General features: G+C 72.8%; 49 protein-coding genes (2 of these 49 only partly in view). 29 read left to right on the top strand and 20 right to left on the bottom strand.

The features are described 5' to 3' along the window. Window positions 1-4354, bottom strand: the 5' portion of a protein-coding gene (locus tag SMD11_RS08970) for an ATP-dependent helicase (protein WP_087925949.1). Its footprint begins 413 nt before the window's first position; only the first 4354 of its 4767 coding nucleotides appear in the window; the start codon lies at window positions 4352-4354; its stop codon lies beyond the left edge, outside the window. Window positions 4355-4451: 97 nt separating this feature from the next. Further along, on the bottom strand, window positions 4452-5372 hold the full coding sequence (locus tag SMD11_RS08965; RefSeq protein ID WP_087925948.1) for a hypothetical protein: 921 nt from the start codon (window positions 5370-5372) through the stop codon (window positions 4452-4454). A 79-nt stretch (window positions 5373-5451) separates the two neighbouring features. Here SMD11_RS08965 and SMD11_RS08960 point away from each other — a divergent pair, with 79 nt between their 5' ends. From SMD11_RS08960 to recX, 4 genes are all read left to right on the top strand, one after another. Beyond that, window positions 5452-5646: a DUF3046 domain-containing protein gene (locus SMD11_RS08960; protein ID WP_087925947.1), complete on the top strand. Its 195-nt coding sequence runs from the start codon at window positions 5452-5454 to the stop codon at window positions 5644-5646. Between the two features lie 210 nt (window positions 5647-5856). After that, a complete protein-coding gene (locus SMD11_RS08955; RefSeq protein ID WP_234366376.1) occupies window positions 5857-6915 on the top strand; it encodes an AI-2E family transporter in 1059 nt (352 codons plus the stop codon). A gap of 153 nt (window positions 6916-7068) precedes the next feature. Continuing rightward, the gene (recA, locus tag SMD11_RS08950) at window positions 7069-8193 is read left to right on the top strand and encodes a recombinase RecA (RefSeq protein WP_087925945.1); all 1125 of its coding nucleotides are present in this window, start codon (window positions 7069-7071) and stop codon (window positions 8191-8193) included. Between the two features lie 3 nt (window positions 8194-8196). Then, window positions 8197-8823, top strand: a complete 627-nt coding sequence (gene recX / locus SMD11_RS08945) for a recombination regulator RecX (protein WP_087925944.1) — start codon at window positions 8197-8199, stop codon at window positions 8821-8823. Between the two features lie 153 nt (window positions 8824-8976). Here recX and SMD11_RS08940 read toward each other — a convergent pair whose 3' ends face one another. From SMD11_RS08940 to SMD11_RS08910, 8 genes are all read right to left on the bottom strand, one after another. Next, window positions 8977-9369: a rhodanese-like domain-containing protein gene (locus SMD11_RS08940; protein ID WP_087925943.1), complete on the bottom strand. Its 393-nt coding sequence runs from the start codon at window positions 9367-9369 to the stop codon at window positions 8977-8979. Further along, entirely contained in the window at window positions 9366-9917 is a 552-nt protein-coding gene (locus SMD11_RS08935) for a cysteine dioxygenase (protein WP_199843830.1), read from the bottom strand. Before SMD11_RS08935 ends, SMD11_RS08940 begins: the two co-directional genes overlap by 4 nt. 70 nt (window positions 9918-9987) lie before the next feature. Next, window positions 9988-10059, bottom strand: a complete 72-nt coding sequence (locus tag SMD11_RS37030) for a putative leader peptide (protein WP_311775615.1) — start codon at window positions 10057-10059, stop codon at window positions 9988-9990. 48 nt (window positions 10060-10107) lie between these two features. Continuing rightward, window positions 10108-11862: an FAD-dependent monooxygenase gene (locus SMD11_RS08930; protein WP_087925941.1), complete on the bottom strand. Its 1755-nt coding sequence runs from the start codon at window positions 11860-11862 to the stop codon at window positions 10108-10110. Between the two features lie 295 nt (window positions 11863-12157). Further along, window positions 12158-13030 carry an amino acid ABC transporter permease gene (locus SMD11_RS08925; RefSeq protein WP_087925940.1) on the bottom strand — a complete coding sequence of 291 codons (873 nt, stop codon included), beginning with the start codon at window positions 13028-13030 and terminating at the stop codon, window positions 12158-12160. After that, a complete protein-coding gene (locus tag SMD11_RS08920) occupies window positions 13027-13677 on the bottom strand; it encodes an amino acid ABC transporter permease (RefSeq protein ID WP_087925939.1) in 651 nt (216 codons plus the stop codon). The genes SMD11_RS08925 and SMD11_RS08920 overlap by 4 nt, the downstream gene beginning before the upstream one ends. 115 nt (window positions 13678-13792) lie before the next feature. Continuing rightward, window positions 13793-14713 carry a glutamate ABC transporter substrate-binding protein gene (locus SMD11_RS08915; protein ID WP_087925938.1) on the bottom strand — a complete coding sequence of 307 codons (921 nt, stop codon included), beginning with the start codon at window positions 14711-14713 and terminating at the stop codon, window positions 13793-13795. Window positions 14714-14844: 131 nt separating this feature from the next. Continuing rightward, window positions 14845-15624, bottom strand: a complete 780-nt coding sequence (locus tag SMD11_RS08910) for an amino acid ABC transporter ATP-binding protein (protein ID WP_087925937.1) — start codon at window positions 15622-15624, stop codon at window positions 14845-14847. Between the two features lie 286 nt (window positions 15625-15910). Between SMD11_RS08910 and SMD11_RS08905 the strand changes: the two genes are divergently transcribed. Continuing rightward, window positions 15911-16621 (top strand): response regulator transcription factor, encoded by a 711-nt coding sequence (locus SMD11_RS08905; RefSeq protein ID WP_087925936.1) that lies wholly within the window; start codon window positions 15911-15913, stop codon window positions 16619-16621. 15 nt (window positions 16622-16636) lie between these two features. Further along, the gene (locus tag SMD11_RS08900; protein WP_087925935.1) at window positions 16637-18076 is read left to right on the top strand and encodes a sensor histidine kinase; all 1440 of its coding nucleotides are present in this window, start codon (window positions 16637-16639) and stop codon (window positions 18074-18076) included. Window positions 18077-18123: 47 nt separating this feature from the next. Here SMD11_RS08900 and SMD11_RS08895 read toward each other — a convergent pair whose 3' ends face one another. Then, the gene (locus SMD11_RS08895) at window positions 18124-19122 is read right to left on the bottom strand and encodes a TAXI family TRAP transporter solute-binding subunit (RefSeq protein ID WP_087925934.1); all 999 of its coding nucleotides are present in this window, start codon (window positions 19120-19122) and stop codon (window positions 18124-18126) included. A gap of 176 nt (window positions 19123-19298) precedes the next feature. Here SMD11_RS08895 and miaB point away from each other — a divergent pair, with 176 nt between their 5' ends. Together miaB and SMD11_RS08885 are read left to right on the top strand one after the other, a co-directional pair. Next, on the top strand, window positions 19299-20792 hold the full coding sequence (gene miaB / locus SMD11_RS08890; RefSeq protein WP_087925933.1) for a tRNA (N6-isopentenyl adenosine(37)-C2)-methylthiotransferase MiaB: 1494 nt from the start codon (window positions 19299-19301) through the stop codon (window positions 20790-20792). Window positions 20793-20924: 132 nt separating this feature from the next. Continuing rightward, a complete protein-coding gene (locus tag SMD11_RS08885; RefSeq protein ID WP_087925932.1) occupies window positions 20925-21635 on the top strand; it encodes a class III extradiol dioxygenase subunit B-like domain-containing protein in 711 nt (236 codons plus the stop codon). 169 nt (window positions 21636-21804) lie between these two features. On the opposite strand, the gene SMD11_RS08880 is transcribed toward SMD11_RS08885, so the two are convergent. Together SMD11_RS08880 and SMD11_RS08875 are read right to left on the bottom strand one after the other, a co-directional pair. After that, complete coding sequence (locus SMD11_RS08880; RefSeq protein WP_087925931.1) at window positions 21805-22050, bottom strand: antitoxin; 246 nt, start codon at window positions 22048-22050, stop codon at window positions 21805-21807. Window positions 22051-22080: 30 nt separating this feature from the next. Next, entirely contained in the window at window positions 22081-22323 is a 243-nt protein-coding gene (locus SMD11_RS08875) for a hypothetical protein (RefSeq protein ID WP_087925930.1), read from the bottom strand. 195 nt (window positions 22324-22518) lie between these two features. Here SMD11_RS08875 and miaA point away from each other — a divergent pair, with 195 nt between their 5' ends. From miaA to hflX, 6 genes are all read left to right on the top strand, one after another. Then, window positions 22519-23457, top strand: coding sequence for a tRNA (adenosine(37)-N6)-dimethylallyltransferase MiaA (gene miaA, locus SMD11_RS08870; RefSeq protein WP_087925929.1), 939 nt, complete (start codon window positions 22519-22521; stop codon window positions 23455-23457). Window positions 23458-23564: 107 nt separating this feature from the next. Further along, window positions 23565-24050 (top strand): hypothetical protein, encoded by a 486-nt coding sequence (locus tag SMD11_RS08865; protein WP_087925928.1) that lies wholly within the window; start codon window positions 23565-23567, stop codon window positions 24048-24050. 59 nt (window positions 24051-24109) lie between these two features. Further along, the gene (gene dapF / locus SMD11_RS08860; RefSeq protein ID WP_087925927.1) at window positions 24110-24988 is read left to right on the top strand and encodes a diaminopimelate epimerase; all 879 of its coding nucleotides are present in this window, start codon (window positions 24110-24112) and stop codon (window positions 24986-24988) included. Between the two features lie 193 nt (window positions 24989-25181). After that, complete coding sequence (locus SMD11_RS08855; protein WP_087925926.1) at window positions 25182-27311, top strand: RelA/SpoT family protein; 2130 nt, start codon at window positions 25182-25184, stop codon at window positions 27309-27311. Window positions 27312-27428: 117 nt separating this feature from the next. Then, complete coding sequence (locus SMD11_RS08850) at window positions 27429-28901, top strand: M1 family metallopeptidase (RefSeq protein ID WP_087925925.1); 1473 nt, start codon at window positions 27429-27431, stop codon at window positions 28899-28901. 134 nt (window positions 28902-29035) lie between these two features. Further along, a complete protein-coding gene (gene hflX / locus SMD11_RS08845; RefSeq protein WP_087925924.1) occupies window positions 29036-30514 on the top strand; it encodes a GTPase HflX in 1479 nt (492 codons plus the stop codon). 132 nt (window positions 30515-30646) lie between these two features. Here hflX and SMD11_RS08840 read toward each other — a convergent pair whose 3' ends face one another. After that, window positions 30647-31834: a trypsin-like serine peptidase gene (locus SMD11_RS08840; RefSeq protein ID WP_087925923.1), complete on the bottom strand. Its 1188-nt coding sequence runs from the start codon at window positions 31832-31834 to the stop codon at window positions 30647-30649. Window positions 31835-32090: 256 nt separating this feature from the next. Here SMD11_RS08840 and SMD11_RS08835 point away from each other — a divergent pair, with 256 nt between their 5' ends. The 4 genes from SMD11_RS08835 to SMD11_RS08820 all read left to right on the top strand — a co-directional run bounded on the left by SMD11_RS08835 (window position 32091) and on the right by SMD11_RS08820 (window position 38785). Further along, entirely contained in the window at window positions 32091-33707 is a 1617-nt protein-coding gene (locus tag SMD11_RS08835; RefSeq protein WP_087925922.1) for a diaminobutyrate--2-oxoglutarate transaminase family protein, read from the top strand. Window positions 33708-33734: 27 nt separating this feature from the next. Further along, complete coding sequence (locus SMD11_RS08830) at window positions 33735-35678, top strand: IucA/IucC family protein (RefSeq protein ID WP_087930372.1); 1944 nt, start codon at window positions 33735-33737, stop codon at window positions 35676-35678. Between the two features lie 130 nt (window positions 35679-35808). Next, on the top strand, window positions 35809-36552 hold the full coding sequence (locus tag SMD11_RS08825; protein WP_234365972.1) for a GNAT family N-acetyltransferase: 744 nt from the start codon (window positions 35809-35811) through the stop codon (window positions 36550-36552). 253 nt (window positions 36553-36805) lie between these two features. Then, complete coding sequence (locus SMD11_RS08820) at window positions 36806-38785, top strand: ATP-dependent DNA helicase (protein WP_087925920.1); 1980 nt, start codon at window positions 36806-36808, stop codon at window positions 38783-38785. 125 nt (window positions 38786-38910) lie between these two features. Here the strand turns inward: SMD11_RS08820 and lexA are convergent, their stop codons facing one another. After that, window positions 38911-39696 (bottom strand): transcriptional repressor LexA, encoded by a 786-nt coding sequence (gene lexA, locus SMD11_RS08815; protein ID WP_087925919.1) that lies wholly within the window; start codon window positions 39694-39696, stop codon window positions 38911-38913. 570 nt (window positions 39697-40266) lie between these two features. On the opposite strand from lexA, the gene nrdR reads away from it, so the two are divergent. Next, complete coding sequence (nrdR, locus tag SMD11_RS08810; protein ID WP_087925918.1) at window positions 40267-40779, top strand: transcriptional regulator NrdR; 513 nt, start codon at window positions 40267-40269, stop codon at window positions 40777-40779. Between the two features lie 117 nt (window positions 40780-40896). Beyond that, a complete protein-coding gene (locus tag SMD11_RS08805; protein WP_087925917.1) occupies window positions 40897-43767 on the top strand; it encodes a vitamin B12-dependent ribonucleotide reductase in 2871 nt (956 codons plus the stop codon). 145 nt (window positions 43768-43912) lie between these two features. On the opposite strand, the gene SMD11_RS08800 is transcribed toward SMD11_RS08805, so the two are convergent. Both SMD11_RS08800 and SMD11_RS08795 read right to left on the bottom strand, forming a co-directional pair. Continuing rightward, entirely contained in the window at window positions 43913-44446 is a 534-nt protein-coding gene (locus SMD11_RS08800; protein ID WP_087925916.1) for a TerD family protein, read from the bottom strand. A gap of 77 nt (window positions 44447-44523) precedes the next feature. Continuing rightward, entirely contained in the window at window positions 44524-44985 is a 462-nt protein-coding gene (locus SMD11_RS08795; RefSeq protein ID WP_087925915.1) for a nuclear transport factor 2 family protein, read from the bottom strand. A gap of 107 nt (window positions 44986-45092) precedes the next feature. On the opposite strand from SMD11_RS08795, the gene SMD11_RS08790 reads away from it, so the two are divergent. The 3 genes from SMD11_RS08790 to SMD11_RS08780 are packed head-to-tail and all read left to right on the top strand — an operon-like array spanning window position 45093 to window position 47182. Further along, window positions 45093-45716 carry a TetR/AcrR family transcriptional regulator gene (locus SMD11_RS08790; RefSeq protein ID WP_087925914.1) on the top strand — a complete coding sequence of 208 codons (624 nt, stop codon included), beginning with the start codon at window positions 45093-45095 and terminating at the stop codon, window positions 45714-45716. Further along, entirely contained in the window at window positions 45713-46543 is an 831-nt protein-coding gene (locus SMD11_RS08785; RefSeq protein WP_087925913.1) for an arylamine N-acetyltransferase family protein, read from the top strand. The genes SMD11_RS08790 and SMD11_RS08785 overlap by 4 nt, the downstream gene beginning before the upstream one ends. Before the next feature lie 33 nt (window positions 46544-46576). Beyond that, on the top strand, window positions 46577-47182 hold the full coding sequence (locus SMD11_RS08780) for a YdbC family protein (protein WP_087925912.1): 606 nt from the start codon (window positions 46577-46579) through the stop codon (window positions 47180-47182). Between the two features lie 30 nt (window positions 47183-47212). On the opposite strand, the gene SMD11_RS08775 is transcribed toward SMD11_RS08780, so the two are convergent. Further along, on the bottom strand, window positions 47213-47869 hold the full coding sequence (locus SMD11_RS08775; RefSeq protein WP_087925911.1) for a TetR/AcrR family transcriptional regulator: 657 nt from the start codon (window positions 47867-47869) through the stop codon (window positions 47213-47215). Between the two features lie 84 nt (window positions 47870-47953). On the opposite strand from SMD11_RS08775, the gene abc-f reads away from it, so the two are divergent. The 5 genes from abc-f to SMD11_RS08750 all read left to right on the top strand — a co-directional run bounded on the left by abc-f (window position 47954) and on the right by SMD11_RS08750 (window position 52601). Continuing rightward, on the top strand, window positions 47954-49570 hold the full coding sequence (gene abc-f / locus SMD11_RS08770) for a ribosomal protection-like ABC-F family protein (protein ID WP_087930371.1): 1617 nt from the start codon (window positions 47954-47956) through the stop codon (window positions 49568-49570). Window positions 49571-49609: 39 nt separating this feature from the next. Next, window positions 49610-50269 (top strand): histidine phosphatase family protein, encoded by a 660-nt coding sequence (locus SMD11_RS08765; RefSeq protein ID WP_087925910.1) that lies wholly within the window; start codon window positions 49610-49612, stop codon window positions 50267-50269. An 11-nt stretch (window positions 50270-50280) separates the two neighbouring features. Beyond that, the gene (locus SMD11_RS08760; RefSeq protein WP_087925909.1) at window positions 50281-51174 is read left to right on the top strand and encodes an ADP-ribosylglycohydrolase family protein; all 894 of its coding nucleotides are present in this window, start codon (window positions 50281-50283) and stop codon (window positions 51172-51174) included. A gap of 66 nt (window positions 51175-51240) precedes the next feature. Further along, a complete protein-coding gene (locus SMD11_RS08755) occupies window positions 51241-51942 on the top strand; it encodes a ribonuclease HII (RefSeq protein WP_087925908.1) in 702 nt (233 codons plus the stop codon). A gap of 59 nt (window positions 51943-52001) precedes the next feature. Further along, entirely contained in the window at window positions 52002-52601 is a 600-nt protein-coding gene (locus SMD11_RS08750; RefSeq protein ID WP_087925907.1) for a hypothetical protein, read from the top strand. Between the two features lie 84 nt (window positions 52602-52685). On the opposite strand, the gene SMD11_RS08745 is transcribed toward SMD11_RS08750, so the two are convergent. Both SMD11_RS08745 and SMD11_RS08740 read right to left on the bottom strand, forming a co-directional pair. Then, window positions 52686-53264 (bottom strand): hypothetical protein, encoded by a 579-nt coding sequence (locus SMD11_RS08745; RefSeq protein WP_087925906.1) that lies wholly within the window; start codon window positions 53262-53264, stop codon window positions 52686-52688. 235 nt (window positions 53265-53499) lie between these two features. Continuing rightward, window positions 53500-55665 carry a RecQ family ATP-dependent DNA helicase gene (locus SMD11_RS08740; RefSeq protein WP_087925905.1) on the bottom strand — a complete coding sequence of 722 codons (2166 nt, stop codon included), beginning with the start codon at window positions 55663-55665 and terminating at the stop codon, window positions 53500-53502. A 191-nt stretch (window positions 55666-55856) separates the two neighbouring features. Between SMD11_RS08740 and SMD11_RS08735 the strand changes: the two genes are divergently transcribed. Further along, window positions 55857-57036, top strand: the 5' portion of a protein-coding gene (locus SMD11_RS08735; RefSeq protein ID WP_087925904.1) for a DUF4192 domain-containing protein. 200 nt of this gene lie beyond the right edge of the window; only the first 1180 of its 1380 coding nucleotides appear in the window; it begins with the start codon at window positions 55857-55859; its stop codon lies beyond the right edge, outside the window.

Genomic DNA, 57036 nt, shown 5'->3' with positions numbered 1-57036 from the left:
CGGACCCGGGCCCCTCCCAGGAGGGGCCGGAAGGCTCCTCGGCGAACGCGCCGCCTCCCGCGCGCTCGCGTGCCGAGCCGACGGCCCGCAGCCGGTCGACCGCGCCGTCCATGGCGAACTGCGCGGCGCCCAGGCCCTCGACGACGTACCCCCGGCGGGCCTGCCCGCTCTCCTCGAAGACGGACAGCACCCGGTAGGCCGCGGAGAAACCGCCCTCCACGCCCTCGGCCGCCACCGCGCCCCGGGTCACCACGCCGTGGCGATCGAGGAGCGTACGGGCCAGGGCGTGGGCCCGGTGCGTGGGATCGGGTTCGTGCGCGGGCAGCAGCGACCAGCGGCCCGCGACCGTGGGCGGTCCGCCACGGGACGCGGTGGGGCGCAGCGGCACCCCGCCGCGGGCGCCGAAGGAGCCGTAACGCCCCCGGGGCACCGCCCGCTTGGCGCGGTGCGCCGTGGAGCCCGCCGTCCGGCCCGATCCCAGGTAGGCGCGGAGCGGGGCGAGGGTGTCGTTGGTGAGCCGGCCGGACCAGGCGAGGTCCCAGACGGCGTCGGCGATCTGCGGATCCGTGCTCTCGGGGGACTCCGCGCGCACCCGGTCCGCGATCTGACGGAAGAACAGGCCGTACCCGCCCGAGAGGGCGTCGAGCACGGCGCGGTGGACGGGCGAGAGCTCCAGCGGATGCGGTTCGGGCAGCAGCAGGGGCGCGGCGTCGGCGAGCAGCAGCGACACCCAGCCGTCCTTGCCGGACAGCGCGCCCGCCCCCGCCCAGACGACCTCGCCCGCCGCCGTGAGCTCGTCGAGCATCGCCGGGGAGAAGTCCGCCACCCGCGAGGGCAGCACCAACTTCTCCAGGGCGGAGGCCGGGACCGGCGCGCCCTGCAACTGCTCGACGGCGCGCACCAGGCCGTCGACGCCGCGCAGACTGTGGGTGCCGACGTGCTGCCACTGCGGGAGGAAGGCGGCGAGCGCGGTGGGCGGCACCGGCTCCAGCTCGTGCCGCAGCGCGGCGAGGGAGCGGCGGCGCAGCCTGCGCAGGACGGCGGCGTCGCACCATTCCTGACCGATGCCGGAGGGGTGGAACTCCCCCTGGACGACCCGGCCGTTCGCCGCGAGGCGCTGGAGCGCCCCGTCGGTCACCGCGGGCCCCAGCCCGAAGCGGGCGGCGGCCTGCGCCGAGGTGAAGGGCCCGTGGGTCCGGGCGTAGCGGGCGAGGAGATCGCCGAGCGGGTCCTTGACGGGCTCGGTGAAGGCCTCCGGAACGCCGACGGGCAGGGCCGTGCCCAGGGCGTCGCGGAGCCGTCCGGCGTCCTCGATCGCCGCCCAGTGGTCCCGCCCGGCGACGCGGACGCCCAGCGCGCGGCGCGCGGCCGCCAGCTCCCGCACCCACTCCGGGTCGGCGCCGCGCTCGGCCAGCTCGGCGTCGGTGAGCGGGCCGAGGAGGCGCAGCAGGTCGGCGACGCCCTCGGCGTCCTTGGCCCGCCGGTCGTCGGTCAGCCACTGGAGCTCGCGCTCCAGCTCGGCCAGCACCTCCGGGTCGAGCAGCTCCCGCAGCTCCGCCTGGCCCAGCAGCTCGGCGAGGAGCCGTGAGTCCAGGGAGAGGGCGGCGGCCCGGCGCTCGGCGAGCGGGGAGTCGCCCTCGTAGAGGAACTGGGCCACGTAGCCGAACAGCAGTGAGCGCGCGAACGGCGAGGGCTCCGGCGTGGTCACTTCCACCAGCCGGACGCGGCGGGCCTCGATGTCGCCCATCAGCTCGGTCAGACCAGGGACGTCGAAGACGTCCTGGAGGCACTCGCGGACGGCCTCCAGGACGATCGGGAACGAGCCGAACTCCTCGGCCACCTGCAACAGCTGGGCCGCCCGCTGGCGCTGCTGCCACAGCGGGGTGCGCTTGCCGGGGTTGCGGCGGGGCAGCAGCAGGGCGCGGGCGGCGCACTCCCGGAACCGCGCGGCGAACAGCGCCGAGCCGCCCACCTGGTCCGTGACCAGCTGGGCGACCTCGCCCTGGTCGAAGGCCACATCGGCGGCCCCGACGGGGGACTGCTCCGCGTCGTACTCCGCGCCCTGCCGGGCGGGGTCGGCGTCCAGCAGGTCCAGGCCCATCAGATCGGCGTCGGGCAACCGCAGCACGATGCCGTCGTCGGCGTGCATCACCTGGGCGTCCATGCCGTACCGCTCGGTGAGCCGGGCGCCGAGCGCCAGGGCCCACGGGGCGTGCACCTGCGCGCCGAAGGGGGAGTGGACGACGACCCGCCAGTCGCCCAGCTCGTCACGGAAGCGCTCCACCACGACCGTCCGGTCGTCGGGCACATGGCCGCAGGCCTGGCGCTGCTCGGCGAGATACGCCAGGACGTTGTCCGCCGCCCAGGTGTCGAGACCGGCCGCGGCGAGCCGCTCCCGGGCCGCCTCGGGCGCCAGGCCGCCGACCTCCCGCAGGAAGGCGCCCAGCGCCCGGCCCAGTTCGAGCGGGCGGCCCAGCTGGTCGCCCTTCCAGAACGGCAGCCGGCCGGGAACCCCCGGCGCCGGGGTGACCAGGACCCGGTCGCGGGTGATGTCCTCGATCCGCCATGAGGTGGTGCCCAGGGTGAAGACGTCGCCCACCCGCGACTCGTACACCATCTCCTCGTCCAGCTCGCCGACCCGGCGGCCGCCCTTGGCGCCCTTCCCGGACTCCGCGCCCGCCAGGAACACACCGAAGAGGCCGCGGTCGGGGATGGTGCCGCCGGAGGTGACGGCGAGCCGCTGCGCCCCGGGGCGCCCGCTGAGCGTGCCGGCCACCCGGTCCCAGACCAGGCGCGGCCGCAGCTCCGCGAAGGCGTCGGACGGATAGCGCCCGGCGAGCATGTCGAGCACCGCCGTGAAGGCGGACTCGGGCAGCGCGGCGAAGGGGGCCGCGCGCCGCACCACGGCCAGCAGCTCCGTCACCTCCCAGGTGTCGACCGCCACCATGGCGACGATCTGCTGGGCCAGGACGTCCAGGGGGTTGGCGGGCACCCGCAGCGCCTCGATGGCCCCCGCGCGCATCCGCTCCGTCACGACGGCGGCCTGCACCAGGTCGCCGCGGTACTTGGGGAAGACGACGCCGGTGGAGACCGCGCCGACCTGGTGCCCGGCGCGGCCGACCCGCTGGAGCCCGGAGGCCACCGAGGGCGGCGACTCGACCTGGACGACCAGGTCCACCGCGCCCATGTCGATGCCCAGCTCCAGGCTGGAGGTGGCGACGACGGCCGGCAGCCGGCCGGCCTTCAGGTCCTCCTCGACCAGCGCCCGCTGCTCCTTGGAGACCGAGCCGTGGTGGGCGCGTGCCAGCACCGGGGGAGCCCCCCGCGCCGCGCCGGACTCGGCCATCAGCTCCGCGGGGGAGTGGTGCTCGGGCAGGGGCTCGCCGGTGGCCCGCTCGTAGGCGATCTCGTTGAGCCGGTTGCACAGCCGCTCGGCGAGGCGGCGGGAGTTGGCGAACACGATCGTGGAGCGGTGCGCCTGGACGAGGTCGGCGATCCGCTCCTCCACGTGCGGCCAGATCGACGGCTTCTCCTTGGCGTCGCCCTCCTGCACGGGCGAGGCGCCGAGCTCTCCCAGGTCCTCCACGGGGACGACGACCGAGAGGTCGAACTCCTTGCCGGACGGCGGCTGGACGATCTCGACCTTGCGCTGCGGCGACAGATAGCGGGCCACCTCGTCGACCGGCCGGACGGTCGCGGAGAGGCCGATGCGCCGGGCCGGGCGCGCCAGCAGGGTGTCGAGGCGCTCCAGCGAGAGCGCGAGGTGTGCGCCCCGCTTGGTGCCGGCGACGGCGTGCACCTCGTCCAGGATGACCGTCTCCACCCCCGCGAGCGCGTCGCGCGCGGCGGACGTGAGCATCAGGAACAGGGACTCCGGGGTGGTGATCAGGATGTCCGGAGGGCGGTTGACCAGCGCCCGGCGCTCGGCCGGCGGGGTGTCGCCGGACCGGATCCCCACCCGGACCTCGGGCTCGGGCAGGCCCAGCCGCACGGACTCCTGCCGGATCCCCGTGAGCGGGCTGCGGAGATTCCGCTCGACGTCGACGGCGAGGGCCTTGAGCGGGGAGACATAGAGCACCCGGCAGCGCTTCTTGGGCTCGGCGGGTGGCGGGGTGCTCGCCAGCCGGTCCAGGGAGGCGAGGAAGGCGGCCAGGGTCTTGCCCGAACCCGTAGGGGCCACCACCAGGACGTCGGAGCCCCGGCCGATCGCCCGCCAGGCGCCGCTCTGCGCGGCCGTGGGCGCGGTGAACGCCCCCGTGAACCAGGAGCGCGTCGCGGGGGAGAACCCCGCGAGGCCCTCGGCCGGGTCCCCCGTCGCATCCGCCGCCGTACCGGCCGCCACGTCGTCCGCCATGCACCCCATCGTGCACCGCACCACTGACAACGCCCCGGAACCGCAGGTCGGAGAGGGCGCGGGGCGGGTTCTCCGCCGGGCTCCGCGCCTTCGCGGGTCAGGCGATCCGGCCGTACGCGCGCAGCGTCAGCAGCGCGGTGATCGTCACCATCGGCCGGCCCTCCAGCCTGGTGCCCGGCGCCCACGCGCGCCAGCGGATCGGCCAGCCACCGTCCTCCTCCTGCGAGGCGGTGAGGAAGTCCAGCGACCGCTCCAGCTCCGCGTCGCTGAACCAGGGGCGGGCCAGGGAGCCGGGGCGCCGGGCGAAGTCGTACGGGAAGTGGAGTTCGCCCGGCGCGTAGCCCTCCGCGACGGGATGGCCGGTGATGCAGTCGGGGTCCAGGACCACCAGCCGCTGTTCCCGCACCACCCGGCCCAGCCGCTCCGCGGCCGCCTCCGCGCGGGCCCGGTCCGGGGCGCCGTCGAGGAAGGCGACGGCCGCCTGGACCTCGTACGGGTGAGTCTTCGCGCCGTCGCCCAGGGCGTCGACGGCTTCCCAGCAGAAGTCGGTCGCCCGGAACAGCCACGCGTGCCACACCGCGTTGCGGTGCAGCAGGCCGACGACGGGGCCGGTGGCGAGCAGGTCGCTCGGCGGGTCGTCGACCACGGGGAGCCAGGGGGCCGCCGGGTAGCCGCGCAGCGAAGGGTGCAGCGCGGGCAGGGCGCCGTCCGGGGTGGAGACGGACGTCAGATAACGGCAGACCCGCTCCACCCGGCGGTCGCCGCAGCGGCCGATCTCGTCGAGCACGTGGAGCGCGTGCGCGGTGTGCAGCGGCTGGCTGACCGGGCCGCGCAGATCGGGCTCCAGGGCGTAGCCGTACCCACCGTCGTCGCCCAGATAGGCGTTCAGGGCCGTCTCGACGGCGTCGGGTCCGCCGTCCAGGAAGTGGAAAGCGAATCTCCGCTGTTCGAGGGCGCGGGCGGTCAGCCAGACGAACTGCTCGGCACGGGCTGCGGGGGATGCTCCGGATCGGGCCATGCACCGACCGTAGGACGGAAAGGGCCGCCGGTCAGCGGCTCGTGCGGGGCAGCACTCTCAGGGGCGGGATACTGGTCGCATGCGGTTGACGGTCTTCTGGCAGCGGATGGCGGATTATTTCGGCGCGGCGTACGCCGACTCCTTCGCGCGCGATCATGTGATGTCCGAGCTCGGCGGGAGGACCGTGCACGAGGCGCTGGACGCGGGCTGGAACGCCAAGGACGTCTGGCGCGGTGTGTGCCGGGCGCTGGAGATCCCCGAGGACCGCCGCTGACCCTTTGACGTCCCTGGCCGGCCCCTCGTCCGGAGGGCCGCCCGGACGGAACCGGGGGCCGGTCGGCTGGTCCCTCCGGCGCGTACCCGGCCGGGTACGGGAACGTTCCCGTACCCGCTCCACCCGATGGTCCACACTGAGCCCGTGGCAGCAGACGACACGGCTCCGGACTCCTCCACCCCACCGCCCCCGCCCGACTCCGATGCCCGCATGCCGCGCTGGCTGCCCCGCGCGATGGTCGCGGCGCTCGCTCTCTTCGCCTGCTTCCAGCTGGCGGAGTGGGCCTTCCACCAGCTCATCGGGCTGCTGCTCAACATCCTGATCGCCTTCTTCCTGGCCCTGGCCATCGAGCCGGCCGTGGCGCGGATGGCCGCGCGCGGGATGCGCCGGGGGCTCGCGACGGGCCTGGTCTTCCTCGGCATCACCGTCGTCGCGGCGGGGTTCTTCACCCTCCTCGGCTCGATGCTTGCCGATCAGATCATCACCATGGTGGAGAACTTCCCCTCCTACCTGGACTCGGTGATCAGGTGGATCAACCGGACGTTCCGCACCCACCTCTCCCGGGTCGAGGTCCAGGAGAGCGTGCTGCACTCGGACTGGCTCCAGAAGTACCTGAAGAGCAGCGCCGGCGGGGTGCTGGACGTCTCCGCCACCGTCCTCGGCGGGCTGTTCCAGCTGCTGACGATCGTGCTGTTCTCGTTCTACTTCGCGGCCGACGGGCCCCGGCTGCGGCGCGCCCTGTGCTCCGTGCTGCCGCCCCGCCGGCAGGCGGAGGTGCTGCGGGCCTGGGAGATCGCCGTCGCCAAGACGGGCGGTTACCTCTACTCGCGCGCGCTGATGGCGCTGATCTCCGGCGTCGCGCACTATGTTCTGCTGGAGGTCCTGGGTGTGCCCTACGCCCCGGCGCTGGCGATCTGGGTCGGGCTCGTCTCCCAGTTCATCCCGACCATCGGCACCTACCTCGCGGGCGCCCTGCCCATGCTGCTCGCCTTCACCGTGAACCCCTGGTACGCGGTGTGGGTGCTCGGCTTCGTCGTGGTCTACCAGCAGTTCGAGAACTATGTGCTCCAGCCCCGGATCACCGCCAGGACCGTGGACATCCACCCGGCCGTGGCCTTCGGTTCGGTGGTCGCCGGCACCGCGCTGCTCGGTGCGGTGGGCGCGCTCGTCGCCATTCCGGCGACCGCGACACTCCAGGCGTTCCTGGGGGCGTACGTGAAGCGTTACGACGTCACGGACGACCCGCGTGTCCAGGGGCGGCCTGCTTGACACCGAAATCGAACATCCATTCTCATGGGTGTTACCGGGCCTCCTGAGAGGCGAGTTATCCACAGGCTGGGGCGGTGCCCGGGGCCATTGTCAGTGGCAGGCGTTAGCGTCGTTGACGTGAAGCGATCGACTCAAGCAAACCGGGTGGAACCCATGGCAGGAACCGACCGCGAGAAGGCGCTGGACGCCGCTCTCGCACAGATTGAACGCCAATTCGGCAAGGGCGCGGTGATGCGCCTCGGCGACCGGCCGAACGAGCCCATCGAGGTGATCCCCACCGGGTCGACCGCTCTCGACGTCGCCCTCGGCGTCGGCGGACTGCCCCGCGGCCGCGTCGTGGAGGTGTACGGCCCGGAGTCCTCCGGTAAGACGACCCTGACCCTGCACGCCGTGGCCAACGCCCAGCGGGCGGGCGGCACGGTCGCCTTCGTCGACGCGGAGCACGCGCTCGACCCGGAGTACGCGAAGGCGCTCGGCGTCGACACGGACAACCTGATCCTCTCCCAGCCGGACACCGGCGAGCAGGCGCTGGAGATCGTGGACATGCTGGTCCGCTCCGGTGCCCTCGACCTGATCGTCATCGACTCCGTCGCCGCCCTGGTGCCGCGCGCGGAGATCGAGGGCGAGATGGGCGACTCGCACGTCGGCCTCCAGGCCCGGCTGATGAGCCAGGCGCTCCGTAAGATCACCAGCGCGCTGAACCAGTCCAAGACCACCGCGATCTTCATCAACCAGCTCCGCGAGAAGATCGGCGTCATGTTCGGCTCGCCGGAGACGACGACGGGTGGCCGCGCGCTGAAGTTCTACGCCTCCGTGCGTCTGGACATCCGCCGCATCGAGACCCTCAAGGACGGCACGGAGGCGGTCGGCAACCGCACCCGCGTGAAGGTCGTGAAGAACAAGGTCTCGCCGCCCTTCAAGCAGGCCGAGTTCGACATCCTCTACGGCCAGGGCATCAGCCGCGAGGGCGGCCTGATCGACATGGGCGTCGAGCACGGCTTCGTCCGCAAGGCCGGCGCTTGGTACACCTACGAGGGCGACCAGCTCGGCCAGGGCAAGGAGAACGCCCGCAACTTCCTCAAGGACAACCCCGACCTCGCCAACGAGATCGAGAAGAAGATCAAGGAGAAGCTGGGCGTGGGCGTCCGGCCCGAGACCCCGGCCGCCGAGCCCGGCGCGGACGCGGCCGGTGCCGCTGCCGCCGAGCCGGCCAAGTCGGTGCCCGCTCCGGCGAAGTCCACGGGCAAGGCGACCAAGGCCACGGCCGCCAAGAGCTGATCCGTGACACGGCGATCGGAATACCCCCCGTCCGGTGCCGGGGGAGACCGGCCGGACCCGCTCCCGGCCGACCCGACCCGCGGTGACGCCCCGTCCTCGTCGAGGGCCGGGGGCGGAGCGCCACCGCGACCCGAGGAGCAGGCGCGGGCGATCTGCCTGCGCCTGCTCACCGGATCCCCGCGCACCCGCAAGCAGCTCGCGGACGCGCTGGCCAAGCGGGACATCCCGGCCGAGGTGGCGGAAGAGGTCCTCTCCCGCTTCGAGGACGTGGGCCTCATCGACGACTCGGCGTTCGCCGGCGCGTGGGTCGAGTCCCGGCACCACGGCCGGGGCCTGGCCCGCCGCGCCCTGGCGCGCGAGCTGCGCACCAAGGGCGTGGACGCCGCGGTGATCGACGAAGCGGTCGGCCGGCTCGACTCCGAGCAGGAGGAGCGCACCGCCCGCGAGCTGGTCGACCGCAAGCTGCGGGCGACCCGCGGGCTGGACCGGGAGAAGCGGCTCCGCCGCCTCGCCGGAATGCTGGCCCGCAAGGGATACCCCGAGGGCCTCGCCCTCCGGGTGGTGCGCCGGGCCCTGGAGGAGGAAGGCGAGGAGCCGGAGCTGCTGGAGCACTATCTGCCGGATGCCTAGCCCAACGGCCCAGGGCCCCGGAGGCACTGAGCCGTCTTGCCCTCCGGCGGGCCCGGGAGTCCTGTCTCCCTCTCCTGCCTGGCTCCGTCCCGCGCTCCGGCCGCGAAGTCCGGACGGCCCGGCGCGCGAAGGCCATGGCGGTGGCAGTCGCCCCTACGGCAGAGGGCGGGCAGGGGCCGCCACCGGCAGCCCCGCCGCCCGCCAGGCCTGGAAGCCGCCGACCAGATCCGTCGCACGGCGCAGGCCCAGCGCGCGCAGGGAGACGGCGGCGAGGCTGGAGGCGTAGCCCTCGTTGCAGATCACGACCACGCGCAGGTCGTGCCCCGTGGCCTCCGGCGCGCGGTGCTCGCACACCGGGTCCAGCCGCCACTCCAGCTCGTTGCGCTCGACGATCAGGGCCCCGGGGATGACCCCGTCGCGCTCCCGGAGTGCCGCGTAGCGGATGTCGACGAGCAGCCCGCCCTCGTCCCGCGCGGCGGCGGCCTCCGCCGGACCGAGGCGGTCGAGCCCCTCCCGGGCGGCCGTCAGCAGTTCCTCGACCCTCATGCCCACTCCTCCGGCCACTCGACCTGCTCCAGCCGCAGCACCTGGCCCGAGCGGCTGTACCGCCGCATCATCGGCAGCGGCGGGTAATAGGCGTGCACGGACACGGCGTGCCGGTCCGGCGACGGATTGAGCACCTGGTGCACATGATGCGGGCCGAAGGCCCGGCCACGCCCGTCGGACAGCTGCCGCTCGCGGTCGACGCCGTCGACCAGCTCCAGCGTCCGCCAGCCCTCCGTGGGCAACTGCGCGGCGAGCGACTGCTCGGTCAGCACCCCCGCCGCCGCGGCGAAGGCCCCATGGGAACCGCCGTGGTCGTGCCAGCCGGTGCCGCTGCCCGGCGGCCAGCCGATCAGCCACGCCTCGCTGCCGCCCGGCCCTTCCAGACGGACCCAGGTCCGGCCCTGGGGATCGAGGGGGAGCGCGGCGACGAGCGCGGGATCGCCGGCCGTCCGGCGGGCGAAGTCGAGGAGGTCGGCGGCCGAGGGCGCGCCGGAGAGAGCCGGGGCCACCGCACCGGAAGGCGCGGACGTACGGGCGGGAAGAGACACGGAGGACCGTCCTGAGTGATCGCGAAGGAGCGCGCGGCACTCGACGCGGCCACGCGGCGGGGGGAGCGGATCAGCAGGACGGACGACAGACACAGCCCGCGTAGCGGACGAGGTCGAGATGGACCCTCCGCCAGAAGCGCACGCCGCTGTCAGTCACAGTGAGTAGTCCACCACGACGGTCAGGAGCGGGTCAACGGTTGGCCGTGGCTTCACTGGGGGCCTCGTCGGACGCCGTCGCGCGCTCGGCGCCCACGCCGTCGGCGCGCGCGCCCGGCTCCGCGCCCCGGTCCGCGTCGCCCTCGGCCTCCGGCGCCGACGGCCCGCCCGGGGCCCCGCCGCGCACGGCGTCCGCGCACACGGCCAGCTCCGCCGCCCGCACCCCGGCCAGGGCGGCCACCAGATACCCGTCCGGCCGCACCAGCAGCACGGTATGGGCCGCCGCGCCCGGATACCCCTCGGCGACGAGCAGCTCGGCCGGCATCGGCAGGGCGCCGACCGCCGCCGCCAGCCGGGGCATGAGCCCCGCGCCCAGCCAGTGCCGCCGCTCCCACACGCCCGTACCGGGCGCGACGAGCACCACGAGCAGGGCGCCGCCCAGCCGCTCCCGCAGCAGCGCCGCCGACCCGTCCGGCGCCGTCACCGGGACGTCCTCGACCTGCTCGCCGACCGCTGTGCCCACCGGGACGGAGCCGGTCGGCGGCCCCGCGGGGGCCAGGGGTGTGCGGGCGTGGAACCCGGGCGCGCCCAGGGAACCGCGGCCGAGGTGCCCGTCCGTGAGCAGCTCGTCGTGGCCGCGCACGGCGCCCGGCACCAGGGTGCGCCGCACCGTGCTCCAGCCGCCCTCGCCCCGTACCGCCGGCAGCACCCGGTCGGCGGCCCGCAGCCGGGCCACTATGGCTCCGCGGCGCTCCGTCTCGTAGCTGTCGAGCAGGGTCTCCGAGGCGCCCTGGTGCCAGGCCAGGGTGAGCTTCCAGGAGAGGTTCTCGGCGTCCCGCAGTCCTTCGTCCAGGCCCTGGGTGCCGAGCGCCCCGAGCAGATGGGCCGCGTCCCCGGCGAGGAAGGCCCGGTCCGTCCGCATCCGGCGGGTGAGCCGGTGGTGCACGGCGTGCACGCCGGTGTCCAGCAGTTCGTACGGCGGCGGTTCGCCGCACCAGGAGGTCAGGGAGTCGCGCACCAGCGTCAGGAGGGCGTCGGGGGTGACCAGATCGCCGCCCGGCGGCAGCAGCCAGTCCAGCCGCCACACGCCGTCCGGCAGTGGACGTGCCGTCACCTCCGGGCCGCGCGGCGGCGACCGGTGCAGCACGGCCTCGCCGGGCCAGGGCAGCTCGGCGCGGAGCGCGGCGACCGCGTACCGCTCGACGGCCGTACGCCCCGGGAAGCGCGCCCCCAGCAGCTTGCGGACGGTCGACCGGGCGCCGTCGCAGCCGACGAGATAGCTGCCCCGCCAGTGCGAGCCCTCGTCCCCCCGGGTGTGCACGCTGACCCCCGCCGGGTCCTGCCGCAGGGTGTCCACGCGGGTGCCGGGGACGATCCGCACCTTGTCGTGGAGGGCGAGCCCGGCCCGCAGCTCCCGGACCAGGACGTGCTGCGGCAGGTGCAACGGCGACTCGGCGCCGGCCTGTTCCCCGCCGCCTTCGCCGGGCTCCTCCGAGGCTCCGTCCTCCTCGGCCGGAGCCGGCCGCGCGAAGGGCACCCGCGCGGACTCGGCGCGGCGGCGCAGGGTGCGCCAGCCCGTCCAGCGGGCCCCCTCGGCCGTGGCGCACCCCAGCCGCTCCAGCAAGGCGGCGGTGTCCGGCCGCAGCACGACGGTCCGGGCGAGGCGCTCCTGCGTCCCGCCCTCCCCGGCGGCCTCGTCGAGGACGACCACCGGCACATCGTTCCGGGCGAGGGAGAGCGCGAGCGTGAGGCCGACCGGGCCGGCCCCGACGACGATCACCGGATCCACGACACGGCTCCCTGCGCCGCCCCGGGCCGGCGGACGGCTCCGCCACGGGCGCCGCGTCGCGTACGCGCGGTACGCGACGCGTGGGGCGTACGGTCGCCGGAGGGGGGAACACGGTGCTCGATCACAGAACGTATGCAACCCACTGCGGGTGCCCGCGTCAAGCGATCAGGGGCCTGTCCGAGGTGCGCCGGAGCGGGCGCGCCCCGTCGGCCGCTCCGGCCGACGGGGCGTCAGGCGCGCGGCGCCCGGCCGGTCCGGGCACCGCGCGCGCCGGAGGCGCCGGAGAGAGAACCGGTCATCCGCCCTGTCCCGCGTCCGCGACGAGGGCGGCGCTGTTCTTGGGCATGGCAGGCGGAGCGCCCTTGCGCGAGCGCTTCGTGCGCCGTTCGACCCAGGTGGCGAGCGACGACAGGGCCAGGCACAGCAGGATGTAGATCGAACCGAAGACGATCACCATCGGGATGAAGGCGTAGACGCCGTTCACCGGCTCGGTCTGCTGGGCGAAAGCGCGACCGACGAACAGCAGCTCCTCGTACAGAATGATGAATCCGAGGGAGGTGTCCTTCAGGGTCACCACGAGCTGGCTGATGATCGACGGCAGCATCGAGCGCACGGCCTGCGGGATGAGGACGCTCGTCATCACCTGCGTCTTGCGCAGGCCGAGCGCGTACGCCGCCTCGCTCTGCCCCTTGGGCACGGCGTTGATGCCGGACCGGAAGATCTCCGCCTGCACCGAGCCGTTGTACAGCGTGAGCCCGATGACCAGCGCCCACATCGGCTCGGAGGTGAACACCGCCGCGAACAGCAGGAAGATCATGATGAGCAGCGGCATGGCGCGGAAGAACTCCACGACCGTGGTCGCCAGCCAGCGCACCGGACGGTGGTCGGAGAGCCGGGCCGCGGCCAGCACCGCGCCGAGGGCCACCGAGAGCACGGCGGCGATGGCGAAGGTCTTGAGCGTGGTCAGCAGGCCGTCGAGGATCCGCTCGTGGGTGTTGCTGTATTCGTAGTCGTCCCACAGTTCGGCCTGGAACTGGCCGGTGGCGTCCAGCTTGTAGCCGATGAAGGCCAGCAGGCCGAGGAGGACGACGGTGGACAGGCCGCCGTAGATCCGGTTGCGCACCTTCGCCTTCGGGCCGGGTACGTCGTAGAGGACGCTCGCGCTCATCGGGCCACCGCCAGCCGGTTCTCCAGCAGCCGGAAGAGGCCGCTGATAGCGAAAGTGATGATGATGTAGCAGACCGCGATCCAGGCGAAGATCACGTAGATGTTGTAGCCGGCGTCGGCGTTGAGGGTCTTCTGCACCGATCCGAGCTCCGTCACGTTGAAGCCCGAGGCGATCGCCGTGTTCTTGGCCAGCGCGATCATCAGGCTGCCGATCGGCGGGATCGCCGTCCGGGCCGCCTGGGGCAGGACTATCTGGCCCAGCGTCTGGCTGAAGGTCATCCCGATCGAGCGGGCCGCCTCCGCCTGCCCCACCGGCACCGTGTTGATGCCGGACCGGATGGCCTCGCAGACGAACGCCGAGGTGTAGCAGCCCAGCGCCATCACGGCGAGCCAGAAGGAGTCCCACCCCTTGAGGCCGAGGGCCGGCAGGCCCAGGGTGACGACGAGGAAGAGCAGGACCAGGGGGGTGTTGCGCAGCAACGTCACCCAGGCGGTGCCGAAGACGCGCAGGGCGGGCACCGGAGAGACGCGGAACGCCGCGATCAGGGTGCCCAGCACGAGGGCGAGCAGAGCGCTGAGCGCCGTCAGCTCGACGGTGCCGAGAAAGCCTTCGCGGAACATCGCAAAGTTGTCCGACAAAACGTTCAAGTCAAGTCTCCGGAAATCGCGTGGCGGGTATCAGCGGCCCCGGCGGCCGGAGCCCCGTGGACCGGTGAGGTCCAGGGCTCCGGCCGCCGCCGCGGGACCGGTCGGACGCCGACCGTCAGTAGCGGTCGACCGCCGGCGGGTTCGAGGCCGGGACGCCGGAGAGACCGAGCGTGGCGTCGTACGCCTTCTTCCAGTCGCCGTTCTTCATGTGGGCCTCGAGGGCGTCGTTGACGGCGTTCCGCAGCGCCTTGTCCTCCTTCTTGAGGCCCACGCCGTAGGGCTCCTTGGAGAACGGGTTGCCGACGACCTTCAGGGCGCCCTTGTTCTGCGCGGCGTAGCCCTTGAGGATCGAGTCGTCCGTGGTGAGGGCGTCGGCCGTGCCGTTGACGACCTCCTGCACACAGAGCTGGTAGGTCTGCTGGGCCTTGGCCTCGGCCACGCCGTACTTGGGCTCCTTGATCCGCTTGAGCGGCGTGGAACCGCTCGCCGAGCAGACCTTCTTGCCCTTGAGGTCGTCCGGGCCCTTGATGTCGCTGTCGGCCTTCACCAGCAGGTCCTGCCCGGCGATGTAGTACGGGCCGCCGAACCCGACCTGCTTCTTCCGCTCGTCGTTGATCGTGTACGTGCCGACGTAGAGGTCGACGCCGCCGCTGGCGATCTGCGTCTCACGGGCCTCGGAGGGAATCGTCTGCCACTTGATGTGCGCCTCGTCGAAGCCGAGGTCGGCCGCGATCATGCGGGCGATCTCCACGTCGAAACCGGTGCGCTTCTGGGTGCCGGGGTTCTGGTAGCCGAGGCCGGGCTGGTCGGCCTTGGTGCCGATGGTGATGGTCTTGCCCTTGATCTTCTCGAAGACGGGCGATTCCTTGACGTCGGCGGCGGTGTTCACCTTGTAGGTCGGCACGGGCGGCGCGGACTTGTTGTCCCCGGCCTTGTCGCCCTTGTCGTCGGGGCTGCCCGACTTGCCGCAGGCGGTCGCGGTCGCGGTGAGCGCCAGCACCACGGCGGCCGCTGCGGCGGTTTTGCGGAGCTTCATGGTGAACATCCTTTGCGTCTACGGGTGTGACGAGGCGGCCGGTGCGGCGGCGGGTGGCCGCCGGGCCGGCAGACGTCGGATACCTCCGGAGCCGGGCGGTCCGTCGGGTGGTGGGTAAGAGGCGTGACGGGTCAGTGGTGAAGGATCTTCGACAGGAAGTCCTTGGCCCGGTCGCTGCGCGGGTTGCTGAAGAACTGGTCCGGCCGGGCTTCCTCGACGATGCGGCCGTCCGCCATGAAGACCACCCGGTTCGCGGCGGAGCGCGCGAAGCCCATCTCATGGGTGACGACGACCATCGTCATTCCGTCCCGGGCGAGCTGCTGCATGACCTCCAGCACCTCATTGATCATCTCCGGGTCCAGCGCCGACGTCGGCTCGTCGAACAGCATCACCTTCGGATCCATGGCCAGCGCCCGCGCGATCGCCACCCGCTGCTGCTGACCACCCGACAACTGCGCCGGGTACTTCTCCGCCTGGGCGCCCACCCCGACCCGGTCGAGCAGGGCGCGGGCCTTCTGCTCGGCCTGCTTGCGGTCGGTCCTGCGGACCTTGACCTGCCCCAGGGTCACGTTCTCCAGGACGGTCTTGTGGGCGAAGAGATTGAACGACTGGAAGACCATCCCCACGTCGGCGCGCAGCCGCGCCAGCTCCTTGCCCTCCTGGGGCAGGGGCTTGCCGTCGATGGTGATCGATCCGGAATCGGTCGTCTCCAGCCGGTTGATGGTCCTGCACAGTGTCGACTTACCGGAGCCCGAGGGCCCGATGACGACGACGACCTCGCCGCGCGCGATCGTCAGGTCGACGTCCTGGAGCACATGCAGCGCGCCGAAGTGCTTGTTCACGTTGTGCAGGACGACCAGCGCGTCCGCGGGGGCCGCCGCGGCGTCCTTGGTCACCGATACTTCGCTCATCGGCGTTCCTCGCTCCATCCTCCTCGGTTGGGGAGGACCCTAATGAGCGTGAACTACCAGCGTCATTACATCTGAGCTGAAATTGAGCATAACGATCCGGCCGCAAAGGGACACACGGCGTGAAGGGGGCGCACGGTGTGTTCAAGGGTTGTGCGGGCGTACCGGCTGCATAACGGAAGCGCCCTCACACCTACATCCCCCTTGACGAGGTGGGCGTCCATCAGCGTGGATGCGGTGTTGCCACAGCGTTGCCACAGCCACGCGCGAGCCGGACGGAGGGAGGCGGATGAGACTTCTGCTCGTGGAGGACGACGACCATGTGGCCGCGGCCCTGGCGGCCGTCCTCGCCCGGCACGGCTTCTACGTCACGCACGCCCGCAGCGGCGAGGAGGCTTTGCGCGCGCTGCTGCCCGACACGGGCGCGCCGTTCGCCGTCGTCCTGCTCGACCTCGGCCTGCCCGACCAGGACGGCTTCGAGGTCTGCGGCAAGATCCGCAAGCGCACCACCACGCCCGTCATCATGGTCACCGCCCGCGCCGACACCCGGTCGAAGATCCACGGACTCAACCTCGGCGCCGACGACTACGTGGTGAAGCCCTACGACACCGGCGAACTCCTCGCCCGCATCCACGCGGTGGCCCGCCGTACCCCGCCCACCGACAGCGCGGGCACCGAGGAGCAGCGCGGCAGCGAGGCGCCGCAGCCCCTGCGGCTGGGCCCGCTCACCATCGAGCTCCCCAACCGCCAGGTCTCCGTGGGCGGCGCCACCGTCCCGCTCACCCGTAAGGAGTTCGACCTGCTGGCCCTGCTCGCCCAGCGCCCGGGCGTCGTCTTCCGCCGTGAACAGATCATCAGTGAGGTCTGGCGCACCAGTTGGGAGGGCACGGGGCGCACGCTGGAGGTGCACGTCGCCTCGCTCCGCGCCAAGCTGCGGATGCCCGCCCTCATCGAGACGGTGCGCGGCGTCGGCTACAAAATCGTCGTCCCGGCCGCGTGACGGCCGGTCTGACCCGTGCGCACCCGACTCCTCCCGCTCCTCATCGTCCTGCTCGCGGGCGTCCTGCTGGCCCTGGGCTTCCCGCTGGCCGGCAGCATCGCCGCGGCCGAGCAGCAGCGGCTGGTCGTCGACCGCATCGACGACACCGCCCGCTTCGCCTCGCTCGCCCAGTACGTCACCGCCCGGCCGTTCGACCCCGACGCGGGGAACGACGAGCGCCTCAACACCTTGCGCGACGAACTCCTGCGCTACGAGGACGTCTACGACATCAAGGTGGGCATCTTCTACCGCGACGGACGGGCCATGGCTGTCGCCCCGGGGGGCTGGGCCGTACCGCGCGAGGGTGAGGGGCAGCGCGCCTTCCAGGAGGCCCTGGCGGGCCGGCGCAGCCACGACCCCAGCCAGGTCTGGCCGTTACGGCACACCCGGCTGACCGTCGCCTCGCCGGTCATCCGGGACGGCGACGTGGTCGCCGTCGTCGTCACCGACTCGCCGACCGGGGCGCTGCGCTCCAGGATCCTGCACTCCTGGCTGCTGCTGGTGGCCGGGGAGACCGCGGCCATGCTCGTCGCGGTGGCCGCCGCCTTCCGCCTCACCGGCTGGGTGCTGCGGCCCGTACGGACCCTCGACGCGGCCACGCACGGCATAGCCACGGGCCGGATGAACTCCCGCGTCGCGGTGGACAGCGGACCGCCCGAGCTGCGCCGCCTGGCCCGGTCGTTCAACGAGATGGCCGACAACGTCGAGACGGTCCTGGAGCAGCAGCGCGCCTTCGTCGCAGATGCCTCGCACCAGCTGCGCAACCCCCTCTCCGCCCTGCTGCTGCGCATCGAGCTGCTCGCCCTCGACCTGCCGGACGGCCATGAGGAGATCGCGTCCGTCCGCACCGAGGGCAAGCGCCTCGCCCGCGTCCTCGACGACCTGCTCGATCTCGCCCTGGCCGAGCACGCGGCTGCGGACCTCCAGCTCGCGGACATAGCGGAGATCGTCACCGACCGGGTGGGCGCCTGGTCGCCGGTCGCCGACCGGGAGCGCGTCACCCTCACCTACCGCGGCCCGGCCGCGGCCACCGGCTGGGCCGATCCGGTGGCCCTCTCCAGCGCCCTCGACGCCGTGGTCGACAACGCCCTCAAGTTCACGCCCGCGGAGGCCTACGTCGAGGTCAGCGTCGCCGTGGAGGCCGACACCGTGGGCATCACGGTCGCCGACGGCGGCCCCGGCCTCACCGAGGACGAGCTGACCCGGATCGGCGACCGCTTCTGGCGCAGCGGCCGCCATCAGAACGTCTCGGGCTCGGGGCTCGGTCTGTCGATCTCCCGTGCCCTCCTCGCGGCCGGCGGCGCCACGCTCTCCTACGCGCCGAACGAGCCGCAGGGGCTGCGGGCGGTGATCAGGGTGCCGCGCCACTGCGGCGAGGCCGACAAGGGAAGCAAGGGCCCGCATTCGCACAAGTGAATGCCTTCGGTCCATGGTCATGGGTCGACGGCCGGTGGCACCGCGTCCTAGGGCTTCACCGACAGGTAGTAGCGCCGGGCTCCCTTGTGGAGGTCCAGGGGGTCCGTGAAAATCGCCGTCCGGAGGTCCACTTTCTGCGCCGCGTGCACCTTCTGCCCTATGCGGTCGCGACTGTTCATCACCGAGCGGGTGACGCTCTCCGCCAGCTCCGGGTCCGCGCTGTCCATGGTCATCAGGAGATTCGCGACCGCTATCGTCTTCACCGACTGCGAGGCCCGCAGCTCCGGATAGGCGTCGACCGGCATGACCGCCGCCCGGTAGAAGCGCGTCTCCGGCCCCAGCGTGTGCAGCGGGCCGATCAGGTCGCCCAGCTGGACGAGCCGGATGGACATCCGCCGTCCCAGTGCCGACACGGCGTTCGTCGGCAGGCCGCCGGACCAGAAGAACGCGTCGAGCTCCCCGCTCTCCAGCAGGCCCGGCATCCGGTCGATGCCGACCCGCACCGGCGTTATGTCCTTGTCGAAGTCCAGCCCGGCGGCCTTCAGCAGCCGCCGCGTGATCAGCTGCACGCCCGAGTCGTCCGTGCCGACACCGACCCGCAGCCCCTTGAGGTCCCGCGCCGACCGCACCGCGGAGTCCTTCTCGACCACCAGCTGGATGTAGTCGTCGTAGAGCCGCGCGCACGCCCGCAGCCCCTCCGCGCCCGGCTGCCGCCGGTCCTGGTAGGTGGCCACCGAGTCGGCGGTGGCCAGGGTGAAGTCCGCCTTCCCCGACGTGAGCTGCTGGAGGTTGTCCAGCGACCCCTGGCTGCTCCTGAGCCGCACCTCCAGGTCGGGCATGTCGTGGCCCAGGTCCTCCTTCAGCAGATCGCCGTACTTCGCGTACACCCCGGTCGGGACCCCTGTGGCGAACGACAGCCGCCCCGCGGGCGACGACGTGCCGTGCAGGGACACGAGCCACCACAGGAACAGCGCGAGCGCGAGGGCCGCCGCGGCGCCGGCCCGTACGGCGCGGCGCCCGCCGAGGCGTGGGAGTCGGGGAACCATGGGCGGATCCTGCCAGGCCCGGCCGGGCTTCGGCAGTGCCTTGACACAGGACGCCACCCGGACCGGTCGCACGGGCCGCGGAGCGCCGCGCGTGGGGTACGCGCGCGGGAGGAGGAGCGGGAAGGGGAAGGGAAGGGGCGGGCTGTCCGGGTGACCACGTACCCTGGTCGATTGAGATGAGTGCGAAGACATACGAGGTGCGCACCTACGGGTGCCAGATGAACGTCCATGACTCCGAGCGGCTGTCCGGCCTGCTGGAGGACGCGGGCTATGTCCGCGCGCCCGAAGGCACCCCCGAGGGCGACGCCGACGTGGTCGTCTTCAACACCTGCGCGGTGCGGGAGAACGCCGACAACAAGCTGTACGGCAATCTCGGCCGGCTGGCCCCGATGAAGACGAAGCGGCCCGGGATGCAGATCGCCGTCGGCGGCTGCCTCGCCCAGAAGGACCGCGACACCATCGTCAAGCGGGCCCCCTGGGTCGACGTCGTCTTCGGCACGCACAACATCGGCAAGCTGCCCGTCCTGCTGGAGCGCGCCCGCGTCCAGGAGGAGGCACAGGTCGAGATCGCCGAGTCGCTGGAGGCGTTCCCCTCGACGCTGCCCACGCGGCGCGAGAGCGCGTACGCGGCCTGGGTCTCCATCTCCGTCGGCTGCAACAACACCTGCACCTTCTGCATCGTCCCGGCGCTGCGCGGCAAGGAGAAGGACCGCCGCCCCGGCGACATCCTGGCCGAGGTGGAGGCGCTCGTCGCCGAGGGCGTCAGCGAGATCACCCTGCTCGGGCAGAACGTCAACGCCTACGGCTCCGACATGGGCGACCGCGAGGCCTTCTCCAAGCTGCTGCGCGCCTGCGGGGAGATCGAGGGCCTGGAGCGCGTGCGCTTCACCTCGCCGCACCCGCGCGACTTCACCGACGACGTCATCGCCGCCATGGCCGAGACGCCGAACGTGATGCACCAGCTGCACATGCCGCTCCAGTCCGGTTCGGACCCGGTGCTCAAGGCCATGCGCCGCTCGTACCGCCAGGACCGCTTCCTGGGCATCATCGAGAAGGTGCGCGCCGCCATGCCGGACGCCGCCATCTCCACCGACATCATCGTGGGCTTCCCCGGCGAGACCGAGGAGGACTTCGAGCAGACCATGCACGTGGTCCGCGAGGCCCGCTTCGCGAACGCCTTCACGTTCCAGTACTCCAAGCGCCCGGGCACCCCCGCCGCGACCATGGAGGGCCAGATCCCCAAGGAGGTCGTGCAGGCGCGCTACGAGCGTCTCGTCGCCCTCCAGGAGGAGATCTCCTGGGACGAGAACAAGAAGCAGGTCGGCCGCACTCTGGAGATCATGGTCGCCGAGGGCGAGGGCCGTAAGGACGGCGCCACGCACCGCCTGTCCGGCCGCGCCCCCGACAACCGCCTGGTGCACTTCACCAAGCCGGACGAGGACGTGCGCCCGGGTGACGTGGTGACCGTCGAGATCACCTACGCCGCCCCGCACCACCTCCTTGCCGAGGGCCCCGCCAAGGCCGTGCGCCGCACGCGCGCGGGCGACGCCTGGGAGAAGCGCAACGCCGCACCGGCCGAGAAGGGGGCGGGCGTGATGCTGGGCCTCCCGGGCATCGGCGCCCCGGCCCCGCTGCCCGCGCCGACGGGCGGCGGTTGCAGCCTCGTCTGACACGGCCCGGGCCCGGGGAGCGACCACGGTCGCTCCCCGGGCCCGTGTCCGTCCGGCCAGGGGCCGAGGAACGCCCCGGCCCCTCGGGTGCCCGCCGCGACCCGGGCCCGCCGCCCCACTAGGCTGCGGATCATGCTTGTCGCCGCCGCCGTATGCCCCTGTCCGCCGCTGCTCGTCCCCGAGGTCGCCGCGGGGGCCGCACCCGAGCTGGACGGCCTGCGCGCCGCCTGCCTGGACGCCGTGGGCGTGCTGGCCGCCGCGCGGCCCGACCGGCTCGTCGTCATCGGCCCCGCCGGCGCCTCCGGCCGCGGCCCGCACCCGCAGGGTGCCACCGGATCGTTCCGCGGCTTCGGCGTGGACGTCGACGTGCGGCTGGGGCGGGGCGAGGCCGCGGGGGAGCGGCCGCTGCCGCAGTCCCTGGCCGTGGCCGCGTGGCTGCTGGGCCGTACGGGCTGGGCCGCCGCGCCCGTGGAGGGCCTGGGTGTCGGCGAGCCGCTGGAGACCGACCGTGCCCTGGCCGTCGGCCGTGAGCTGGCCGCGACCGACGAACGGCTCGCGCTCCTGGTGATGGGCGACGGCAGCGCCTGCCGCACCCTCAAGGCCCCCGGCTACCTCGACCCGCGGGCGGAGGACTTCGACGCGGCGGCCGCGCGGGCGCTGGGCGCCGCCGACAGTGCCGCGCTGGCGGCGATCGACGGGGAGCTGGCCTACGAGCTGAAGGCCGCGGGGCGGGCGCCCTGGCAGGTGCTCGCGGGAGCGGGCGAGGGCGCGGGCCTGACCGGCGCGCTGCTCCACGACGAGGCGCCCTACGGCGTCGGCTACTTCGTGGCCACCTGGTCCTGAGGGCCCCGGGAGCCGCTTCCACGGCACTCCTGGGCGGCCGCAGGGCCCCCGCGCTCACTGGAATGCCTCCGGCACCCGTGCGGCCTTCAGAGCGGCGTACGCGGACGCGGAGGGGTGAACGGCGACGGGCCGTGGAGCACCCGCTCCGCGGCCCGTCGCCGACGAGGTCTCAGGGGGCCGTGGAGCCCGTACCGCCGTCCTTGCCATCCTTCTCGGCGAGGCGGTCGATGGCGTCCTTGGCCTTGCCGGTGCCCGTCTGGATCTGGCTGCTGTACTTGCCCTTGGTCTTCTCGTCGACGACCTTGGCGGCCTTCTCCAACCCCTGCTCGATCTTGTCCCCGTGCTGCTGCGCGAGGTCGCCGACCTTGTCCTTCACGGGACCGAGCTTGGCCTTGAGATTGTCCAACAGGCCCATGGCGCCTTCCCTCGTCTTTCCTCGTCAAAGCTACTTACGGGCGCCCTCACCGGCCTCGCTGTCAGCCGCCTTCTCCGCGGACTGCTGCTTGGGAATCTCGACTCCCTCGCCCGCCGCGGGTTCCGCCTTGGCCTCGCCGGTCTGCTCCGGCTCGGCCTCGGCGGTCTCGGTGGTCCCGGCGTCGTCGGCCGATTCCGTCGTCAGAGTGGCTGTCGCCGCCTCTTCGGTTGACGCTTCGGCCTTCTTACGGCGAAACCTTGAAAACACGCCCATATCTACTCCATTACCTTACTGGTGTGAGCGAAATCCCGCGTCGCCCGGGGCGGTCCATTGCGCCGCTTCCGGACACCGACCTGTGAACCGGCTCTCGGAACCTCGCAACAGGCAACGAAACCGGCAGCGTCGCGTCACGTCGCTCGTTCGTGGGGTACTGCAAAGGTTTGCGAGACTGATCCGGTGAGAAACCCGGTGAAAAACGCAGTTCCCGTACCGCGGGTCATCGCCGTCGTGGGTCCCACGGCGGCCGGCAAGTCCGACCTCGGCGTCGCCCTCGCCCAGCACCTGGGCGGTGAGGTGGTCAACGCCGACTCCATGCAGCTCTACCGGGGCATGGACATCGGTACGGCCAAGCTGACGCCGGAGGAGCGGCAGGGAGTGCCGCACCACCTGCTCGACATCTGGGACGTCACGGAGGCCGCGAGCGTCGCCGAGTACCAGCGGCTGGCCCGCGCCGTGATCGACAAGCTGCTCGCCGAGGGCCGCACCCCGGTGCTCGTCGGCGGCTCCGGGCTCTACATCAAGGGCACGATCGACGCCCTCGACTTCCCCGGCACCGACCCGGCCGTCCGCGCCCGCCTGGAGGAGGAGCTGGCCGAGCGGGGCCCCGGCGAGCTGCACGCCCGGCTGGCCGCCGCCGACCCCGCCGCCGCCCGCGCGATCCTGCCGGGCAACGGCCGCCGCATCGTGCGCGCCCTGGAGGTCATCGAGCTGACCGGACGGCCCTTCACCGCCAACCTGCCGGGTGAAGACCCCGTGTACGACGCGTTGCAGATCGGTGTCGACGTCGAGCGCCCCGAGCTCGACGAGCGGATCACCGTCCGGGTGGACCGCATGTGGGAGGCGGGACTCGTCGACGAGGTGCGCGCGCTGGAGCGCGAGGGCCTGCGCGAGGGGCGTACGGCGTCCCGCGCGCTCGGGTACCAGCAGGTGCTCTCCTTCCTCGCCGGGGACTGCACCGAGGAGGAGGCGCGCCTGGAGACCGTAAGGGCCACCAAGCGCTTCGCGCGCCGGCAGGACTCGTGGTTCCGGAAGGACAAGCGCGTCCACTGGCTGAGCGGCGCGGCCGACGACCGGGCGGAACTCCCCGGGCAAGCGCTGAGGTTGGTCGAACGGGCGGTCACAGCCTGATCACGTGATGGCATCGGGACGCTATGCACGCCCTTGCGGCCTGCGGGAGCGTGCCATCATCAAGCTTCGATCGAGCCGTGAAGTCCGAGTTGGGAGGGCGCGTGGCGATGGAGGCCGGCCCTCGTGACAGACCGCAACAGCCGCCCCGGAGGGGACACCTCCCGGCGGTGGCCGGGGGAGATCCGGAGGCACTGACTCCGGATGGCCCCGAGGACACCGGCGAGACGGACGAAGCCACCCCCGACGCGGCCGCCCCCGCCTCCTTCCGGGAGCTGCGCCCGCAGCGCAGGCTGCGCATCTGGCAGATCGCGCCCATCGTCGTCCTCGCCGCGACCGGGTCGCTGATGTTCGCCTTCCCGCTCGCCTTCGAGTTCGGCGACGGTGGACCGGTCGTCGCCATGCTCGGCCTGCTGATCAGCTGCTGCGCCGCGGGCTGGGGCGTGATGGCCGCCCGCCGCGTCGGCTACACCTGGCCCGGCCTGCCGCCCCGCGGCTCCGGCAGCCGCCCCGACTGGCGGTACGTCGCCTCGTACACCGCCGTCGTCGCCCTGGTGGTCGTCCTCGCCGTCTGGCGCGTCGCCCGTCTGCGTTAGCGGGCCCCTTACGGGGCCTGGCCAGGGAGGTTGTCACACCGGCCCCGTACCATCGAAGCGTGAGCACACAGATCGCCTTCCTCAAGGGCCACGGCACGGAGAACGACTTCGTGATCGTCCCCGATCTCGACGGCCGTATCGAGCTGTCCCCGGCCGCCGTCGCCCGTCTGTGCGACCGCCGGGCGGGCATCGGCGCGGACGGCGTCCTGCGCGTCGTCCGGTCCGCGGCCCACCCCGAGGCACGCGCGATGGCCGACGAGGCCGAGTGGTTCATGGACTACCGCAACAGCGACGGCACCATCGCCGAGATGTGCGGCAACGGCGTCCGCGTCTTCGCCCGCTACCTCCAGCACGCCGGCCTGGCCGAGGCGGGCGACCTCGCCGTCGCCACCCGCGCCGGCGTCCGCCACGCGCACATCGCCAAGGAGAGCGCCGGCGGCGGGATCACCGTCTCCATGGGCAAGGCCCTGCTGCCCGCGGGCCCCGTCACGGTCACCGTCGGCACCCGCAGCTGGCCCGCCCTCCACGTCAACATGGGCAACCCGCACGCGGTCTGCTTCGTCGAGGACCTCGCCGACGCCGGCAATCTCTTCACGGCCCCCGCCGTCGCCCCCGAGGGCGCGTACCCCGACGGCACCAACGTCGAGTTCGTCGTGGACCGCGGCCCGCGCCACGTCGCCATGCGGGTGCACGAGCGCGGCTCCGGCGAGACCCGCTCCTGCGGCACGGGCGCCTGCGCCGTGATGGTCGCGACGGCCCGCCGCGACGGCCTCGACCCGGCGGTCACCGGCCTGCCCGTCACGTACACCGTGGACCTCCCCGGCGGACGCCTGGAGATAGCCGAGACGCCCGACGGCTCCGTCGAGATGACCGGCCCCGCGGTGATCGTCGCGGAGGGCGTGTTCGACGCGTCCTGGCTGGACACCGTCCTCGGCTGACACCCGGCCGCCACCGGCGCACTACCCCGGCCCGGGACCGTTTGCCGAACGACCGGCAGCGTGGCTCGCTCGAATGGGTGATCCGTTTCACTCTGGGCGAGAGCGGGCGAGCAGCGCGTGATGGGCTCGGTAGCATCAAGCACCGGTCCGGAAGGCGTGAGCCGACCGCCGGTCGACGCTGCCGGAGGTGCCCATGAGCGCAGACGCCCCGAACGAAGGTGCTCCCGGCCGCTGGCGCGGCCGGGCCCGTCTCGACCTGAGACGGCTGGGGCGGGCGGCGCTGAGCGGCTCCGGCTCGCGGGGCCGGCTGCCGGACGCCATCGACCACGTCGCCAAGGTCCATCGCGCCCACCACCCCGGGGCGGACCTCGACATCCTCCGCCGCGCCTACCTCCTCGCGGAGTCCTCGCACCGCGGCCAGACGCGCAAGAGCGGCGAGCCGTACATCACGCACCCGCTCGCCGTGACCCTGATCCTCGCCGAACTGGGCGCCGAGACGACCACCTTGACCGCCTCCCTCCTGCACGACACCGTCGAGGACACCGAGGTGACGCTGGATCAGGTGCGGGGTCAGTTCGGTGAGGAGGTCCGCTTCCTCGTCGACGGCGTGACCAAGCTGGAGAAGGTCGACTACGGCGCGGCGGCCGAGCCGGAGACCTTCCGCAAGATGCTCGTCGCCACCGGCAACGACGTCCGCGTGATGTCCATCAAGCTCGCCGACCGGCTGCACAACATGCGCACCCTCGGCGTGATGCGCCCCGAGAAGCAGGTCCGCATCGCCAAGGTCACCCGCGACGTGCTGATCCCCCTCGCCGAGCGGCTGGGCGTGCAGGCACTCAAGACCGAGCTGGAGGACCTCGTCTTCGCGATCCTCCACCCCGAGGAGTACGCCCGCACCCGCGACCTCGTCCTCTCCCACGTGGCGGGCCCGAACCCCCTGGAGGCGACCGCCGAGCGCATCCGCTCCGTCATGCGCGACGCGGGCATCGCCGCCGACGTCCTCGTCCGCGCCCGGCACTTCGTCTCCGTCCACCGCGTGCGCCTCAAGCGCGGCAAGGTGACCGGATCGGACCTCGGCAGACTCCTGGTGCTCGTCGGGGAGGACGCCGACTGCTACGCCGTCCTGGGCGAACTGCACACGTGCTTCCAGCCTTTCGTCTCCGAGTTCAAGGACTTCATCGCCGTCCCGAAGTTCAACCTGTACCAGTCGCTGCACACCGCGGTGGCCGGCCCGAGCGGCGAGCCCGCGCAGGTCCTCATCCGCACCCACCAGATGCACCGCGTCGCCGAGGCCGGCGTCGTCGCCCTCGGCAACCCCTACGCGGCGCCCGAGACGCCCGACGCGACGGACGGTGAGCGCGTCGACCCGACCCGGCCGGGCTGGCTCTCCCGGCTCCTGGAATGGCAGCGCGCCACCCCCGACCCCGACACCTTCTGGACCTCGCTCCGCGACGAGCTCGCCCAGGACCGCGAGGTCACCGTCTTCCGCGCCGACGGCGGCACCATCGGCCTGCCGGCCGGTTCGAGCTGTGTCGACGCCGCCTACGCCCAGCACGGGGAAGGCGCGCACGCCTGCATCGGCGCCCGGGTCAACGGCCGGCTGGCGACGCTGAGCACCGTCCTGCGCGACGGGGACACGCTGCACCTCCTGATGTCCCGTGACGCCGTGTCCGGTCCCTCTCCCGACTGGCTGGAGCACGCCCGTACGCCCGCCGCGCGGATCGCCATCGAGCGCTGGCTGGCCACCCACCCGGCGCCCGACCCCGCCACCCCGTCCGTGCCGCAGGCCGCGGACCGGCCGTGCCCGCCGCCGCGCTCGACCGCGCCGGCCCTGCGCTGGCCCGTCGTCGTCGCGGCCGACGGCGCCGACCTCGCCGCCGCGAGCGTCCGGCTGGCCGGCTGCTGTACGCCCGTGCCGCCCGACAAGGTCACGGGCTTCGAGGTGCGCGGCGGCACCGTCACCGTGCACCGCGCGCAGTGCCCGGCGGTGCAGCGCATGACCGCCTCGGGACGCGCGCCGGTGGACGTGCGCTGGGGCGCGCCCGACAGCGCCGTCGCCTGCGACTACCGCGTGACGCTCCGGGCCGAGTCGTTCAGCCGGCCGCACCTCCTCGCCGACCTCACCGAGGCCATCGCCGCCGAGGGGGCGGCCGTCATCTCGGCCGCCGTCGAGCCGCCGCACGAACAGCGGGTGCGTCACACCTACACCCTCCAGCTCACCGACGCCGGCCGGCTGCCGGAGCTGATGCGGGCGATGCGCCGGGTGCCGGGGGTCTACGACGTCGAGCGGGCCGGACGGGCCGTCGCGGGCGCCCCCCTGTGACCCGGGGGCGGCTCGGCCGCCCGCCCGGTGACCGCACATCCTTCCGGAGTGCTCATACGGGTGGGGCGGCGTCGTGCCGCCGACGGCGGGGGCCCCGGCGCTGATAGCGGTGGACGCATGCCCCACACATCCGGGAGACGCTCCCCGATCCCCTGGCGGTCCGCGAGCCGCCGGGCCGCCCTCGCCGCAGCCGTCTCGGCCCTCCTCCTGGGCGCCGCCGCCCCGCCGTCCGCGACCTCGCAGGGCATCGGCGACCGGCTCTTCCCGGAGCTGGGCAACCCAGGCTTCGACGTCCTCTCCTACGACATCGCCTTCACCTATCACGGCAACGACAAGCCGCTCGACGCCGTCACCACCCTCCAGGCCGAGGCCACCGACCGGCTGGAGCGCTTCAACCTCGACTTCGCCGCGGGCACCGTCCGCTCCGTCGTGGTCAACGGCCTGCCCGCCGAGTTCACCCCTGTCAAGGAGGACCTGGCCGTCACCCCGGCCGTGACCCTGCCCGACGAAGGGAACTTCACCGTCACCGTCCGCCACACCAGCGATCCGCGCGTCGCCGACAGCGGCTGGGTCCGCACCAGCGACGGCCTGGTCATGGCCAATCAGGCGGACGCGGGCCACCGCGTCTTCCCCGGCAACGACCACCCCTCGGACAAGGCCCGCTTCACCTTCCGCGTCACCGCGCCCAAGGAGCTGACCGTGGTGGCCAACGGGCTGCCCGACGGCCGCTCGACCAGGGGCGCGCAGACCATCTGGACGTACCGCAGCCCGCACCCCATGGCCACCGAGCTCGCCCAGGTCTCCATCGGCCGCTCGGCCGTCCCCCGCCGCACCGGCCCGCACGGCCTTCCCGTGCGTGACGTCGTGCCCGCCGCCGACCGCCGGCAGCTGGAGAAGTGGCTCGCCAGGACGCCGGACCACCTCGCCTGGATGGAGCGGAAGGTCGGCCCGTACCCCTTCGAGACCTACGGGGTGCTGCTGGCCGACGCCTCGACCGGCTTCGAGCTGGAGACCCAGACCCTCTCGCTCTTCGAGCGCGACCTGTTCGTTCGGACCGACATCCCCAACTGGTACCTCGAATCCGTCATGGTGCACGAGCTCGCCCACCAGTGGTTCGGCGACAGCGTCAGCCCGCGCGCCTGGTCCGACCTCTGGCTCAACGAGGCCCACGCCACCTGGTACGAGGCGCTGTACGCCGAGGAGAAGGGCGGCCGCGTCCTCACCACCCGGATGCGTTCCGCGTACGAGCAGTCGAACGCCTGGCGTGCCGACGGCGGGCCGCCCGCCGCCCCCAAGGTGCCCCAGCCGGGGAGGAAGACCAGTATCTTCCGTCCCAATGTCTACGACGGCGGGGCCTTGGTGCTCTACGCGCTGCGCCAGAAGATCGGCGCACCCGCCTTCGAGCGCCTGGAGCGGGAGTGGGTCGCGGGCCACCGCGACTCCACGGCGGGCACGACCGACTTCGTCGCGCTCGCCTCACAGGTCTCCGGCCAGGACCTGACACAGTTCCTGAGGGCGTGGTTGTACGAACCAACGACCCCGCCCATGCCTGGTCACGCGGACTGGAAGCCCGTCTCGAAATCCGCGTGACGACCAGGCCACGGCGTGGCACGATCGACGGGTCGGCGCGGTTGCCGGCCCGGGGAATCTCCGGGCGTCGTCACGCGTTGTCGACGGTGTGGCTCCGGTCAGGTGCCACCTCTTCCCAACGACGTAAGGATCAAATGACCTCCTCTTCTTCCCTTCCCCAGGACCGGCAGAGCCTCCCGGATAGCCTTCGGGCCGACGCCCTGATGGAAGAGGACGTCGCCTGGAGCCACGAGATCGACGGGGAGCGCGACGGCGAGCAGTACGACCGCTCCGAGCGCGCGGCGCTGCGCCGCGTCGCGGGTCTCTCCACCGAGCTGGAGGACGTCACCGAGGTCGAGTACCGCCAGCTGCGCCTGGAGCGCGTCGTGCTGGTCGGCGTCTGGACCTCGGGCTCGGTGCAGGACGCGGAGAACTCCCTCGCGGAGCTCGCCGCCCTCGCCGAGACCGCCGGCGCCCTCGTCCTCGACGGTGTCGTCCAGCGCCGCGACAAGCCCGACCCGGCCACGTACATCGGCTCGGGCAAGGCCCAGGAGCTCCGGGACATCGTCCTGGAGACCGGCGCCGACACCGTGGTCTGCGACGGTGAGCTCAGCCCCGGTCAGCTCATCCACCTCGAGGACGTCGTCAAGGTCAAGGTGGTCGACCGCACCGCCCTGATCCTCGACATCTTCGCCCAGCACGCCAAGTCCCGAGAGGGCAAGGCCCAGGTCGCGCTCGCCCAGATGCAGTACATGCTGCCGCGGCTGCGCGGCTGGGGCCAGTCGCTCTCCCGGCAGATGGGTGGTGGCGGTGGCGGCGGCATGGCCACGCGCGGCCCCGGTGAGACCAAGATCGAGACGGATCGTCGGCGCATCCGCGAGAAGATGGCGAAGATGCGCCGCGAGATCGCCGAGATGAAGACCGGGCGCGACATCAAGCGCCAGGAGCGCCGCCGGAACAAGGTCCCGTCGGTCGCCATCGCCGGTTACACCAACGCCGGCAAGTCCTCGCTGCTCAACCGCCTCACCGGCGCGGGTGTGCTGGTGGAGAACGCCCTGTTCGCCACCCTCGACCCGACCGTGCGCCGGGCCGAGACGCCCACCGGCCGGCTCTACACCCTGGCCGACACCGTCGGGTTCGTCCGGCACCTGCCGCACCACCTCGTCGAGGCCTTCCGCTCCACCATGGAGGAGGTCGGCGACTCCGACCTGATCCTGCACGTGGTGGATGGTTCGCACCCGGCGCCGGAGGAGCAGCTGGCGGCCGTGCGCGAGGTCATCCGTGAGGTCGGCGCGGTCGACGTGCCCGAGATCGTGGTGATCAACAAGGCCGATGCCGCTGACCCGCTCGTCCTCCAGCGCCTGCTGCGGGTCGAGAAGCACTCCATCGCGGTCTCGGCGCGCACCGGTGAGGGCATCGAGCGCCTGCTGGCCCTGATCGACACCGAGCTGCCGCGGCCCGCCGTCGAGATCGAGACACTCGTGCCCTACACCCAGGGCTCGCTGATCGCGCGGGTCCACGCCGACGGTGAGGTGATCTCCGAGGAGCACACCGAGGAGGGCACCCTCATCAAGGCGCGGGTGCACGAGGAGCTCGCCGCCGAGCTCCAGCGCTGCGGGAAGGCCGGCGACTGACCGGTCCCGTCCGTAGCGTCAAGGACACGAAGGCCCGCCCCCGGCATCGGGGGCGGGCCTTCGGTCGTGGATGACCGTTTCGCCTGGCCGCTTCCGCGGCGGCGCTCACAGCCTCTCGGGAGGAGCGGTTCCTCAGCGCTTGGCGAACTTCTGGCTGAGCGCGTCGTAGACGCCCTTGGCCTCGGTGCCGAGGCGCGGGCCGGCGAGCCAGGTGCTGTCGGACGGGCCGATGGAGGTGTTGGAGACCAGCACCACCTTGCCGTCGCGCTTGGCGAACCAGCCGCCGCCCGACGAACCGCCGGTCATGGTGCAGCCGATGCGGTACATCGTGGGCTGCGACGGCTCGATCGTCAGCCGGCCCGGCCGGTCGACGCAGTCGTACATCTTCTGGCCGTCGAAGGGCGGCGCGGCTGGGTAGCCCCAAGCGCCCATGGACTGGATGGACTTCACCTGCGGGGCCTCGAAGTCGACCGTAAGGGCGTTGCCGACGGTCTCCTCCAGCGACTTGCCGGACCCGGCCTCGGGCTTCACGTGCAGCACGGCGAAGTCGTAAGGAGCGCCCGAGCCACCGGTCTCCGAGCCCTGGGTGATCCACTGGCCGGAGGTCTGCGCCCAGTCCGCCCACCACACGCCGTACGGGGCGACGTCCTGCACCGGGGCGGTGTTCACCTGCGCGCCGGAGAGGCCCTTGTCGTTGTAGGACGGCACGAAGGCGATGTTGCGGTACCAGCCGCCCTTCTTGCCGGCGTGCACGCAGTGGCCCGCGGTCCACACCATGTTGGACTTGCCGGGGTGCGCCGGGTCCTTGACCACGGTGGCCGAGCAGACCATGTGGCCCTGGGGGCTGTCGAAGAAGACCTTGCCGACCGGGGCGGCGTAGTTGTGGTAGGGCAGGTTGACCGACTTGGCCTTGACCGGGGCCGGCTCCGGGTCGGTGACGCCCTGGTCGCCCGAGGCGCCCGGGGCGGTGCCGGGGGCGCCCTTGCTGGCGAGCGTCTTGTCGCTGGAGCGCGCGTCCTTCATCGTGTCGGGCTTCCAGTGGCCCTTGATCATCGGGTTGATGAAGTCGCGCGCCTCACGCAGCCACTGATCCTTGTCCCAGTTCTTCCAGGCCCCGTTCTTCCACTTGTCCAGGTCCTTGAGGGAGGACGGGAGGTTCTTGGGCAGCTGGATGACGTCGTCGCCCGGCTGCGCGGCGGAGGCGCTGGGCTTGTCGCCGCCGGAGGCCTTGTCCTCGGTAGGGCCGCACGCGGTGGCGGTCAGGGCCAGCGCGGCGGACAGAGCGGCCGCTGCCAGCGCGGGCCGACGGATGGAAGGCATGGAGTGGGTTCCCCCTGATCGATCTGCTGTGTGACGGTGTGCCCGTTCTGCGCGGAACACCCTATGAAGTTGTCATGCACCGCCCCAGTGGAGGAGCGGGACCCCACTATGCCGGTGGAAGGGGAGACGGAGGAGGCCGGGTCCCCGGTTCCGCGCGGAAGGATCTTGACCGGGAGCCGTGTTCCGTGGCTCGCGGCGTCGTTGGTACGTACGGGGGAGAACCGACCGGCGTTCAGCAGCAGGAGGATCCGAAGCCGTGGCCGTGACCCAGCTACCGCCGACGGCACCGTCGTCCACGGCCTACGAGGGCATTCTCCGGCGGCAGTCGGCGCGGGAATCGGCCGCCCGGACGTACGCCCGCTCCCTGCCCATCGTGCCGGTGCGCGCCCGGGGCCTGACGATCGAGGGTGCCGACGGGCGCCGCTATCTGGACTGCCTCCAGGGGGCCGGGTCGCTGGCCCTGGGCCACAATCACCCGGTCGTGCTCGAAGCCATCCGCGCCGTCCTTGACTCCGGGGCACCGCTGCACGTCCTCGACCTGGCCACGCCCGTGAAGGACGACTTCACCAGCGAGCTGTTCGCCACCCTGCCCCGGGAGCTGGCCGACTCCGCCCGCGTCCAGTTCTGCGGACCGGCCGGCACGGACGCCGTGGAAGCCGCGTTCAAGCTCGTCCGCACCGCCACCGGCCGCGACGGCCTGCTGGCGTTCACCGGCGCGTACCACGGCATGACGGAAGGGGCCATGGCCGCGTCCGGCGGCGCCCCCGGCGTCCGGGTGACCCGGCTGCCCTTCCCGCAGGACTACCGCTGCCCGTTCGGCGTGGGCGGCGAGGACGGCGCGCGCCTGGCCGCGCACTGGACCGAGAGCCTGCTCGACGACCCCAAGAGCGGCGTCCGCGCGCCCGCCGCGATGGTCGTCGAGCCCGTACAGGGCGAAGGCGGGGTCATCCCGGCGCCGGACGGCTGGCTGCGCCGGATGCGCGCGATCACGGCCGCCCGCTCCATCCCCCTGATCGCCGACGAGGTGCAGACGGGCGTGGGCCGCACCGGGGCGTTCTGGGCGGTGGAGCACAGCGGGATCGTCCCCGACGTCATGGTGCTCTCCAAGGCGATCGGCGGCAGCCTCCCGCTCGCCGTCGTCGTCTACCGCGCCGACCTGGACGCCTGGGAGCCCGGCGACCACGCGGGCACCTTCCGGGGCAACCAACTGGCCATGGCGGCCGGCACCGCGACCCTGCGCCACGTCCGGGAGAACGGCCTCGCCGAGCGCGCCGCGGTCCTCGGCGAGCGGATGCTCCGCCGCCTTCGCGACCTCGCCCGCGAACACGACTGCGTGGGGGACGTGCGCGGCCTCGGGCTCATGATCGGCATCGAGTTCGTCCGCCCCGACGGCCCCGCCGGTCAGTCGCCCTTCGAGGTCGGGCGCGGCGGCGCCGCGGGCACCGGCGGGGACAGCGGCCGACCGGAGTCCGACCTGCTCGCGGACGGCCTCTGGCTGGCGGGCCCGCCGTCGGGCGGCACCCGGCAGCCCGGCCCGGCCGTGCCGCCGCAGACCGACGGGCGCCCGGGGTGCGCGGGCGCCGGGACGGAGCCGGCCGGCTTGCGCGCGGCCACCCGGCCCGCGCCGCTGCCCGCCGCTCCGGAGCTGGCCGCCGCCGTGCAGCGGGAGTGCCTGCGCCGGGGCCTGATCGTGGAGCTGGGCGGCCGCCACTCCTGCGTCGTACGCCTCCTGCCCCCGCTCACCCTCACCGACGAGCAGGCCGAAGCGGTTCTCGACCGGCTCGCCGACGCCATCGCCGCGGTCTGCCGGACGGGCCACCGCGCAGCCACCCTGAGCACGCCGAAGGAGGCAGGCGCCGCATACCCGGCCTGACGCCGTGGCATGCCCGCCGCACACCGCATGAACGCATCCCACGGCACGGACGCGTCCACCACCGGCCAGGAGCGCGAGCCGGGCGGGCCGCCCGGGGCCGTGGTCCCCGCCGTGCCCCACCAGAGCGGCCACCCCGACGGGACCGCTCCCGCCGCGGCCGCCGCGGACCCACTGGAACACCCCGACCCGAAGGCCGCCGCCGACGCCGCCACGGCGGAGAACCTGCTGCGCTGCTGGGCCCGGGAGCACGACGTCGCCCGTCCCGACGGCGACGTCCTTACGGTGCCCCTCATCGCCAGCGGCACCGCGCTGCGCGTGCCCGTACGCCACTGGTCCGCCGTCGGCTGGCACCGGTTCGGGCCGGTCGCCCTGCGGGACGGCCCCGCCGACGCGCCCGCGGTCGACGCAGTCACCCTCGCCGCCCTCCTCACCCGCGAGGCCGCGCACCGCGCCGCGCGCGCCGGCGGCACCCCCACCGAGGACGGCGCCGCACTCGTCGGCCGGGTCGCGGACTCGGCGCGCCGGACGGCGGAGTTCCTGGCGGCCCGCCGGGAGCGGCCCGCCGACCCCGACACCAGGGACCTCTTCCTCCACGCCGAGCAGTCCCTGCTCCTGGGGCACCCCCTCCACCCCGCTCCCAAGAGCCGCGAAGGCCTCTCCGAGGCGGAGTCGCACCGCTACTCCCCGGAGGCGCGCGGCTCCTTCCCCCTGCACTGGCTGGCCGTCCACCGCTCCCTGCTCGCCACCGACTCGGCCTGGACCGAGCGCGGCCGCGCCGTGGACGCCGTCACCCTGGCCGTCCGGCTCGCGGGCCCGGGGCTGCACGTGCCTCCGGACACCGTGCCGCTGCCGCTCCACCCCTGGCAGGCGCGGGACGTCCACAGCCGCCCCGCCGTGGCCGCGCTCATGGACGCGGGGCTGCTCCGCGACCTCGGCCCCTTCGGCGAGTCCTGGCACCCCACCTCCTCCGTACGCACGGTGCACCGCCCCGGCGCGCCCGCCATGCTCAAGCTCTCCCTGGGGCTGCGCATCACCAACTCCCGCAGGGAGAACCTCCGTAAGGAGCTGTGGCGGGGCGTGGAGGTGCACCGGCTGCTGCGCAGCGGACTCGCCGAGCGGTGGCGCGCGGCCTGCTCCGGCGGGCTCGGCTTCGACATCGTCCGCGACCCGGCCTGGCTCGCCGTCGACGCCCCGGACGGCACCCCGCTCACCGGCCTCGACGCCGTCATCCGGCACAACCCCTTCGGCCCCGGTGACGACGCCGCCTGCCTGGCCGGGATCGTCTCGCCGCGCCCCTGGGCGGACGGTCCCGAACCGCCGGGCCCCGCAGGCCATCTCGCCATGCACTCACGGCTCGCCGACATCGTCGCCCGCCTCGTCCTGCGCACCGGCCGCCCCGCCGGAGCCGTCTCCGCGGAGTGGTTCCTGCGGTATCTGGAAGCCGTCGTCCGGCCCGTGCTGTGGCTCGACGGCGAGGCCGGCATCGCCCTGGAGGCCCATCAGCAGAACACCCTCGTGCTCCTGGACCGGGACGGCTGGCCGGTCGGCGGGCGCTACCGCGACAACCAGGGCTACTACTTCCGCGAGTCGCACCGCGAGACACTCGACCGGCTGCTCCCCGGCATCGGCACCGAGAGCGACACCTTCGTCCCCGACGAGGTGACCGACGAGCGGTTCGCCTACTACCTCGGCGTCAACAACGTCCTCGGGCTGATCGGCGCCTTCGGCGCCCAACGCCTCGCCGACGAGCGGATCCTGCTCGCCGCGCTCCGGCGCTTCCTCAAGGGAGCCGCCGCCGGGCCGGCCGCGACCCGCTCACCGCTGCCCGCCCACCTGCTGGAAGCGCCCACCCTGCGCTGCAAGGCCAATCTGCTGACCAGGCTGCACGGGCTCGACGAGCTCGTCGGACCGGTCGACGCCCAGTCCGTCTACGTCACCATCGCCAACCCCCTGGTCACCTCCGCCGGATGACCGGTGGCCCTGGCCCCGGACCGACGGGATCCGGGGACCCGGGCCCGGGTGAACGGAACCCGGGGCCTCGGAGCGCCGAGGCCCGGCAGCCCCTCGGACCGACGGGATCCCTCGAAAGGAGCGTGTGTCCGTGCCACCCACCGACCCCAGTGTCCACTCCAGCACCGAGGACACCCTCGATCTGAGGCTTCCGGACGACTTCGTCGAGCTCATCACCTGCGATCTGCCGCAGGCGTCCGCCGAGGGGCCCGGTACGGGCAGAGGACGGCCTCTGAGCGGCCACGGCCCCGGCCGGGGCGGCCACGACCTCCTCGACTCCCTCGCCGAATGGGGGCCGGTCGCCACCCCGGTGGGCGGTTTCCAGCTCGTCCCCGTGCGGCTCGAGCGTGATCTCCCGCTGCTCGCCCGGTGGATGAACGATCCGGCGGTCGCGGCCTTCTGGGCGCTCGACGGCCCCGAGAGCGTCGTCGAGGCCCACCTGCGCGCCCAGCTCGACGGGGACGGACGCAGCCTCCCCTGTCTCGGCGTGGTCGGCGGCGTCCCCATGAGCTACTGGGAGATCTACCGCGCGGACCTCGATCCGCTCGCCCGCCACTACCCCGCCCGGCCGCACGACACCGGGGTCCACCTCCTCATCGGCAAGGTCGCCGACCGGGCCCGCGGGATCGGGAGCCGCCTGCTGCGCGCCGTCGCCGACCACATCCTCGATCACCGGCCCGCCTGCGCCCGGGTCGTGGCCGAGCCGGACCTCCGCAACACCCCTTGCGTGGCCGCCTTCCTCAGCGCGGGCTTCCGGCTGACCGGCGAGATCGACCTGCCCGGCAAGCGCGCCGCGCTGATGATCCGCGACCGTGCCCTGCGCGCGCTCCTCTGACGCCCCGGCCGCGGCAACTCCGCGTGCTCCGGACCGATTTCCGCTCACTCGTACGGGCGGAGATCGGGCGGTACCGCCCGCACCGCCTCCGGCCGGAGAACCGTGGCGCCGGTCGCGCGCCCTTCCGTCCGCCGCACGTCGCCGGGCGGGCGGGGCCCTGCTTCCTCCGGGTCACCGCCCGCGCTGTGATCCGTCCCGAGGATTCCCGGACGGCGTCGGTGATGTCAGTGCCGCCCCTTAGGGTGGAAGGGCTATGACTCCCTCCTCCTCGCCCTCCCTCGCCGACCTGCTCCACGCCGCCGTCACCGCCGTCGGCGGCACCGAGCGGCCCGGCCAGGTCACCATGGCCGAAGCCGTCGCCGAAGCCGTCGACGGCGGTGACCACCTGCTCGTGCAGGCCGGCACCGGCACCGGCAAGTCCCTCGGCTATCTGGTGCCCGCCCTGGCCCACGGCGAGCGCGTGGTCGTCGCGACCGCCACGCTGGCGCTCCAGCGCCAGCTCGTCGAGCGCGATCTTCCGCGCACGGTCGACGCCCTCCAGCCGCTGCTGCGCCGCCGCCCGCAGTACGCCATGCTCAAGGGCCGGTCGAATTACCTGTGCCTGCACCGGCTCCACGAGGGAGTGCCGCAGGAGGAGGAAGAGGGCCTCTTCGACCCCTTCGAGGCCGCGGCGCCGACCAGCAAGCTGGGCAAGGACCTGCTGCGTCTGCGCGACTGGTCGGACGAGACCGAGACCGGTGATCGCGACGACCTCACCCCCGGGGTCTCCGACCGGGCCTGGTCCCAGGTCTCGGTGACGTCCCGCGAGTGCCTGGGCGCGTCGAAGTGCGCGTACGGCGCGGAGTGCTTCGCCGAGGCGGCGCGCGAGCGCGCCAAGCTCGCCGATGTCGTGGTCACGAACCACGCCCTGCTGGCCATCGACGCGATCGAGGGCGCCCCGGTGCTGCCCAGCCACGAGGTGCTGATCGTCGACGAGGCCCATGAGCTGGTCTCCCGGGTCACCGGCGTCGCCACCGGCGAGCTCACCCCCGGCCAGGTCAATCGCGCGGTGCGGCGCGCGGCCAAGTTGGTCGACGAGAAGGCGGCGGACGGTCTCCAGACGGCCGCCGAGGGCTTCGAGCGGCTGATGGAGCTGGCGCTCCCGGGCCGCCTGGAGGAGCTTCCCGAGGATCTTGAATACGCCCTCGCGGCACTGCGCGACGCGGCCCGCACGGTGATCACCTGCATCGGCAACACCCGCGACAAGTCCGTCCAGGACGAGGACGCCGTCCGCAAGCAGGCCCTCGCCGCCGTGGAGAACATCCACACCGTGGCGGAGCGCATCGTCGAGGGCTCGGAGTACGACGTCGTCTGGTACGAGCGCCACGACCGCTTCGGCGCGTCCCTGCGCGTCGCCCCGCTCACGGTGTCGGGCCTGCTGCGGGAGAAGCTCTTCGCCGAGCGGTCCGTGGTCCTGACGTCCGCCACGCTCAAGCTGGGCGGCGACTTCAACGGCGTGGGCGCCTCGCTGGGCCTCGCGCCGGAGGGCACCGGCGGCGCGGACGTCCCGCAGTGGAAGGGCGTCGACGTCGGCTCGCCCTTCGACTACCCCAAGCAGGGGATCCTCTACGTCGCGCGGCACCTCTCCCAGCCCGGCCGGGAGGGCAGCCGCACCGACATGCTCGACGAGCTGGCCGAGCTGGTGGAGGCCGCCGGCGGCCGCACGCTGGGGCTGTTCTCCTCGATGCGCGCCGCCCAGGCGGCCGCGGAGGCGCTGCGCGGGCGGATCGACACGCCGATCCTGCTCCAGGGCGAGGAGACCCTCGGCGAGCTCATCCGGAATTTCGCCGCCGACGCCCGCACCTGTCTGTTCGGCACCCTGTCGCTGTGGCAGGGGGTGGACGTGCCGGGGCCGAGCTGCCAGCTCGTCGTGATGGACCGGGTGCCCTTCCCGCGGCCCGACGATCCGCTGATGAGCGCCCGGCAGAAGGCCGTGGAGGAGGCCGGCGGCAATGGCTTCATGTCCGTCGCCGCGACACACGCGGCGCTGCTGATGGCCCAGGGCGCCGGCCGGCTCGTAAGGGCCTCGGGGGACCGGGGCGTGGTGGCGGTGCTCGACCCCCGGCTGGCCACCGCCCGCTACGGCAGCTTCCTGCGGGCGTCCATGCCGGACTTCTGGTACACCACGGACCGTAATCAGGTGCGGCGCTCGCTGGCCGCGATCGACGCGGCGGCCAAGGCCGAGGAGAAGTAGCGGAGGCGGCCGCGTGCCGGGCCCCGGAGTGGAATCCGGCACGCGGCCGCCGGGATCCGGGCGGGAATACAGCAGGGCCCCGGAACCGGCGCAGTGGTTCCGGGGCCCGGTCTTGCGACGCTCCTTCAGACGCGGCGCAGCACTGCCACCACCTTGCCGAGGATGGTGGCCTCGTCACCGGGGATGGGCTGGTAGGCGGCGTTGTGCGGGAGCAGCCACACATGGCCGTCCTCGCGCTTGAAACGCTTGACCGTGGCCTCGCCGTCGAGCATCGCGGCCACGATATCGCCGTTCTCCGCGACGGGCTGGCGGCGCACCGTCACCCAGTCACCGTCACAGATGGCGGCCTCGATCATGGAGTCGCCGACCACCTTCAGGACGAACAGCTCTCCGTCGCCGACGAGCTGCCGGGGGAGGGGGAAGACATCCTCGACGGACTCCTCGGCCAGGATCGGACCACCGGCGGCGATCCGGCCGACCAGCGGGACGTACGAGGCGGCGGGCTTGCCGGTGGTGTCGGTCGGCTGGGTGCTGGGCTGGTCGGAGCCGCGGACCTCGTACGCCCGGGGGCGGTGCGGGTCGCGGCGGAGGAACCCCTTGCGCTCCAGCGCCATGAGCTGATGGGCCACGGAGGAGGTGCTCGACAGCCCCACCGCCTGGCCGATCTCGCGCATGGAGGGTGGGTATCCCCGGCGCTGGACGGAGTCCCTGATCACTTCGATGACCCGCCGCTGCCGGTCGGTGAGTCCCGAGCTGTCCGCCCGGATTCCTGGAGGTCGTCCGGGAAGGGCGCGAGCGGGCTTCTGCCCCTCGGGGTTCATGGCTGCGTCATTCATCGGGTGTGCCTGGTCGAGTCGGTTCTGGGAGCGGTCCTGGGCGGTGATGGTGGCGCTGTCTGCGGTGGTGGTCACGTCGGCCCCTCTCGAAATGTTCTCCCTAGCTGGACAACGGTAGTTGCTTTCGAAAGGTTGCGCCAAACACACGTTCGAGTGAAATATCGAAGATTGGCTGACGCGATCAGGTGAGAGGGTGTACGGCCGAAGATCAATTCGGGCTATTACGGTACCCTTCGGTGCGAAGTCCGGACGGCCGTGCCGGACCCCGCGGGCCCCGCCGAGCGGGTGGCCGCACGGCCGCGGGCGGCGGTGCGGTGTCCCGGAAATGCCGTGCGGGCGCCGCGCCCAGTGTGTCACCAGCGTGTCACGGATGCCCCCACCGGGCCCCGGCCGGGGCGTCTCCCGTAGGGTCGGAACCCGTCCGTGGCGTTCGACACGCGTCCGGCGCGCTTGCCCGCCCGGCACCAGATCTAGTGGTTTGATGGGCGTCGGCTACCCACCGGTTGTGGTCGAAGAGCCTCGGCTGGTCATCTCCGGTCGCGGTCATCGCCTATGCTGGGAGCTGCTTCGCAAGGGCCCGAACGAGGGGCCCGGTGAAGCCGGAGATCGTGCACAGTCTTACGAGGGTGAGGAGGGTGGAGAGCCATGCACTGCCCCTTCTGCAGGCACCCCGACAGCCGAGTGGTCGACAGCCGGACCACCGATGACGGCTGCTCGATCCGCAGGCGCCGCCAGTGCCCCGACTGCTCCCGCCGGTTCACGACGGTAGAGACAGCGTCACTGATGGTGATCAAGCGCAGCGGGGTCACCGAGCCCTTCAGCCGCACCAAGGTCATCTCCGGCGTCCGCAAGGCGTGCCAGGGCCGTCCCGTCACCGAGGACGCCCTGGCGAAGCTGGGCCAGCGGGTGGAGGAGGCGGTGCGCGCCACGGGCAGCGCCGAGCTCTCGACGCACGACGTCGGGCTCGCCATACTCGGCCCCCTCCGGGACCTCGACCTCGTCGCCTATCTGCGGTTCGCGTCCGTGTACCAGGCGTTCGACTCGCTCGAGGACTTCGAGGCCGCCGTCGCGGAGCTCCGCGAGCAGCGGCCCGTCACCACCGCCGGCGAGCGCGACGGGGGCCCCGGGGTTCCCGCGCCCGCCACGGCCGCCGAATAGCGCGGCGACACATACAGAGACCTGCCCGGCGCGCCTCGCGCGCCGGGTGAAAGACAGACATCCGCGCCACGGAAGAATTGGGCGCATTAGGGCGTTTTGCCCGTAGAGGGAGGCGGCATGACCGAGACGACGAGCGGCCCGGCACGAGGTTCCCGCTCCAAGGGGACCAAGGGCGCCAAGGGTCTGCACATCGAGCGCATCCACACGACTCCCGGCGTGCATCCGTACGACGAGGTGGTCTGGGAGCGCCGTGACGTCGTCATGACCAACTGGCGCGACGGCTCGATCAACTTCGAGCAGCGTGGCGTCGAGTTCCCCGACTTCTGGTCGGTGAACGCGGTCAACATCGTCACCAGCAAGTACTTCCGTGGCGCCACCGGTTCCCCCGAGCGCGAGTCCAGCCTGCGCCAGCTCATCGACCGCGTGGTCCTCACCTACCGCAAGGCCGGTGAGGAGCACGGGTACTTCGCCTCCCCGGCGGACGCCGAGATCTTCGAGCACGAGCTGACCTACGCCCTGCTGCACCAGGTCTTCAGCTTCAACTCGCCGGTGTGGTTCAACGTCGGCACCAAGCAGCCGCAGCAGGTCTCCGCCTGCTTCATCCTCTCCGTCGACGACTCCATGGAGTCCATCCTCGACTGGTACAAGGAAGAGGGGATGATCTTCAAGGGCGGCTCCGGCGCCGGCCTGAACCTCTCCCGCATCCGCTCCTCCAAGGAGCTGCTCTCCTCCGGCGGCAACGCCTCCGGCCCGGTCTCCTTCATGCGCGGCGCCGACGCCTCCGCAGGAACGATCAAGTCGGGCGGCGCCACCCGCCGCGCGGCCAAGATGGTCGTCCTCGACGTCGACCACCCCGACGTCGAGGCCTTCATCGAGACCAAGGTGAAGGAGGAGGAGAAGGTCCGCGCCCTGCGCGACGCCGGCTTCGACATGGACCTGGGCGGCGACGACATCACGTCCGTCCAGTACCAGAACGCCAACAACTCCGTCCGCGTCAACGACGAGTTCATGAAGGCCGTCGAGACCGGCTCGAAGTTCGGCCTGCGAGGCCGGATGACCGGTGAGGTCATCGAGGAGATCGACGCCAAGGGCCTCTTCCGTAAGATGGCCGAGGCCGCCTGGGCCTGCGCCGACCCGGGCATCCAGTACGACGACACGATCAACCACTGGCACACCTCGCCGGAGTCGGGCCGGATCACCGCGTCCAACCCGTGCAGCGAGTACATGCACCTGGACAACTCCTCGTGCAACCTCGCCTCCCTCAACCTCATGAAGTTCCTGCGCGACGACGACAAGGGCAACCAGTCGTTCGACGCCGAGCGCTTCGCCAAGGTCGTCGAGCTGGTCATCACGGCGATGGACATCTCCATCTGCTTCGCCGACTTCCCGACCGAGAAGATCGGCGAGACCACCCGCGCCTTCCGCCAGCTGGGCATCGGCTACGCCAACCTCGGCGCCCTGCTGATGGCCACCGGCCACGCCTACGACAGCGAGGGCGGCCGCGCGCTCGCCGGCGCCATCACCTCCCTGATGACCGGCACCTCCTACAAGCGCTCCGCCGAGCTGGCCGCCGTCGTCGGCCCGTACGACGGCTACGCCCGCAACGCCGACGCCCACAAGCGCGTCATGAAGCAGCACGCGGACGCCAACGGCACCGCCCCGCGCATGGATGACCTGGACACCCCGGTGTGGGCCGCGGCCACCGAGGCCTGGCAGGACGTCATCCGCCTCGGCGAGAAGAACGGCTTCCGCAACGCCCAGGCGTCGGTGCTCGCCCCCACCGGCACCATCGGCCTGATGATGGACTGCGACACCACGGGCGTCGAGCCGGACCTGGCCCTGGTCAAGTTCAAGAAGCTCGTCGGCGGCGGCTCGATGCAGATCGTGAACAACACGGTCCCCAAGGCCCTCAAGCGCCTCGGCTACCAGCCGGAGCAGATCGAGGCGATCGTCGCTCACATCGCCGAGCACGGCAATGTCATCGACGCCCCGGGTCTGAAGGCCGAGCACTACGAGGTCTTCGACTGCGCCATGGGTGAGCGCGCGATCTCCGCCATGGGCCACGTGCGCATGATGGCCGCCGCGCAGCCGTTCCTGTCCGGTGCGATCTCCAAGACCGTGAACCTTCCCGAGTCGGCCACCGTCGAGGAGGTCGAGGAGGTCTACTACGAGGGCTGGAAGCTCGGCCTGAAGGCGCTCGCGATCTACCGCGACAACTGCAAGGTCGGCCAGCCGCTCTCCGCGAAGAAGAAGGAGGAGAAGGCCCCCGAGGCCGTCGCCCCCGTCGCGGAGAAGGTCGTCGAGTACCGTCCGGTCCGCAAGCGCCTCCCCAAGGGCCGCCCGGGGATCACCACCTCCTTCACGGTCGGTGGCGCCGAGGGCTACATGACCGCGAACTCCTACCCGGACGACGGTCTCGGCGAGGTCTTCCTGAAGATGTCCAAGCAGGGTTCGACCCTCGCGGGCATGATGGACGCCTTCTCCATCGCCGTCTCGGTCGGCCTCCAGTACGGCGTGCCGCTGGAGACCTACGTCTCGAAGTTCACCAACATGCGCTTCGAGCCGGCCGGCATGACGGACGACCCGGACGTGCGGATGGCGCAGTCGATCGTCGACTACATCTTCCGCCGCCTGGCGCTGGACTTCCTGCCGTTCGAGACCCGCTCGGCGCTGGGCATCCACTCCGCCGAGGAGCGTCAGCGTCACCTGGACACCGGTTCGTACGAGCCGTCCGACGAGGAGGTCGACGTCGAGGGCCTGGCCCAGTCGGCCCCGCGCCAGCTGGCCGCGCCGAAGGCGGAGGCCCCGGCCCAGCCCGTGGCCGCCGTCCCGGCCCCGAAGCAGGCCCACAACTCCACCGAGCTGGTGGAGATGCAGCTCGGCCTGAACGCCGACGCCCCGCTCTGCTTCTCCTGCGGCACGAAGATGCGCCGCGCGGGCAGCTGCTACCTGTGCGAGGGCTGCGGCTCGACCAGCGGTTGCAGCTGATCCCCGGCCCCGGGTGGGTGTGAGACCCGCCCGGGCGTGAGGTGAACGCGAGGAGGCGGAGCCGGTTCCCGGCTCCGCCTCCTTCGGCATGCGCGAGGACTTCGTCCGATGTCCTCGCCTTGCCGGACGCCTCCGGGCCGGTGCGTCAGGCCGTCCGGACGCTGCCCATGCGTGCGGCGAAGGTCGCCGGATCGGTGTCGAAGCCGTGCGCGCTGGGGTGGAAGTGCCAGGCTCCGGAGTCGTCCCGGGCGAACTCCGCGACGGTCGTGGCCGTGCAGCCGGTCACGCCGGAGAAGTCGTCGGCCACCAGCTCGGCCCGCCCGTCCAGCACCCGGACGGCCGTGTTCGGCACGGCGCCGAACGGCTTACGGCCGTCCTGCTGCTGGATGGCGACGCCGACGACGACACGGGCGTACGTGGCCGCCAGCCGGTCGAGCTCCAGGATCATGACCTCGTCGAAGCCGAAACCCTGGCCGGTGCGGCTGTCCCTGTTGAGTGTGATGGTGCCGTCCGGCGAGCGGCTGCCGAAGTGCACGAGGTACGAGGGTTCGCCGTACGGGTCGTGCGCGGGGTAGGTGGCGGCGATGATGTCGAGGTCGTGGTCCGGGTCGCCGGAGGGGCTGGGGTCCCACTTGAGCGCCACCTCGACCTTTCCGAGCCCTTTGTTGAGACCGCTCACGGGGCCTCCCCCTTCCTCGGAGCTGCATGCCCGGCGGCATGACGTCGGCAACTGCCAGAAATGTGGCGTCGGTTGCCTTATGGTGCCATGGACGTCCACAAGTCGTCCCTGTGTTCGCCATGGATCTCCCCGTCGTGCGTGGCGGATCCGTCGATCCGGAGGTCGTTGATGCTGGCCTCACGGCGGCGCATCAGCCCGTCGGGGTCGAACTCCCATTGCTCGTTGCCGTAACTGCGCCACTGCCGGCCGTCCGCGTCCTGCCACTCGTAGCGGAAACGCACGGAGATGCGGTTGCCGGTCCAGGACCACAGGTCCTTGCGGAGACGGTAGTTGAGCTCCATCTCCCATTTGCGGCGGAGAAAGGCGCGGATCTCCTCACGGCCCACGATGAATTCTTCCCGGTTCCGCCAGACGCAGTCCTCCGTGTACGCGAGGGCGACGCGGTCGGGGTCGCGGCTGTTCCAGGCGTCCTCGGCGGCCTGCACCTTCGCGCGGGCGGTCTCCTCGTCGAACGGGGGCAGGAGGGGGCGCTGTGTCATGGCATGCCTCTCTTGTCATAGGGGTGCTCCCGCGTCGGGAGAACGATCGTTCTCCCGACGTCGAGTAGCCTAGAGAACGAACGTTCTCTCCGCTAGTGGGGTGTGGCATGGAAGACATCGAGGCCGAGGGTCGTCTGCTCGACGCGGCCGAGACGCTGTTCTACGGGCACGGGGTCCAGGCGGTCGGCATGGACCGGATCCGGGCCGCGTCGGGGGTCTCCCTCAAGCGTCTCTACCAGTGCTTCGCGTCGAAGGAGGAGCTGGTCGAGGCCTATCTGCGGCGGCGGGACCGGCGTTGGCGGGGCGCCCTGGCCGCCCATGTCGCGGCCGAGCCCTCGGTCGCGGACCGGCCGCTCGCGGTGTTCGACTGGCTCGAATGGTGGTTCGGTGAGCCGGACTTCCGGGGCTGCGCCTTCATCAACGCCTTCGGCGAGATGGGCGCCGGCTCGGCGGCCGTGGCCGACGCGGCCCGGGAGCACAAGGCGGAGGTGCGCGACTATCTCCTCGGCCTCGTCCGCGCCGCCGGGGCCGCGGACCCGGAGACGCTGGCCGACCAGCTGGCCCTCTTCGTCGACGGGGCGATCACCACGGCCGCCGTCACGGGTGTGTCCGACGCGGCCGGACGGGCCAGGAGCGCGGCCTCCGTGCTCCTCGCGGCCGCCGGCGTCACGGGCGTGAATACTGAGGGCGGCGAGCAGTCGCGAGGAAAGCGGAATCGTACGAGGGAATGAGTGAGTCCATGTGGGGTGGCAAGGAATTGGACCTGGGCGCCTATCTGGCGCGCATCGGACTGGAGGGGGCGGTCGGGCCTGATCTCGCGACGCTGCGGGCGGTTCACCGCGGCCATGTGGCGGCCTTTCCCTTCGAGAACCTGGAGATTCTGCTCGGCAGGCCGGTCCGGCTGGAAATCAAGGCGCTTCAGGACAAGATGGTGGCGCAGGCCAGGGGTGGTTACTGCTACGAGCAGAACCTGCTGCTCGCGGCGGTCCTGGAGCGCATCGGATTCTCCTTCACCGGGCTCGGCGCGCGGATCCGCATGGGCGGCGACAAGCTGCGCCCCGTCACACACATGGCGTTGAAGGTGACCGCCGACGGCGGGGAATGGCTGTGTGACGTCGGCTTCGGCGGGGAGGGGCTGCTGGAGCCGCTGGCCTTCCACGACAGCGCGCCGGTGCGGCAGGGGGACTGGACGTTCGGGACGGAGCCCCGGGCCGACGGCACGCGCGTGCTGCGCTCGCTGCATCCGGACGGGTGGTTCGACCTCTACGCCATCGGCCCGGAGGAGCGCTTCCCGGTCGACTACGCGGTGATGAACCACTACATCTCCACCCACCCGCACTCGCCCTTCGTCTCCCGCGTCGTGGTGCAGCAGACCGCGGCCGAGTCGCGGTGGAACCTGGTGGGCTCGGTGTTCTCCACCGCCCGTGCCGACGGTTCGCAGGAGCAACGGGAGATCGCGGCGGAGGAGTTGGTGGAACTGCTGGCGAGGGAGTTCCGTATCGAGCTCGGTGAGGCGGACTCCGAGAGGCTCCTGGGGGCGTACTCCTCCGGTACGTGATGTGCGCCCCCTCCGGCACCGTACGATGGCGCGGTGCTGGTCAAGTGGATTCGCTGCACCGTGGTGGACCGTCGCGGCTTCGAGCGGGGGCAGCGGAAGTGGGCGGGATTGCTCGGCGAGCCCGGGTTCCGGGGCCAGGGAGGGGGATGGAGCCGAAGTCGTCCGCATGTGGCGCACCTCTTCGGTTTCTGGGAGAGCCGGGCGTTCTACGACTCCTTCATGGCGCGTTCGCACGACAGGCTGGCGGCGGCACAGGCGGGTACGTACAAGGACATCCAAGTGCGGCTCTTCGAGCACCGCTTCGACGTGAAGGTGGGTTTCCGCCCGCAGTTCTCGGACGCGGACGTGGTGCGCGTCGCCCACTGCCGGGTCCGTGAGGACCGGGTGGAGCACTTCACGCTCATGCAGGAGAAGGTCTGGAATCCGGCGATGGCCGGATCCCCGGGCATGCTGCGCGGTCTGTTCGGTGAGGCGCCGGGCCCGGAGTTCCTGGTGCTTTCCCTGTGGAACTCCGAGGCCGAGCACGGCAAATACCGGGCCGAGCGGGTGGAGCGGCTGGCCCTGCGGGCCCAGACCGAGACGGACGTGGCGGCCATCGGGGGCGACATCGTCGCGATAGAGCCCTCCTGGACGGTGTGACCGCTATCGGTGCGGATTCCGCTTGCCGGTTCAGGCGGGTGACGCGTAGACGCCGGCACGAGTGGCGGCCAGGGCGGCTTCCGCCGCTTGGCCGGCCGCGGCCGCGTCGACGGGTTCGCGGGTGATGAACAGCCTCAGGAACAGCGGTGCCGAGACGGCCCGTGCCAGGGCCCCGGGATCCGTGCCGGCGGGGGCCTCGCCGCGCTCGACGGCACGTGCGACCAAGGGCGCGCAGCGTGCGAAGCGCTCCGCGTAGAAGCCCCGCAGGGCCTCGGCCGCGCGGTCGGACTGGAACGCCGCGGCGATGAAGGCGGCGGGCGCCGCCGCGCCGGCGGGGTCGCCGAAGGTGTCGGCGATCTCCTGTGCCAGCGCGCGCAGGTCGCCCTGGAGGCTGCCGGTGTCCGGCGGCGTCCAGCTGTCCTCGCCGGCGAGGTCGAGGGCGTCCGCCACCAGGCCTTCGACGCCTCCCCAGCGCCGGTAGAGGGTCGTCTTGTGGACGCCGGAGTGTTCGGCGACGTACTCGACCGTGAGCCCTGGATAGCCGTGCTCGACCAGCCCCGTGAGGACCGCGTCGCGGACGGCCGCGCGGGTGCGGGCGGTGCGGCCGCCGGGGCGGACCGTGCCGGGGGCCTGGGAGGAGGGGGGCTCGGGGGCGGACGGGGCGCCGGAGCGGGCTCGGGAAGGCAAATGCAACTCCTGTTGTGTTAGTCGATGGGCTGTGTCATGCTGAGGATAATGCAACTTCAGTTGTGTTTGCCGATGGAGGTGCGCATGCCCACTCAGCTTTCCCTGCGCGGGGTCTCCCTGTCCCGAGGCGACCGGCCGCTTCTCGACGACGCGACGTTCTCGGTCCGGCCGGGTGAACGGATCGGTGTGGTCGGGGAGAACGGCGCGGGCAAGTCCACCCTGCTGAGGCTCCTGGCGGGCCGGGAGCGTCCCGACGACGGCGCGGTCGTCGTGACGGCGGCCGGTGGGGTCGGCCATCTCGGCCAGACGCCCGAGCTCCCTCCGGACGGCACGGTCGCCGACGCCGTCGACGCGGCACTCGCGGACCTCCGCGCCATGGAGAGCCGCCTCCGGGAGCTGGAGCGCGGGCTCGCCGAGGCCGGGCCGGAGGCCCTCGTGGAGTACGGAGAGGTGCTCACCGCCTTCGAGTCCCGTGGCGGCTACGAGGCCGACGCCCGCGTCGACAAGGCCCTCCACGCCCTGGGCCTCGCCCACATCGGCCGCGAGCGGCCGCTCGGCACTCTCTCCGGCGGTGAACAGGCCCGGCTCGGGCTGGCCTGCCTCGTCGCCGCGGCCCCCGAGGTCATGCTCCTGGACGAGCCGACCAACCACCTGGACGGCGCCGCGCTCGCCTGGCTGGAGGACACCTTGCGCACCCACCCCGGCACCGTCCTCGCGGTCTCCCACGACCGGGTCTTCCTGGAGCGCGTGGCGACCGCCGTGGTCGAGGTCGACGCCGACCGCAGGTCCCTCGTCCGCTACGGCGACGGCTATGCCGGATTCGTCGCGGAGCGCGAGGCGGCCCGCCGCCGCTGGGAGCAGGAGTACGCCGAGTGGACGGCCGAGACGGCGGCCCTCACCGAGACCGCGGCCACCACCGCCCAGCGGGTCGCCCCGGGCCGGGCCATGAAGGACGGCAACAAGATGGCGTACGACCGGGACCGCGGACGGGTGCAGTCCTCGGTCTCCAGCCGGGTGCGCAACGCCCGTGAGAGGCTGCGCAGGCTCCAGGAGCACCCGGTGCCGCGCCCGCCCGACCCGCTGCGGTTCACCGCGCGGCCCTCCGCGGGATCCACCGAGGGGACGCTCGTCGAGCTCGACGGCGTCCGGGTCGGCGAGCGGCTCGCGGTGGACTCCCTGCGGATCGGCGCGGGCGAGCGCCTCCTCGTCCACGGCGCCAACGGCGCCGGCAAGTCCACCCTCATGCGCCTCCTGGCGGGGGTGACCGCGCCCGACACCGGCACCGTCCGCAGACGGGGGAGCATCGGATACCTCGCCCAGGAGATACCGGCGGACCGCCCCTCCGAGCGGCTGCTCGCTGTCTTCGGGCGCGGACTGCCGGGAGACGAGGAGGAGCACCGGGCGCTCCTGCTCTCGTACGGCCTGTTCCGCGAGCGCGACCTCCATGTGCCCGTCGGCGCGCTCTCCGCAGGGCAGCGCCGCCGCCTCGGGCTGGCCCGCCTCCTCGCCCGCCCCGCCGATCTGCTGCTCCTCGACGAGCCGGCCAATCACCTCGCCCTCGGCCTGGTGGAGCAGCTGGAGGAGGCGCTGGAGGCGTGGACCGGGGCCCTGGTGGTCGTCTCCCACGACCGGATGCTGCGCAGCCGTTTCACCGGCCGCCACTGCGAGATACGGGCCGGCCGGACACCGGTCCTGGCGTGAGGCGAGGCGGAGAGCCGGCGCTCGATCTAGGGTGGCGGCATGTCACGGCCCCGACGCATCGTCCTCATCCGGCACGGAGAGTCCGTGGGCAACGTGGACGACACCGTCTACGAACGGGAACCCGATCACGCCCTGAGCCTCACCGAGACCGGTCGCAAACAGGCCCAGGAAGCCGGCGTCCAGCTGCGCGAGCTGTTCGGCGACGAACGGGTCTCCGCCTACGTCTCCCCCTACCGCCGCACGCATCAGACTTTCCACGCCCTGGGCCTCGACCCCGCCCGGGTCAGGGTCCGGGAGGAACCCCGCCTGCGTGAGCAGGACTGGGGCAACTGGCAGGACCCAGCCGAGGTGCGCAAGCAGAAGGCCTATCGGGACGCCTACGGCCACTTCTTCTACCGCTTCGCCCAGGGAGAGTCCGGCGCAGACGTCTACGACCGGGTCGGAGCCTTCCTGGAGAGCCTGTGGCGCAGCTTCGACGACCCCGGCCACCCGCCGAACGTCCTGCTCGTCACCCACGGCCTGACCATGCGCCTCTTCTGCATGCGCTGGCTGCACTGGACCGTCGCGGAGTTCGAATGCCTTTCGAACCCCGGCAACGGCGAGACGCGCGCCCTGGTCCTCGGCACCGACGGGCGGTACCACCTGGACCGGCCGTTCGAGCGCTGGTGCACCCCTGAACCGTACGGCTTCACCGGTTAGAGTTCGCTGCGATGACCGCTGACCGATTCCATCGAGCCCTGGCGAGCCTGCGCGGGCTGGCCCTGGGTGACGCCCTCGGGTCCCAGTTCTTCGTCCCCGTCAACTACCCCTCCCTCAAGCGCCGTGAGCTGCCGCCCGCCCTCTGGCAGTGGACCGACGACACCGAGATGGCCTGCTCCGTGCTGGCCGTCCTCGTCGAGCACGGCCGCATCGACCAGGACGCCCTCGCGCGCTCCTTCGCCGATCACCACGACTTCGACCGCGGATACGGGCCGGCGGTCAACCGGATGCTGCGCCTGATCAGGGAGGGCGGCGACTGGCGCGAGCTGGCCGCGGCCCTGTTCAACGGCCAGGGGTCCTGGGGCAACGGCGCGGCCATGCGCATCGCGCCCCTGGGTGCCTGGTACGCCGACGACCCGGAACAGGCGACGCACCAGGCCGAGATCTCGGCCTACACCACCCATCAGCACCGGGAGGCCGTGGCCGGGGCGATGGCCGTGGCCGCGGCGTCGGCCATCGCGGCCGACCCGGCCGGCTCCACCGGCCCCGAGGCGCTGCTGGACGGAGTGATCGCGCTCGTGCCGCGCAGCGCCGTGCAGGCGGGGCTGCGGCGGGCGCGGGACATGCTCGACTACGCCGACGCCGGTACCGTCGCCGCCGTCCTCGGCTGCGGCCGCCGCACGAGCGCGCACGACACCGTGCCGTTCGCGCTGTGGGCGGCGGCCCGCAACCTCGGCTCCTACGAGACCGCGTTCTGGACGACGGCGCAGGCGGGCGGCGACGTGGACACCACGTCCGCGATCGCCGGGGGCGTGGTCGCCGCGGCGGAACGAGGGGCTCCGCCCGCGGCCTGGCTGGAGCGCACCGAGCCTCTGCCGGCCTGGCTGCCCACGCTCGCGGGCTGACCCGGGGAAAAGGGGAGGGGGCGGGGCTACTCGGGTCGGCGGCGGGGGCGTACGCTTGCTGGCGCCATGCCGTACGAACCGCCTACCCACAGCGTCGAGCGCTCCCTGCGCGCCACGACCGGAGCCAAGATCGTCGCCGGAGTCGACGAGGTCGGCCGAGGGGCCTGGGCCGGGCCGGTCACCGTGTGCGCGGCTGTCACCGGCCTGCGCCGCCCCCCGGAGGGGCTGACCGACTCCAAGCTCCTGACCCCGAAGCGGCGGACCGCGCTCGCCGACGTGCTGGAGGGCTGGGTCACCGCCCACGCCCTCGGCCACTCCTCCCCACAGGAGATCGACGAGCTGGGTATGACGGCGGCGCTGCGGCTGGCCGCGACACGTGCGCTGGAGGCGCTGCCCGTACGGCCCGACGCCGTGATCCTCGACGGTAAGCACGACTACCTCGGGGATCCCTGGAAGGTCCGTACGGTCATCAAGGGCGACCAGTCCTGTGTGGTGGTCGCCGCGGCCTCGGTGATCGCCAAGGTGCGGCGCGACGCCATGATGGCCGAACTGGGCACGGAGTACGCCGAATTCGGCTTCTGCGACAACGCCGGATACCCCTCGCCGGTGCACCGCACGGCCCTGGAGGCGCTGGGCCCCACCCCGCACCACCGACTGTCCTGGTCCTATCTGGACGCGCTGCCCAGGTGGCAGCACCTCAAGCGGGCCCGTAGCGCCCCCGAAGCACTCGCTCTGGAGGCCGGTGGCCAGCTCGGCTTTGACTTCTGAGTGGCCCGAACCGCCACCCGCCGATGCGACCCGCACCGGTGTTTGATAAATATCAACTCATGCCTCTCATCCCCGAGGAGCCTCAGATTCACGAGAGTGTCCCGGGTCCCCGCGCCGTTCCGAACCCCGGCCGCAGCGCGCAGACCCCCCGTCCCGTTCCTGGCCCCGGCCCCCGACCGGTCCCGATGCGGCCCGGCGGCGCCGGAGCCGACCGCGGCCCGATCCCGTCGCCGCGCGCTCCGCGCGCCATGACGCCGGCCCCGGCCACCCCGGCCCCCGCCGCCGGACCGCAGGTCCAGCTGATCCCCGCGCCCGCGCAGGGTGCGCTGGACGCCGCCGACGAGGCCGTCGACCTGCTGCTCGACACCGGCCGTGAGCCGGGCGAGATCCTGGTCCTCACCACCGGCGACCCGCACCCGTGGGCCGCGCACGAGCTGTCGTTCGGCGAGGCGTCCTACTGGGCGCAGCACGACGCCGGAGACGACGTCTTCTACGCGGCGGCCGACGCCACGCGCGTCAAGGCCCGTCCCGTCGTGGTCGTCGCCGTCAACGGCGGTGGTGACGAGGCGGTGACCGCCGCGGTCTCCCGCGCCGGTGCGCTGCTGGTCGTCTGCGGCGACCCGCAGCGGGTCAACGCCCTTCTTCCGGCGGGCGTCTGAGCCCGAGCCGTCCGGCGGCCGCCCACCCCTCGCGGGGAGGGCGGCCGCCGTTCGCTTGCCCGGAGACCGCCGGTGCGCGGGACGTCAGCGGGCCGCCGTGTGGCGGTGCGCCTCGGGCGCCCCGCCACCGGAGGTCAGCCGTGCCGCCCGGTGCGCGGGCGAACGGGGCCGGCGCCCGCTGCGGCCCTCGCCGAGGATCCGCCAGCCGCTCGCGGTCAGCGTGATGTACGCGCCGCAGCGCAGACCGTGCAGGGTGCAGGCGTCCCGCAGCCCCCACATCCACGCCCCGTCCTCCTCCGTCCAGTGGGCCTCGCCGGTCCGGCAGTAGAGCAGCACGGCCGTCCGGACCGGGGTGCGGCGGCGCAGGTCGTGGGGGATCACCAGGCGCAGCTGGGTGAGGAGCGCGTTGCGGAGCTCCCAGCCGTCCGGCGTGGTGGGCCGCCGGGTGAAGGACGCGCTCGCGGTGACCCGTTCCTCGTGGTCGAGGACGGCGACGACGGCCGTCGAGGGCGCCGGCCGGTGCCGGGAGTGCAGGCCGGTGATCACCTCGCGGGGGTCGCGCAGCAAAGGGATTCCGGCGGCGGCCCACTCGGCGGGTTCGAGCAGCCGGCCGATGCGGGGGCCGGGGTCGGCGGGCGGTGGCGGAGCGAAGCCGAAGGCCATGAGCCTCCCTTCGTCTGCGTGCCCACGGGCAGGGCGGGCGGCGGGCCGGAGGTACGTGTGAGGGCAGTCCCGGCGAGCCCGTGAGCGATGAGGTCGGACGGGGCGGGGAGCTGCTCCAATTCTCCCGGCCGCACCGGCAGGCGGCAACGATCAATTGGCGCCACTCACGAGAGCCTGCCCCGTACCGCTCCGCACCTGCCCGGACGTGCCCTGCCGCCCCGCCGGCCACGCGCTCCTACCCCTGCACCGCCAGCACCAGCGGGAGCACCTCCCGTGCTCCGGCGCGCCGCAGCAGCCGGGCGGCCACGGCGAGCGTCCAGCCGGTGTCGGAGAGGTCGTCCACCAGCAGGACGGGCCCGCCGGCCTCGGCCAGCGCCGCGGCGAGGGACGGCGGCACGGTCAGCGCGCCGTCCAACGCCCGCAACCGCTGCGCGCTGTTGGTGCGCGGCAGCCGGGTGTCCGTCTCCGTGTCCCGGTAGGAGACCGTGCCGAGCAGGGGCATGCGCCCGATCGTGGCGATGCGCTCGCCCAGCGACCGGATCAGCTGCGGCCGGGTCCGGGAGTCGACGGTGACCACGCCCACCGGCCGCGCGAGGGCGTCGGGAGCGCCGGTCGCCCAACCGCCCGGCCCGCGGGCCCAGTCGGCGAGAACGGTCACGACCGCGTCGGCCACGTCGTCGGGGATGACGCAGTCCGGTGCCTGCGGGGCCAGCAGCGGGCGCAGCCGGTTGCCCCAGCCGATGTCGGAGAGCCGGCCGAGGGCCCGGCCCGGAGCGGCCTGTTCGCCCGCGGGGATGCGGCCCTTCAGGTCCACGCCGACCGCGGCCATGCCCGTCGGCCACATCCGGCGCGGCTCCACCTCGACACCCGGCCGTCCCAGCTCTCCCCGGGACGCGTCGAGCGCCACGGAGGACACCTCGGCGGTGAACCGGGAGCCGGCGCAGTTGTCGCAGCGGCCGCAAGGGGCGGCCTGCTCGTCGTCGAGCTGGCGCCGCAGGAACTCCATCCGGCATTCCGTCGTGGCGGCGTAGTCACGCATGGCCTGCTGCTCCGCCTCGCGCTGGCGGGCGACCCAGGCGTAGCGCTCGCCGTCGTACGCCCACGGTCGGCCGGTCGCCGTCCAGCCGCCACGGACACGGTGCACCGCGCCGTCCACGTCGAGGACCTTGAGCATGGTCTCCAGGCGGGAGCGCCGCAGCTCCACCTGAGGTTCCAGGGCGGGCAGGGAGACGGGCCGGCCCGCGGCGGCCAGGACGTCCAGCGTGCGGCGGACCTGCTCCTCCGGCGGGAAGGCGAGGGAGGCGAAGTACTTCCAGATCGCCTCGTCCTCCCGGCCCGGCAGGAGGAGCACCTCGGCGTGCTCCACGCCGCGCCCGGCGCGTCCCACCTGCTGGTAGTAGGCGATGGGGGAGGAGGGCGAACCCAGGTGGACCACGAAGCCCAGGTCAGGCTTGTCGAATCCCATGCCCAGCGCGGACGTGGCGACGAGCGCCTTGACGCGGTTGGCGAGGAGGTCCTCCTCCGCCTGCTGCCGGTCGGCGTTCTCCGTCTTGCCGGTGTACGAGGCGACGGTGTGGCCGCGCCGCCGCAGGAACGCCGTGACCTCTTCAGCCGCGGCCACCGTGAGGGTGTAGATGATGCCGGAACCCGGAAGATCGCCGAGCCGGTCGGCGAGCCAGGCCAGCCGGTGGGCGGCGTCCGGCAGGTTCAGCACGCTCAGGCTGAGGCTCTCCCGGTCCAGCGGGCCCCGCAGCACGAGCGCCTCCTCGGCCCCCTCGCCCGTGCCCAGCTGCTCGGCGACGTCGGCCGTGACCCGGGCGTTGGCGGTGGCCGTGGTCGCGAGGACCGGGACGCCCGGGGAGAGTTCGGCCAGCATCGTCCGCAGCCGGCGGTAGTCGGGCCGGAAGTCGTGGCCCCAGTCGGAGATGCAGTGTGCCTCGTCGACGACCAGGAGGCCGGTGGCGGCGGCGAGCTTGGGCAGCACCTGATCGCGGAAGTCCGGGTTGTTGAGCCGCTCCGGGCTGACCAGGAGCACGTCGACCTCGCCCGCGGCCACCTCCGCCTGGACGGTGTCCCACTCCTCGGTGTTGGCGGAGTTGATCGTGCGCGCGCGGATACCGGCGCGCGCGGCGGCCTCCACCTGGTTGCGCATCAGCGCCAGCAGGGGCGAGACGATCACCGTGGGGCCGCTGCCGCGCTCGCGCAGCAGTGCCGTGGCGACGAAATACACGGCCGACTTGCCCCAGCCCGTCCGCTGGACGACCAGCGCGCGGCGGCGGTGGGCGACCAGCGCCTCGATCGCGCGCCACTGATCCTCGCGCAGTCTCGCCGTGCCCGTGGTGTCTCCGACGAGGCGGGCCAGGACGGTGTCGGCCGAGCGACGCAGATCTTCGTTGGTCATGCCCCCATGCAACACGAGACCACTGACATCGCGCGAACGAGGCCGCTCGGCTGTGGAAAACCCGGGGATCGCGGCGAGCCGGGAGGGTCGGACGGGGTGACGGCACGTTGTCCACAGGATTCGTAGGACCATCATTCCGGAGTTATCCACAGGGCTGGTGGGCCGTGCCGGATCCACGCGACTCTCTCGCCATGACTCAGCACAACGACTCGCCCCGCCCGTCCGCCTCCACCGCCGCGCCGGGCCCGCACGCGGAACAGCAGGTCACGCTGTGCAGCCCGGCCGAGCTGGCCGACGCGCTCCCGTACCTCCTGGGCTTCCGGCCGGACGACAGCGTCGTGATGGTCGCGCTGCACGGTGAGCGCGGCCGCTTCGGGGGCCGGCTCAGGCTCGGCATCCCGCCCGTCCGCGAGGAGTGGCCCGACGTCTGCACCCTGCTCGCCGAGACGCTGCTGACCGGCAGCGGCAAGCGCGGCGCCCGCCCCGACGGGGTCGTCCTCTTCTTCTGCCAGGACCCCGCGCCCGGCGAGACCCCGCGCGAGGTGATGGAGCGGCTCCGTCCGCTCGCCCAGACCCTCCGCCTCGCGTGCGGCCGGCTCGACATGCCGGTCCACGAGGCACTGTGCATCTCCGACGGCCGTTTCTGGTCCTACTGCTGCCCCGATCCCCGCTGCTGCCCGCCCGACGGCACACCCCTGGCCTTCCCCAGCACCTCCGTCATGGCGGCCGCCGCCACCTACGCGGGCATCGAGGTACGAGGGTCGCTGCGTCAGATGGAAGCCCGGTTCGCGCCCCTGGCCGGCGACGGCGCCGACGAGCAGGAGAGGGCGCTCGACGCGGCCGCCTTCGCCCTGGTGCCGCGCATCCTCCGCGAGGCCGACTGCGAGGGCGTGCGGCAGGAGACGCTGGACCTCACCGGCCGGCTGGTCCGCCGGTTCGACGAGGCGCCGCCCGTGCCCGGCCGGGCCGAGTCCGACGCCCGCGACGACACCCTCCTCACCGCCGAGGAGGCCGCGGCGCTGATCATCGGGCTCCAGGACCGCACGACGCGCGACCGCGCCGCCGAATGGATGGAGGGCCCGCAGGCACCGGCGGTGCTGCGGGTGTGGCGGGCCGTCGCCCGGCGCTGCGTGCCGCCCTACACCGAGCACGCGACCGCCCCCGTGACCCTCGCGGGCTGGGTCGCCTGGTCCATCGGCGACCACCCCGAGGCCCGCGTCGCGCTCAGCCGCGCCCTGAGTCTCGACCCCCAGTACCTCTTCGCCCAGCTCCTGCACCGCGCGTGCAACGAGGGCCTGGACCCGGAGCCGCTGCGGAACTGCCTGCGCCGGGAGCAGGCCGACCGGGCGCTGCGGGCCGCCGTGCGGGCCG

It is taken from the genome of Streptomyces albireticuli, assembly GCF_002192455.1.
Lineage (GTDB): Bacteria > Actinomycetota > Actinomycetes > Streptomycetales > Streptomycetaceae > Streptomyces > Streptomyces albireticuli_B.
Note: the sequence above shows the minus strand (reverse complement) of the source record. Positions and strands in the feature narration are given on the sequence as shown.

Excerpts from the sequence above, each read along its gene's own strand:
- SMD11_RS08850 (WP_087925925.1), top strand. The coding sequence starts at position 27,429 with ATGCCCCACACATCCGGGAGACGCTCCCCGATCCCCTGGCGGTCCGCG.
- SMD11_RS08805 (WP_087925917.1), top strand. The coding sequence starts at position 40,897 with ATGACCGAGACGACGAGCGGCCCGGCACGAGGTTCCCGCTCCAAGGGG.
- SMD11_RS08765 (WP_087925910.1), top strand. The coding sequence starts at position 49,610 with ATGTCACGGCCCCGACGCATCGTCCTCATCCGGCACGGAGAGTCCGTG.
- abc-f (WP_087930371.1), top strand. The coding sequence starts at position 47,954 with ATGCCCACTCAGCTTTCCCTGCGCGGGGTCTCCCTGTCCCGAGGCGAC.
- recA (WP_087925945.1), top strand. The coding sequence starts at position 7,069 with ATGGCAGGAACCGACCGCGAGAAGGCGCTGGACGCCGCTCTCGCACAG.
- SMD11_RS08875 (WP_087925930.1), bottom strand. The coding sequence starts at position 22,323 with ATGGGCGTGTTTTCAAGGTTTCGCCGTAAGAAGGCCGAAGCGTCAACC.
- SMD11_RS08965 (WP_087925948.1), bottom strand. The coding sequence starts at position 5,372 with ATGGCCCGATCCGGAGCATCCCCCGCAGCCCGTGCCGAGCAGTTCGTC.
- SMD11_RS08785 (WP_087925913.1), top strand. The coding sequence starts at position 45,713 with ATGAGTGAGTCCATGTGGGGTGGCAAGGAATTGGACCTGGGCGCCTAT.
- SMD11_RS08895 (WP_087925934.1), bottom strand. The coding sequence starts at position 19,122 with ATGGTTCCCCGACTCCCACGCCTCGGCGGGCGCCGCGCCGTACGGGCC.
- SMD11_RS08795 (WP_087925915.1), bottom strand. The coding sequence starts at position 44,985 with ATGACACAGCGCCCCCTCCTGCCCCCGTTCGACGAGGAGACCGCCCGC.
- SMD11_RS08745 (WP_087925906.1), bottom strand. The coding sequence starts at position 53,264 with ATGGCCTTCGGCTTCGCTCCGCCACCGCCCGCCGACCCCGGCCCCCGC.
- SMD11_RS08755 (WP_087925908.1), top strand. The coding sequence starts at position 51,241 with ATGCCGTACGAACCGCCTACCCACAGCGTCGAGCGCTCCCTGCGCGCC.
- SMD11_RS08830 (WP_087930372.1), top strand. The coding sequence starts at position 33,735 with ATGAACGCATCCCACGGCACGGACGCGTCCACCACCGGCCAGGAGCGC.
- SMD11_RS08915 (WP_087925938.1), bottom strand. The coding sequence starts at position 14,713 with ATGAAGCTCCGCAAAACCGCCGCAGCGGCCGCCGTGGTGCTGGCGCTC.
- SMD11_RS08885 (WP_087925932.1), top strand. The coding sequence starts at position 20,925 with ATGCTTGTCGCCGCCGCCGTATGCCCCTGTCCGCCGCTGCTCGTCCCC.
- SMD11_RS08955 (WP_234366376.1), top strand. The coding sequence starts at position 5,857 with ATGCCGCGCTGGCTGCCCCGCGCGATGGTCGCGGCGCTCGCTCTCTTC.
- hflX (WP_087925924.1), top strand. The coding sequence starts at position 29,036 with ATGACCTCCTCTTCTTCCCTTCCCCAGGACCGGCAGAGCCTCCCGGAT.
- SMD11_RS08865 (WP_087925928.1), top strand. The coding sequence starts at position 23,565 with ATGGAGGCCGGCCCTCGTGACAGACCGCAACAGCCGCCCCGGAGGGGA.
- SMD11_RS08840 (WP_087925923.1), bottom strand. The coding sequence starts at position 31,834 with ATGCCTTCCATCCGTCGGCCCGCGCTGGCAGCGGCCGCTCTGTCCGCC.
- SMD11_RS08740 (WP_087925905.1), bottom strand. The coding sequence starts at position 55,665 with ATGACCAACGAAGATCTGCGTCGCTCGGCCGACACCGTCCTGGCCCGC.
- SMD11_RS08880 (WP_087925931.1), bottom strand. The coding sequence starts at position 22,050 with ATGGGCCTGTTGGACAATCTCAAGGCCAAGCTCGGTCCCGTGAAGGAC.
- SMD11_RS08760 (WP_087925909.1), top strand. The coding sequence starts at position 50,281 with ATGACCGCTGACCGATTCCATCGAGCCCTGGCGAGCCTGCGCGGGCTG.
- SMD11_RS08925 (WP_087925940.1), bottom strand. The coding sequence starts at position 13,030 with ATGAGCGCGAGCGTCCTCTACGACGTACCCGGCCCGAAGGCGAAGGTG.
- SMD11_RS08790 (WP_087925914.1), top strand. The coding sequence starts at position 45,093 with ATGGAAGACATCGAGGCCGAGGGTCGTCTGCTCGACGCGGCCGAGACG.
- SMD11_RS08750 (WP_087925907.1), top strand. The coding sequence starts at position 52,002 with ATGCCTCTCATCCCCGAGGAGCCTCAGATTCACGAGAGTGTCCCGGGT.
- nrdR (WP_087925918.1), top strand. The coding sequence starts at position 40,267 with ATGCACTGCCCCTTCTGCAGGCACCCCGACAGCCGAGTGGTCGACAGC.
- SMD11_RS08940 (WP_087925943.1), bottom strand. The coding sequence starts at position 9,369 with ATGAGGGTCGAGGAACTGCTGACGGCCGCCCGGGAGGGGCTCGACCGC.
- SMD11_RS08905 (WP_087925936.1), top strand. The coding sequence starts at position 15,911 with ATGAGACTTCTGCTCGTGGAGGACGACGACCATGTGGCCGCGGCCCTG.
- SMD11_RS08910 (WP_087925937.1), bottom strand. The coding sequence starts at position 15,624 with ATGAGCGAAGTATCGGTGACCAAGGACGCCGCGGCGGCCCCCGCGGAC.
- SMD11_RS08855 (WP_087925926.1), top strand. The coding sequence starts at position 25,182 with ATGAGCGCAGACGCCCCGAACGAAGGTGCTCCCGGCCGCTGGCGCGGC.
- SMD11_RS08960 (WP_087925947.1), top strand. The coding sequence starts at position 5,452 with ATGCGGTTGACGGTCTTCTGGCAGCGGATGGCGGATTATTTCGGCGCG.
- SMD11_RS08820 (WP_087925920.1), top strand. The coding sequence starts at position 36,806 with ATGACTCCCTCCTCCTCGCCCTCCCTCGCCGACCTGCTCCACGCCGCC.
- miaB (WP_087925933.1), top strand. The coding sequence starts at position 19,299 with ATGAGTGCGAAGACATACGAGGTGCGCACCTACGGGTGCCAGATGAAC.